The following is a 57,671-nucleotide window of genomic DNA, read 5'->3' as shown; positions in this document are numbered from 1 at the left end:
GAGGGAGAGTGCCGGACCGGCCGCCGCGGCAACGTCCGACGCTGCAGCAGGGCACTCCCGCCGCCGAGGTCCGCGGTCAGGACCACGGCGTCGACCTCGAACGCCGATCCGTCGGCAGCGATCACCCGCGTCGCCCGGCCGTTCCTGTAGTCGATCCGGCTCACCTCGGTCCCGAGTGCGAGCGTGCCGCCCGCGGCGGTGAAGGCGCCTGCCATGGCCTCGGCGATCGCCCGCATGCCGCCGTCGGGGAAGTACACGCCCATCGAGGTGTCCATGTGGGCGATCGCGCCGTAGATGCCGAGCGCCCGCGCCGGGCTCAATCCCGCGTAGAGCGACTGGAAGGTGAAGATGCGCTGCAGCCGCGGGTCACGGAGGTACTTCTCGACGCGTGGCCCGAGCCTGCCGAAGCCGCCGATCCGGACCAGCGTCGACAGGTCCGCGAGGGCAGCGCGCGAGCCGACCAGGTCGAGCGGCGAGTCGAAGTTCGCGTCGATGAACCGGTCGAACTCGGCCGTGAAGATCCGCTCCAGCCAGGAGCGCAGCCGGAGGTAGCGGCCCGCCTCGTCGGGACCGCACGCCCGGGCGACCTCCGCAGCCATCGCGTCGGGGTCCGAGTGCACGGCGATCGCCCCGCCGTCCGCGAATCGCGCGTGATATGCCGGGTCCAGCCGGTGCAGGCGTAGCGGCGGGGACACCGACCCGAAGTCGGCCCCGACCGCGGCCAGCGCCTCGGCGACCAGTTCCGGCATGGTGAGAACGGTTGCGCCGCTGTCGATCTGGTAGCCGGGTCCGTCGTACACGCCGACCCGGCCACCGACCGACGGATCGCGTTCGAGGAGGGTGACCGCGCGGCCGGTGCCAAGCAGGTGCAGCGCGGCCGACAGTCCGGACAGCCCTGCCCCGACGACCACCACGTGATCGGTGCGACCCGGGACCGTGCGCAGGCCCACGCCGATCAGGCCGTACGACGGGTGGCGGCCAGCGCCATCGCGCGCAGGTTCTGCTTGGCCGACTCCGTTGCGGTGCTCGTGTCGAGGGCGCGCAGGCCCCTGGCGGTGAGCTCGTCGATGCGGCGCTCGACCTCGTCCACCGCACCGAGATCGGTGATGATCGCGCGCAGCCGCTGCACCTGCTCCTCGGTGAGATCGGTGCCGATGCTGCGCCGCAGCACGTCCGCGGTGCCACGGTCACTGGCGTCGGCCCGCAGCAGGGCCTCGGCGAACAGCACGGTCCGCTTGCCCTCGCGCAGGTCGTCGCCGGAGGGCTTCCCGGTGACCGCCGGGTCCCCGAACACCCCGAGCAGGTCGTCGCGGAGCTGGAAGGCGATGCCGATGTCGGTGCCGAACTCCCGATAGGCGGCGATCAGATCCGGATCGGCCGCGGCGAGGGCGGCGCCCAGGTGCAGCGGTCGCTCGATCGTGTATGCCGCCGTCTTGTAGCGATTGATCCGCAGCGCCGCGGCCACCGACTCGTCGGCGGTCACCTCGGTGCTCACGTCCAGGTACTGGCCCCCGAGGACCTCGGTGCGCATCGCCGACCACACCGGGCCGAGCCGGACCTGGGCGGCGGCGTCGACCCCGGACTCGCGGACCATGTCGTCCGCCCAGGCCAGCGCGAGATCACCGAGCAGGATGGCCACGGATTCACCGAACTTCGCCGGTTCGCCCGACCATCCGCCCGAACGGTGCCGGTCGGCGAACTCGACGTGCAGGGTGGGAAAGCCCCTGCGGGTGCGGGAGGAGTCGATGATGTCGTCGTGCACGAGGGCGCACGCCTGGACCAGCTCGAGCGCGGCGCAGGCCCGCAGCACCGCGGCGGCGTCGGGACCGGTCGGGTCGCCACCGGCGCCCAGCCAGCCCGTCCAGGCGAACGCGGGCCGGACCCGCTTGCCGCCGCGCAGGACGAAGGCCTCCAGCGCGGTCGTGGCGTCGGTGAACGTGCCGCCGACGGCATCGGTGATCGGCCTGCGACTGTCGAAGAACTCGCGCAATGCCGTCTCGACGGCGGCGGGCAGCGACTCGGTGGCCTCGGGGGAGGCGGCGTGGGCGGACAGGGTGTCCTCCTCGGTGATGGCCCCGGGAATTGCCCTGGGAAGGTGATCGACACCCTCACCCTAGTGGTCCGTCGAAGTCGCCCTCGCTGCCCGCCACTATGATTGTCGAGTGACATTCGATGCCGTCAGGGGACGGTCAAGCGAGGGCTGGGTGACCCAGACCCCGTCGATCGTGGACCGGATCGGTTCGAGCGGCGGGCGGATTCCCTTCTCGGTGGAGTTCTCGCCGCCGCGCGATGCCGATGCGGAGGCGCGTCTGTGGCGCGCGGTCCGCGAGTTCGAGCAGATGCAGCCCGCGTTCGTCTCGATGACCTATGGGGCCGGCGGATCGACCAGAGACCGGACCGTGCGCGTCACCGGTGCGCTCGCCGAGGAGACCACGCTGCTCCCGGTCGCCCATCTGACCGCCGTCGGCCACAGCGTCGACGAGTTGCGTGCGATGGTCGGCGCCTACGCGGACCGCGGCATCAGCAACATCCTGGTGCTGCGCGGCGATCCGCCTGGCGATCCGCTCGGCGAGTGGGTCCGGCATCCCGACGGCGTCGAGTACGCCGAGGAACTGGTCCGGCTGGTCCGCGACCTCGGCGACTTCCATGTCGGTGTCGCGTCCTTCCCCGAGGGGCACTTCCGGGCGCCGGACCTCGACCACGACACCAGGTACCTGGTCTCCAAGCTGCGTGCCGGGGCCGAGTACTCGATCACCCAGATGTTCTTCGATGTCGACGACTACCTGCGGCTGCGTGACCGGGTGTCCCGGTACGACGCCGAGCAGGGTGCCAAGCCGATCATCCCGGAGATCATGCCGATCACGTCGCTGCGCTCGGTCAAGCGGATGGTGGAGCTGTCCGGATCGCGGCTGCCGCGCGAGCTCGCGGAGCGGCTGGATCGCGCGGCAGGCCACGGATCCGAGGAGAACCGCGCCGCGGTCCGTGAGATCGGCATCGAGCTCGCCACCGAGATGAGCGAGCGGTTGATCGCCGAGGGTGCACCCTGTCTGCACTTCATCACGCTGAACTTCGCCCGCGCGACCCGCGAGGTGCTGGCCCGTCTCGGACTGGCCACCTCGGTCAGGTAGCGCTTCGCGCCCGTGCGCGTGTCGCGCCCCACCCGGGGTGCAACACGCGCACCGTGCGTCAGCGCCTCGGGTGCCTGCTGAAGTACGCCATCGCGCCGACCACGAGCGCGACGCCAAGCGTGACGCCCGCGACGATACCCGCCCAGCCGGCGAAGCCGCGGGTGCTCGGGTCGGCGTATCGGGTCTCGGCGCGGAGCGTGCTCACCTCGCCGGGCGGCAGCTTCCAGGTCACGATGGAGTCGGCGTCGCGGGTTCCGTTGGTGGTGTTCACCCGCGCGGGGAAGGCGACGCTGAACTGGACGTCGCTGCCGTCGGGCACCGATTTGAGGTCCGCCTTGCCCTCCAGGACCACGACGTCGCCGTTGCGCCGGAAGTCCAGCTGGATGGAGCTGCCGGTCTGACTGGACATCGCCCCGAGCTGCTGCACCTCGCCGAAGGTCAGGTCACTGAAGAAGGCCTGACTACCGACGTATCCGTCCTGCTTGTACGCCTGAACCCGGACCTTCGAGATCAACGAATCCGGCGGGATCAGCTCAGGGCCCTTGTCGTTGTCGTCCGCGGGAACCGTCGCGGCGACGATCTGTCCCGACACCCGGTCGTCGGGTGAGACGCCGAGTGACGCCTGGACCCGAAGGCACCCGCTGAGCACCGGGATGCAGATCAGGAGGAGCAGGGAGAGGGCGAACAGTCGGACGCGGGATCGACTTCGGACATCGGAGTGGGGCTGCTGCACAGCGTTATCGTGCCAGGCAGCCATGCAGGTGTCAGGCGGTAGGGGTACGCGGCGTGGCGGATCCGGTGGCTCCCGGCCCGCTCATCGGCGCAGCGCCCGGCGCAAGCCTCCGAACCGGGCGTCGGACAACGCGATCCGCGCGGCGCTGCGCCCACTCGACCCGGACACTCCGCCGCCCGGGTGGGTGGACGCGCCGGTCAGGTACAGCCCCTTCGCGCCGGGCACCCGGTGTCCCGACAGTTCCGGCAGGGGCCGCCACATGAACATCTGGTCCAGCGACATCTCGACGTGCATCACGTTGCCACCGATCAACCCCATCTCGGACTCGAGGTCCGCGGGGGTCTGCACCAGCCGGTGGCGCACCGAGTCCGTGAATCCCGGTGCCAGCCGCTCGATCTCGGCGACGATCCGGTCACCCTCGGATTCGGCGAGGTCCGCCCAGTCGCGTCCGCCGGTGAGTGAGTAGGGATGCCACTGCGACCACAACGTCGCCTGATGCTCGCCCGCGGGGGTCAGGCTCGGGTCGATCCCGCTGAAACTCATCGCGAGGACCGCGGGGACGGGCGGCAGCTCGCCCGCCAGCGCCGCGCCGTGCGCGAGCCTCAGCTGCGCGCGATCGGAGACCAGTAGCTGAAGCCCGGAGGTGACGGTCTCGCCCGCCGGGGCGCTGGGATAGCAGGGGAGCGAATCGGTTCCGAGGCGGACCACCATGCCGATCCCCGGCCCGACCCGGATCCGGCGGCGCCACCCGTCCAGTTGCGTCCGGTCGTGGCCGCCGCGCTCGAGCAGGTCGAGGGTGTTCAGGATGTGGCAGCCGGCCACCACCGTCCTGGCCTGGACCTCGTGGCCATGGGCGGTGCGTACCGTCCAGCCCTTCGGCGTGCGGCGCAGCTCGGTCACCGCGTCGCCGAGTCGCACCGATCCACCGTCCGCGGCCAGTCGCGACGCCAGGGCCCGGGTGAGGGCGCCGCTGCCGCCGACCGCCCGGCCCGGCGGCAGGGTGTGCATCAGTGCCGCGAACCCGACCATCGGGGCGGTGCCTGGCTCGGACATCGGTGGACCCGACTGCGCGCCGAACCAGGCAAGAGCCGCCTTGAGGCGCTCGCTGTCGAAGTAGTTGTCCAGCAAGCTGTCCCCGGAGGCGAGGAACTCCCGTGAGAACGCCGCGGCGCCAGCGCCCCGATCCAGGGTGCCGAACGAGCGGGCCAGCCTCCCACCGGTCGGCGGCCCGGCGAACGCCCGCATCACGCCCGCGGTGCGCGGACCCCAGGTGTCGACGAACTCTCGGTATGCCCTCGCGTCGGCGGCCCCGCAGGACTCGGCGATGGAGGCGCAGGTCCGTTCGAGGCTGCGGTGGAAGACGATGCCCGGCCTGCCGGACTCGGGCGGCGCGGGCGCGAATGCCCAAGGGTCGCAGTCGAGATAACGCAGTCCGTGCGAGGCGAGGTCGAGGTCCTCGATGATGCCGGTGTGCCGGATCATGATGTGCGCGGACGAACCGCGGTCCACCTGATGGCCGGGGAACCGTTCGACGGTGGACACCGCGCCGCCCACCACGGTGTCGCGCTCGAGCACCTCGACCGACCAGCCGGACCGGGCGAGGTAGCACGCCGACACCAGCGCATTGTGTCCGGATCCCACCACCACCGCGTCGATCATCTGTCCAGGCTATCGGCTGGGGGAGTGCGCGTTCTCGGTCCCTTCGGCGGCGAGCGGCAGCAGGCGCCCCAACACCGCGAACGGCCTGTTGTCCCCGGTGAAGGTGAAATGCCGCACCACATCGGTGAATCCGAGCCTGCGATAGAGACGCCAGGCGCGGTTGTCCTCGTCGTCGACTTCGGGGGTGGACAGCAGTACGTGACTCTCCTGCCGGTCTTCGAGGAGCCTGCGGAGCAACGCCTCGCCGGTGCGGTGTCCCTGTGCGGCACGTGCCACATGGAGTTCGGTCAGCTCGAAGTAGTCGCCGAGGACCTCATGGATCCGCCGTTCGTCGGCGCCGGAACGGTGCATCCCCTCGCGCACCTGCTGGTGCCACCACTGGTGCGGGGCGCCCCGGTAGCCGTAGGCGATGCCGACCATGGTGCCCTCGCCCGAGCCGGGATCGTCGGCGTCGTCGGGGAGGACCGCGGCGACCGCGTGCCAGCCGGGTCGATGGGTGTGTTCGGTCCACATCGGGGCCCGGTGGAACTCGGTCCCCTTCGGGTAGTCCATGGCCTCGACGTAGATGGCAAGCGCCTCGGCCATCCGGCGCCGTAGTTCCTGCGCGGACAGCTCGACCAGCAGCGGTGTCGTGTTGATACCGACCGGACTCACCCTCTCTCTTGACGACGTGTCGGTGGGGGCAGCTATATTGAATATGTCGAACGAATGTTCGATGTCGGCAATCCGGCGAAGCGCGAGGGAAGCGGGCTTCGCCGGATTCCGACCCTAAGGCCTGACCGGTCGTACCGGCGGGTGGCGTGGTTGCGCAGGAGGTGTTCGGAAGATGGCAAGTCAGGCAGTTCAGGCAGCGGCGGCCCTCCGGGTGGGGGCTCCGGCGTCATCGGCACGACACACGGTGTCGCGGGTGGAGGCCCCGGTGTCGCGCCGCGCGCGGGCGCTGCTCGATCGCGCGGACTCGCTGCTGGCCGAGGCGGCGGGTGCGCGGGACGCGTCCGAACGGTTCCGCTCCGCGTACCTCGCCGCGCTCCGCGGTGCCGGGGCCGCGCTCGGGGGTGAGCAACGGCCACGCACCGGATCGCGTAGCGCCTGGGTGCTGCTCGCGCGCGCGGAACCGTCACTCGCGGGGTGGTCGGAGTTCTTCGCCGGGTACTCGGCCACCCGCGCGGCCATCGAGGCCGGCATCTCGCGCACGATCACGCTCGGCGAGGCCGATGATTTCCACCGTGAGGTCTCTCGATTCCTCACCGCGGTCGAGGATCATCTCGGTGGCGACAAACACCTCGATGGCGCGCCGCACACCTTGGTGGGGAGGTCTGCCTAGCAGGGGATCTGCGGTGCCAGCGAAATAAGTTGGCATCTCGTCGATGGACTAGGTGGTACGTCGCCACGTGTACTCGTATCATTGACGACAGGTAGCCGCCAACGTCGGAAACCCGCCGCTTCGTACCAACGGATCGGTCGCCACCTTTAGTGCCGGGGGAGGTACCGTGCCACTCTCCGAGCACGAGCAGCGGATGCTCGATCAGATCGAGAGCGCGCTTTACGCCGAAGATCCGAAATTTGCTTCCTCCGTGAGGGGAGGCCGTATGCGTGCGGCTTCGAGCAAGCGTCGACTTCAGGCTGGAGCTCTCTTCTTTCTCGGACTCGTCCTCTTGGTCGCGGGCGTCGCGCTCCCGTTCAAGCCGGGCGGTTTCCCGATCATCAGCCTGCTCGGTTTCGTAGTGATGTTTGGAGCCGGGGTTCTGTTCCTCATGCGGGGATCGAAGAAGGGCCTCTCGGCAGTGCCTGACGAGCCCGGCAGGCCCACGAAGGGGTCGGTCGCAGGCAAGCGCGCTGACGGCCGCAAGGGCGGCAGCAGTGGGGGATTCTCCTCGCGTATGGAAGACCGGTTCAAGCGGAGATTCGAACAGGAGTAGCCGAAACGCCGTCGCGGAGGCAAGAGTCCAGGCGGCAGGCAACAGCGGAGCGGCGTGACACCCAGGTGTCACGCCGCTTTTGCGTTGGCTGTCGATGGTGTCGCCACGGATCCCCACCTTCCCCCACATTCCTCCCCGGGCCGGTCGAGCTCGGTGTGGATGTCTCGCCGCATCCGTCTGACCTGGGATTTCAGTATGAGGTGGTGGCGTACCTCGCTGTGACGCCCCGGCAGTGGGGAAGATCGCACAGTTTTTCCCCACATCGCACCACCGCTGTGAACTGGTCTTTTGATGCAGATTGCGGGCGTGGAACCCTAAATTGGCATTGAAAGTGGAGGAAAGTGGGGTAACGTGGTGCGCAGCGGAACGTGCAGACGGACCGCAAGGGCCTAGGACGTTCGAATCGGACGCAGGGTGGAGGTGTCGAGATGTTTCTCGGTACCTACACGCCGAAGCTCGACGACAAGGGGCGGCTGACGTTGCCCGCGAAGTTTCGAGATGCACTGGCGGGAGGGTTGATGGTCACGAAAGGGCAGGACCACAGCCTCGCGGTGTATCCCCGAGAAGAGTTTGCCGCTCTCGCACGCCGAGCCGCCGCAGCATCACGCAGCAATCCCGAGGCCCGCGCCTTTGTGCGCGGCCTGGCGGCAGGCACCGACGAGCAGCATCCCGACGCCCAGGGACGGATCACCCTCTCCGCCGACCACCGCCGTTACGCGGGGTTGTCGAAGGAGTGTGTGGTGATCGGATCGGTCGATTTCCTCGAGATCTGGGACGCGCAGGCGTGGCAGAGCTACCTCGAGGAGCACGAAGAGAGCTACTCACAAGCCAGAGCCGAGTCACTGGGCGAGATCTTCTAGCCCAGCCAGAGCCGTACGGCGAGTGCCGCGAGGCCTCTGCCCGAACGCCGACCCTGACGCACTTCCCCAGCGCCAGGTTCGGTCAATCGGACAGGGACCTCGAGGCATTCGCCACTCTTCCCCCTTCGCGATCGGAAATTCCCGAAGCACTCAAGACCCGGAGGCAGCAATGGTGGACGATGAGGCAAACGGCCCCGCCTCCACCGGCGAGTTCGGGCACGTCCCGGTACTGCTCGGTCGCGCGGACGAACTGCTCGGCCCGGCGCTGACGGCGGTTTCGCCGGACGCCGCGGGCGCGGTGATGATCGACGCGACACTCGGCCTCGGCGGCCACTCCGAACACTTCCTGCGGACCTACCCGGGTCTGCACCTGATCGGACTCGATCGCGATCCCAACGCTCTCGAGATCGCCGGCAAGCGGCTGGCGCCGTTCGGTGACCGAGTCACGTTGGTGCACACCAGGTATGACGGAATCGTCCCAGCGCTCGAGCAGGCGGGACTGCCGCCGGTGGAGTCGGTGCACGCAATCCTCTTCGACCTCGGTGTCTCGTCGATGCAGCTGGACGAGGCCGAGCGAGGCTTCGCCTACTCGGTGGACGCGCCGCTCGACATGCGGATGGACCCCACCAAGGGATTGACCGCGGCCGACGTGCTCAACACCTACAGCCATGGCGATCTCGCCAGGGTGCTCAGTACATACGGCGAGGAGCGCTTCGCCGGCCGGATCGCATCAGAGATATTGCGCCGCAGGCAGATCGAGCCGTTTACCACCAGTGCGCAGTTGGTCGAGGTGCTGTACGCCTCGATTCCCGCGGCCACGCGGCGCACCGGTGGCCACCCCGCGAAGCGGACCTTCCAGGCTCTTCGGGTGGAAGTCAACGGAGAGCTCGATTCGCTACGCGCGGCGATCCCGGCTGCGCTCGATGCACTGGCGATCGGCGGGCGCGTGGTCTTCATGTCCTACCAGTCGCTGGAGGACCGAATCGTCAAGCAGGAACTGACACCCCGCACCAAGTCCCGCAGTCCGGAGGGGCTCCCGATGGAGCTGCCGGGCATGGGTGCGGAGTTCGCATTGCTCACCCGTGGGGCGGAACGGGCGAGCGAGCAGGAGATAGAGGAAAACCCGCGGTCGGCCCCGGTCCGATTGCGTAGTGCCGAACGGATTTCCAGGAGGGTGACGGCATGACAGTTCCCGTGAGGCCGGGCGGTTCTCGATCCACTGATGCCGGTGTCGTCAGGCCAAGGGGGCGCGGTCGCGCCGCGGTGGCCGCGGGCAAGCGTTCCACCGCCGCGCAGCGCGCATACGAGCGTCGGCAGCAGCGTGCCGCGATCCAGCCCGTCGGAGAGGCGGCGGACCGTCGCCGCGGCCACTTCACGGCGCGAATCCCGTTCGTCGCCACCATCATCGGCATGTTGTCCGTGGGGCTGGCGCTGACCCTGGTGCTGACCACCCGGGCCGCGGAGGACTCCTATGAGCTCAGTGCGGCCAAGGCACACAACCAGGACCTGATGGAGCAGCGCTCCGCGCTCGAGCGCGACGTCCGGGAGGGCAACTCCGCTCCGGAGCTGGCCCGCAAGGCGACCGAGCTCGGCATGATCCCCGCGAAGGACGTCGCCCGGCTCGTCGTGAACCCGGACGGCACGGTGGACATCGTCGGCAAGCCGACCCCGGCGCAGGGTGCGCCTGCGGCGCCGCTGAACCCCCAGCCGCCCGCTCAGTCGAGCGCGGCGCCGCGGACCGGCAACACCGCGGCCCCGGTGCCGACCACCCGGCCGGCAGCCCCGACAACGACCGCGCCCCGTCCCGGCGCGCCGTTGGCGGCCAATCAGCCGCAGCTGCAGGCACAGGGTGAACAATTGGTACCCATGAGCAGGCCCACCCCGGACACCGGACAGGCAGGTAACGCGGGCGGTCGCGGGTGACCCGAGGTACCGCGCCCGCACCCGCACCGCGTCGTGCGCCGGTTCGACGCGGTGCCCGCCAGGACGACACCTCCTCGTTCCGGTTCCGGTACAGGACGGGCCGCGTCACCATGTTCATCGCGCTCGGGGTCGCCTCGGTGCAGCTGCTCTGGATCCAGGGCATCGAGGCTCCCAAGCTCTCGGCCGAGGCCGCGAATCAGCGGTCGGTCACCGTGATCGACCCTGCGACCAGGGGCTCGATCACCGATCGCCGTGGCAACCCCATCTCCTTCACGATGGAGGCGAAGGCGCTGACCTTCCAGCCGACCAAGGTGCGCAAGGAGCTCGAGGCCGCGCGCGCGAAGAGTGAGAAGGCGCCGACGGTCGACGAGCGGCTCGAGGCCATCGCCAAGGGCGTCAACGCCAAGCTCGGTGACTCGGCGCCGAAGAAGGACGTGCTCGCCCAGCTCAAGAGCAACGAGACCTTCGTCTACCTGGCCCGCAGTGTCGACCCGGCCGTGGCCGCGAAGCTCAGCGAGGACTTCCCGGAGATCGGCCTCGAGCGCCAGGACATCCGTGAGTACCCCGGTGGCTCGCTCGCCGCGAACCTGGTGGGGGCGACCGGTTGGGACGGTCACGGTCTGCTCGGGCTGGAGGATTCGCTCGACTCCACCCTCGCGGGCACCGACGGCTCCCAGACCTACGACCAGGGCTCGGACGGCGCCGTCATCCCCGGCAGCTGGCGCGACAAGCAGCCGGCGGTCGACGGCTCGACCGTGGAGCTCACCATCGACTCGGATCTCCAGTATTACGTGCAGCAGCAGGTGCAGCAGGCCAAGAACCTCTCCGGCGCGAAGAACGCCTCCGCGGTGGTCCTCGACGCGCACACCGGCGAGGTGCTCGCGATGTCGAATGACAACACCTTCAACCCGTCGCTTGGGCTCGGCAACAGCGGCAAGGCCGAGCTGGGCAACCTGCCGGTGAGCACGCCGTTCGAACCCGGTTCGGTGAACAAGATCGTCACCGCGGCCGCGGCGATCGAGTACGGGCTCACCAAACCCGATGAGGTGCTCCAGGTTCCGGGCTCGATCCAGATGTCCGGCGTGTCGGTGAAGGACGCCTGGTCGCACGGCGTCGCGCCGTACACCTCGACCGGAGTCTTCGGGAAGTCCTCCAACGTCGGCACGCTGATGCTCGCGCAGCGAGTGGGGGAGGACCGCTTCGCGGACATGCTGACCCGCTTCGGACTCGGGCAGCGCACCGACGTCGGTCTGCCGGGCGAGAGCGCGGGCGACGTCCCCAGCCGCGACCAGTGGTCGGGCGGCACCTTCGCCAACCTGCCCATCGGTCAGGGCCTGTCGATGACGCTGCTGCAGATGACAGGCATGTACCAGGCGATGGCGAACGACGGGGTCCGGATCCCGCCACGGGTCGTCCGCGCGACGATCGACGCGGACGGGAACCGGTCCGAGACCGAGCGCCCGGAGGGCATCCAGGTGGTCAGCGCGCAGACCGCGACGACGGTGCGGGACATGTTCCGTTCGGTCACCCAGCGCGATCCCATGGGATACCAGCAGGGCACCGGCGCACCCGCGGCTGTCGAGGGCTACCAGATCAGCGGCAAGACCGGCACCGCGCAGCAGGTGGATCCCGCCTGCAAGTGCTACTCGAACTCGAATTATTGGATTACCTTCGCGGGGATCGCCCCGTCGGACAACCCGCGGTTTGTGGTCGGCATCATGCTCGACGCCCCTGTCCGCAGCGCCGACGGTTCGGGTGGCCAGTCCGCTGCGCCGCTGTTCCACAACATCGCCTCCTGGATGCTGCAGCGGGACCGGGTCCCGCTGTCCGCCGATCCCGGACGACAATTGGTGCTCCAGGCCGACTGACTGTCGGCGAGCGGGCCGCGGGGCCGACCACACCGCGTTGTCGACGGCGAAGTCGATGACCGAGTCCAGTCTGTGACAGTTCGCCGGTAACCTGACACGTCGGCCAGCAGCCCAGCCACCGATCCGAACCCGAGAGGAGCCACCTGCCCGTGCAAGGGACGAACACTCCGCAGCACTCGACGGGAGAGGTGGCAGGCCCCGCAGGCTCCGTGCCTGGCGACCTGCGCCCCGAACACCCACCGCAGACGCCGGTGACCGCGCTGGCCGAGCTGATCGGCGCGCGGGTCCAATGGGTCGCAGGAACCGCTGCGACCGCTGCGACCGCGGAGTCCGCGGGCGACGCCCCCATCTCCGTGACGGGGGTCGAGCTACGCGCCCAGAGCATCGAGCCGGGTGACCTGTTCGCCGCACTGCCCGGAGCCCGTGCGCACGGAGCCGAGTTCGCCGCGTCCGCCCTCGAACGAGGTGCGGTCGCCGTGCTGACCGATCCCGCGGGCATGGCCACGCTGGCGGCGCTCGCCCCGGCGACCGCGCTGCCGGTGCTGGTGCACCCGGATCCGAGATCGGTCCTCGGTGAGGTCTCGGCCACCGTCTACGGGCGGCCCGCGGATCGGTTGCAGGTCATCGGGATCACCGGCACCTCGGGCAAGACGACCACCGCGTACCTGGTCGAGGCCGGTCTGACCGCGTCCGGTCGCAGGGCCGGGCTGGTCGGGACCATCGAGACCCGGATCGAGGGGCGCCGCGTGCCGAGTGCCCTGACCACCCCCGAGGCGCCGCAGCTGCACGCGCTCTTCGCGGTGATGCTCGAGCGCGGGCTCGACACCGTGGTGATGGAGGTCTCGAGCCACGCGCTCTCGCTCGGCCGGGTGGACGGAACCGACTTCGCGATCGGCGCGTTCACCAACCTCTCCCAGGATCACCTGGACTTCCACGACGGACTCGACGACTATTTCGCGGCCAAGTCCAGGCTGTTCGCCAGGGACTCCACCGTTCGGGCCCGCCGCGCCGTGGTGTGCGTCGACGACGAGTGGGGCAGCCGGATGGCGGAGATCGCCGCGGCGGCGGTGCCGCCAGAATCCACGGCGGCGGTGCTGCCAGAATCCGCGGCGGCGGTGCTGCCAGAATCCGCGGCGGCGGTGCTGCCAGAATCCGCGGCGGCGGTGCTGCCAGAATCCGCGGCGGCGGTGCCGCCAGAATCCGCAGCCGAGGCGCCACCGACGACTGTCTCGATCACCACCGGCGGAGCGGACTGGACCGCCTCCGAGGTCGTCGCGGCCGAGGACGGTTCGCAGCGGTTCATCGCGCACGGACCCACCGGGTCGCTGCCGGTCGCGCTGCGCCTGCCCGGCCACTACAACGTGGCCAACGCGTTGCTGGCCCTTGCGACACTGGCCGCGGCAGGCGTCGACCCGGAGCGGGCCGCCGCGGGCATCGGGTCGGTTGACGTGCCGGGTCGGGTGCAACGGGTCGACCGCGGACAGGATTTCCTGGCGGTCGTCGACTACGCGCACAAGCCGGCCGCGCTGGAGGCGGTCATCGCGACACTGCGCGGACAGTCGGCGGGCCGGCTGGCCGTGGTGGTCGGAGCAGGCGGCGACCGCGACCAGGGCAAGAGGCCGATGATGGGCGAGGTGAGCGCCAGGGGAGCAGACCTGGTGATCATCACGGACGACAACCCGCGCAGCGAGGACCCGGCCGCGATCCGCGCGGCGGTCCGCGAGGGCGCGCTCGGCGTGCCCGAGGCGGCGCGCGCGGAGGTCCGCGAGTTCGCGGACCGAGCGGAGGCCATCGCCGACGCCGTCCGCTGGGCCGAGCCGGGGGACATGGTCCTCGTCGCGGGCAAGGGACACGAGATCGGACAGGAGATCAACGGGGTGAAGCACCCATTCGACGACCGCGAGGTCCTCGCCGCTGCGATAGACGCGGTCGGCCGTAGCGACGAAGGGCAGGTCCGATGATCCCGATGAGCCTGGCCCGGATCGCCGAGATCGTCGGCGGCACGCTGCACGATGTGCCCGATCCCGACACCATGGTGACCGGCACCGTGGAGTTCGACTCCCGCAAGGTCACTGCCGGGGGACTGTTCCTCGCGCTGCCCGGCGCCCGTGTGGACGGGCACGACCATGCGGCCGCGGCCGTCGCCTCCGGGGCGGTGGCGGTGCTCGCCGCCCGCCCGGTCGGCGTGCCCGCGATCGTGGTGGCTCCGTTGCCGCCCGCGCAGACCAACGCGATGGCCCTCGAACACGACACCGACGGCTCCGGGGCAGCGGTGCTCGAGGCACTGGCCGCCCTGGCCAGGACGAGCACCGATGACCTGGCGGCGCGAGGCCTGACGGTTGTCGGGGTCACCGGGTCGTCGGGCAAGACCTCGACCAAGGATCTGCTGGCGGCGGTGCTCACCCCGCTCGGTTCGGTGGTCGCACCGCCCGGATCGTTCAACAACGAGCTCGGGCATCCCTGGACGGCGCTGCGCGCAGATGCGGACACCGACTTCCTGGTCCTCGAGCTCTCCGCGCGGGGCACCGGTCACGTGGCCGCGCTGGCGGAGACGGTCCCGCCGCGGATCGGTGTCATCCTCAACGTCGGCACCGCGCACCTCGGTGAGTTCGGTTCCCGCGACGCGATCGCGCAGGCCAAGGGCGAGCTCGCCGAGGCGCTGCCCGCGGCGGAGGACGGCGGGGTCGCGGTGCTCAACGCCGACGACCCGCTCGTCGTGGCGATGGCGGAGCGGACCCGCGCCCGGGTGGTGCTGGTCGGTCAGTCCGAGCGTGCGGACGTGCGGGCCGTGGACGTGCACCTCGATGCGGAGGCCCGCCCCTCCTTCACATTGGAGTGCCGCTACCCGGTGGGTTCCGCCCACGAGGGCGACGTCGCGACGGTACAGATCCAGCTCGGCGTGCACGGTGAGCACCAGATCGGCAACGCGCTGGCCGCGGCCGCGGTGGCACTGGAATGCGGAGCCACCGTCGCCCAGATCGCCACGGCACTCGGCGCCGCGACGGCCGCGTCGGTACGCCGGATGGACGTGCGGCACCGAGCCGACGGCGTCACGGTGATCAACGATTCGTACAACGCCAACCCCGATTCGATGCGCGCGGCGCTCAAGGCCCTGGTGTCGATGGGACGTTCGGGTGAGGGCGCGCCGCGCCGTACCTGGGCAGTGCTCGGGGAAATGGCCGAACTCGGACCAGAATCAGTGATCGAGCACGACGCCATCGGGCGGCTGGCCGTACGACTGGACGTCAGCAGGCTGATCGTGGTCGGCACCGGCAGGCCGTCCCGCGCGATGCACCAGGGCGCGGTCATGGAGGGTTCATGGGGCGAGGAGTCGATCGTGGTCCCCGACCAGGCGGCCGCGCTCGCCGTGCTCGAGGCGGAACTGGCAGGCGATGACATCGTCTTGGTCAAGGCCTCACAGTCGGTCGGATTGTGGGCGGTGGCGGACACACTGCTGGAGGGCCCGCAGGGCGAGCAGCGGACTAACACGGAGGAAGACCAGTGAGACAGATCCTCTTCGCGGGAGGTATCGCGCTCGCCGTGGCGATCCTGCTCACCCCCGTCCTGATCAAGGCGTTCTCGCGCCAGGGCTTCGGTCAGGAGATCCGGGTCGAGGGTCCGGCCAGCCATCAGTCCAAGCGCGGCACCCCCACCATGGGCGGCGTCGCGATCATCGCCGGCCTGTGGGCCGGCTACTGGGGCTCGCACCTGATCGGGATCGGCTACGACGCGGACGGCCCGAGCGCCTCCGCGCTCCTGGTCCTCGGATTGACGACCATGCTCGGCGGTGTCGGCTTCCTCGACGACTTCATCAAGATCCGCAAGCAGCGCAACCTCGGGCTGAACAAGACCGCGAAGCTGGTCGGTCAGCTGATCGCGGCTGTCCTGTTCGGAATCCTGGCGCTGCAGTTCCCCGGCGCGACCGGCCTGACACCGGGCAGCACGAACCTGTCCTATGTCCGAGACATCGCCACGGTGTCGATGGGCTCGGTGGTGTTCATCCTGTTCTGCTACCTGCTGGTCAGCGCCTGGTCGAACGCCGTGAACCTGACCGACGGGCTCGACGGTCTCGCGGCAGGCTCGATGACCCTGGTGCTCGGCGCCTACACGATCATCACCTTCTGGCAGTACCGCAACTCGTGCGAGCGCGATCCGGTCACGGGCTGCTACGACGTCCGCGACCCGCTGGACCTGGCGCTGATCTGTGCCGCGGCGGCAGGCGCGTGCATCGGCTTCCTGTGGTGGAACGCGGCGCCCGCGAAGATCTTCATGGGCGACACCGGCTCGCTCGCCCTCGGTGGCCTGCTCGCCGGGCTGTCCATCGTCACCCGCACCGAGCTGCTGATGGTGGTCGTCGGAGCGCTGTTCGTCGCCGAGGCGACCTCGGTGGTCGTGCAGGTCGCGGTGTTCCGATCGAGCAGGCGGCGGGTGTTCCGGATGGCGCCGTTCCATCATCACTTCGAGTTGGCCGGGTGGGCGGAAACCACGGTGATCATCAGATTCTGGTTGCTCGCCGCGATCGCCTCGGCCATCGGACTCGCGCTGTTCTACAGCGAGTACCTCGCCGACATCGGAGGCTGAGCTTGTCACTCCACAGCGCCGCAGTTCCTTCCGGACCTCCGTCGGTTCTGCCGCCCGAGTTCGCCCGCCTGCACGGCAGCCGGGTCCTGGTCGCGGGATCGGGGATCTCCGGCCGGGCCCTGATCGAACCGCTCCGCGAGCTGGGCGCCGATGTCACGGTCACCGACGGCAACCAGGCCTCGCTCGACGCCCTGGCCGCTTCGACCGGGGTGGAGGTCACGGCGCCGGAGCGGGCCGCGGCCGAGATCGGCGCGTTCGCGCTGGTCGTCACGAGCCCCGGCTGGCGCCCCGACGCGCCCGTGCTGTCCGCGGCCGCGGGCGCCGGGGTCGCGATCTGGGGTGACGTGGAGTTCACCTGGCGGCTCGACCGCGCGCAGGTATACGGACCCGCCAGGAAGTGGCTGGTGGTGACTGGCACCAACGGCAAGACGACAACCACCTCGATGCTGGAGTCGATCCTGCGGGCCGCCGGGATCGCGACGGTCGCCTGCGGGAACATCGGCCTGCCGATCGTCGACGCGCTCCGGGCCGAGCGCCCCCGCAACGAGGTGCTGGCCGTCGAGCTCTCCTCGTTCCAGCTGCACTGGGCGCCGTCGGTGCACCCGACGGCCGGGGTGATCCTCAACATCGCCGAGGACCACCTGGACTGGCACGGCGGCATGAAGGGCTACATCGACGCGAAGGCGCAGGTGCTGACCGGGGATGTCGCGGTGCTCGGGCTCGACGACCCGGTCACGGCCGGACTGTCGCGGGTGTCCACCGCAGGGCGGACCGTCGGGTTCCGGCTGGGCCTGCCCGCTCCCGGCGAGCTCGGGGTGGACGGTGACCGCCTCGTCGACCGCGCCTTCGCGGACGACGAGACCCTCGCGTTGGCCGACGAGATCACCCCGCCAGGACCCGCGGGTCAGATGGACGCGTTGGCCGCGGCCGCATTGGCCAGGTCGATCGGCGTCGGCGCCGCTGCGGTTCGGGAGGGTCTGCGCAGCTACCAGGTCGGCCCGCACCGCGCGGCGCTCGTCGCCGAGGCGGATGGCATCACGTACATCGACGACTCGAAGGCGACGAACCCGCACGCCGCACGCTCGTCGCTGCTGGCACACCCACGGGTGGTGTGGGTCGCGGGCGGTCTGCTCAAGGGCGCGAGCGTTGACGAACTCGTCACCGAGGTGGCCGATCGGCTCGTCGGCGCGGTCCTGCTCGGCCGCGATGCGATGCAGATCGCACAGGCACTCGCGCGACACGCACCCCAGGTGCCGGTCGTGCGGGTGGATGCGGGAGACGATGCAGGGGTGAGTCCCGCGCCGAGCCCGGAATCGCCCGATGCCGTGATGGCGCGCGCGGTCCGCACCGCCGCGTCGATGGCCAGGCCGGGGGACACGGTTCTGCTGGCGCCCGCGGCGGCGTCGCTGGACATGTTCACCGACTACGGGCACCGCGGCCGGAGCTTCGCGCAGGCCGTGGCGGAAGTGGCGGGTCGGTCGCGATGAAGCAGGCCGCGGGACCCCGCACCCGCTTCGGCGCCTGGCTGGCGCGTCCGCTGGCCTCCTTCCACCTGATCGTCACGATCACCGGCCTGCTCACCGTGCTCGGGCTCGTGATGGTCCTGTCGTCCTCGAGCGTGGAGTCCTACGCCGACACCGGCTCCGCCTACGGCACCTTCACCACGCAGCTGATCTTCGTCGCGGTCGGAGCCGTGCTGTTCTACGTGGCGCTGCTGCTGCCGGTCCGGGTCATGCGCACGATGGCGTTGCCGGCGTTCGCCGTGTCGGTGGTGCTGTTGGCCCTGGTGCTGATCCCCGGCATCGGCACCCTGTCGGGCGGCGCACGACGCTGGTTCACCCTTGGCCCGCTGTCGTTCCAGCCGTCCGAGCTGGCGAAGGTGACCCTGGTGGTCTGGGGCGCGCATCTGCTGGCATCCCGCAGGCAGAACGCCTCCGTCAAGGAGATGGTGGTGCCGCTGGTGCCCGCGGCGCTCCTGGTCTGCGTGCTCATCGTGCTGCAGCCGAACCTGTCGACCACCATCGCGTTCGGCATCATCCTGGCGTCGTTGCTCTGGTTTGCCGGACTGCCCCTGCGCCTGTTCCTCGGCATCGTCGGGGCAGGTGCCGCGGCCGCGCTGGTGCTGGCGCTGACCGCCGGTTACCGGTCCGACCGCGTCAAGGCCTACCTGAACCCCGGCGCCGACCCGCAGGGCATCGGCTATCAGGGCAGACAGGCCAAGTTCTCCCTTGCCGACGGCGGCTTGTTCGGTCGCGGGCTCGGGCAGAGCCGGGCCAAGTGGAGTTACCTGCCCAACTCACACAACGACTTCATCTTCGCGATCATCGGCGAGGAACTGGGCTTCCTTGGCTGCATGCTGGTGATCGGGCTGTTCGCGCTGTTCGTCTACGCGGGGCTGCGGATCGCGATGCGCTCGATCGACCCGTTCCTGCGCCTGCTCACCGCGACCGCGACCACCTGGATCCTGGCCCAGGCGCTGATCAACATCGGCTACGTGATCGGCCTGCTCCCGGTCACCGGCCTGCAGTTGCCGCTCGTCTCCGCGGGTGGCAGTTCGATCGCGATCACCCTGTTCATGTTCGGCGTCATCGCCAACGCCGCCAGGCACGAGCCGGAGGCGGTCGCCGCCCTGCACGCCGGTCAGGTCGGGCGGTTCGGCAGGATGCTGCGGCTGCCCATGCCGGAGCAGTACTCGCCCGCACGGGCGGAGGCCGCACGCAAGGCGGCACAGGCGAAGGCGGCACAGAAGCGCGCGGCCCAGCAGCGGGCCGCCCAGCAGCAGCGGGCCGCCACCCCGCCGCCACGCAGGCGGGCGGTGGCGGGCAGGCCCGCCCCCGACCCGCGGCGGGCGGATCCGCGACGCGGACGGGCACTAGCATCAGACGAGCGGACACGACGGTCGAACGGCCGCACAGGAGAGCGAGGATTTCGTAGGTGAGCGGCACTTCAGAGACTTCACCGGTCGCGTCGCGCGCCTCAACCGGTCCGTCCGTCGTCGTCGCGGGCGGGGGTACCGCCGGACACATCGAACCCGCGATGGCGGTGGCCGATGCGCTGCGCAGGCTCGACCCCTCCGTCACGGTCACCGCGCTCGGCACCGAGCGTGGGCTCGAGACGACCCTGGTTCCCGAGCGTGGCTACCGCCTCGAACTGATCCCGCCGGTGCCGCTGCCGCGCAAGCCGTCCAAGGATCTGCTGCGGCTGCCGGGCCGGGTCGTCCGCTCGGTGCGGCGCACCCGCGAGGTGCTCGAGGAGACGAATGCCGACGTGATCGTCGGGTTCGGTGGCTACGTCGCCCTGCCCGCATACCTGGCGGCAGGCAAGGGGCTCACCCGCCGCCGTCGACGGGTCCCGGTCGTCGTGCACGAGGCAAACGCCAGCGCAGGCATCGCGAACAAGATCGGTGCCCGGGTCGCGGCCCGCGTGCTCGCCGCCGTGCCGGGTTCGGGAGTCGCCGCTCGAGGTGCCTCGGACGCGGAGGTCGTAGGGATCCCCGTCCGCGCCTCGATCACCGGGCTCGATCGCGCCGGGCTGCGCGCCGAGGCCAGGGCGCATTTCGGTCTGCCCGCGGACGGCCCGGTGTTGCTGGTGTTCGGTGGGTCCCAGGGCGCGCGTTCGCTGAACGAGGCCGTCTCCGGTGCCGCCGAGGCGCTGGCCGCGGCCGGGATCTCGGTGCTGCACGCGCACGGCCCGAAGAACACGCTCGAGGTGGCCCAGCTAAACCCGGCCGCGCCGTATGTGGCGGTGCCGTATCTGTCCCGGATGGATCTGGCGTACGCGGCCGCCGACGCCGCGATCTGCCGCTCCGGGGCCATGACCGTCGCGGAGGTCTCCGCGGTCGGCATGCCCGCGGTCTACGTGCCGCTGCCGCACGGCAACGGCGAGCAGGAGCTCAACGCGAAGCCGCTGGTGCGGGCGGGCGGTGGCATGATCGTCGCCGACGCCGACCTCACGCCGCAGTTCGTGGCGGATACGGTGGTGCCGTTGCTGGGCGATGCCGCCCGGCTGAGCGAGATGGGCAGGTCCGCCGCCGATGCCGGGCACCGGGATGCGGCGGAGGCGGTGGCCCGGATCGTGCTCGACGTGGCGAAGGGACTCGGGGTGTCCAAGCAGTCGGAGAGGTCGGAGGGCGGGCGATGACCGAGGTGCGCGGGGCGCAGTTGCCCCCCGAGTTGCAGCGAGTCCACATGGTCGGCATCGGCGGCGCAGGCATGTCCGGCATCGCCCGGATCCTGCTGGCCAGGGGCGGTCAGGTGTCCGGCTCGGATGCCAAGGAGAGCCGCGGGGTGCTCGCGCTGCGGGCCCGCGGCGCCCAGGTCCGGATCGGGCACGACGCGGGCGCGCTCGACCTGCTGCCCGGCGGCCCGACGGTCGTGGTGACCACGCACGCGGCCATTCCGAAGGACAACCCGGAGCTGGTGGCAGCGCGCGAGCGCGGCATCCCGGTGATCCTTCGCCCGGCGGTGCTCGCCTCGCTGATGCAGGGCAACCGCACGTTGCTGGTCGCGGGTACGCACGGCAAGACCTCCACCACCTCCATGCTCGTGGTCGCCCTGCAGCACTGCGGTGTCGACCCGTCGTTCGCGGTCGGCGGTGAGCTCAACGAGGCGGGCACCAACGCCCACCACGGAACCGGCGACGTCTTCGTGGCGGAGGCCGACGAGAGCGACGGCTCGCTGCTGCAGTACGACCCCGACGTGGTCATCGTGACGAATGTCGAGGCCGATCACCTCGATTATTTCGGGACCACCGAGGCCTACGTCCAGGTCTTCGACGATTTCGCGGAGCGGATCGCCCCGGGGGGCCTGCTCGTGGTGTGTCTCGACGACCCGGGCTCGGCGGCACTGGCCCAGCGGGTGGTGGCACGCGACCTGCCCGGCATCCGGGTCCTCGGCTACGGCAGCGGTGACGTCTCGGTGGAAGGTATCGAGATCGGCGCCCGCCTGGTGAGCTGGCAGGCCCGCGACATCGGGGGCATCGCAGAGTTCGAACTGTCCGGCGAAGAAGGCGTGCGCACACTGCGATTGGCGGTGCCGGGCCGGCACATGGCGCTCAACGCGATGGGCGCGATCCTCGCCGCCCGCGAGGTGGGTGCGACGGTCGAGGAGGTCATCGAGGGCATCGCCGGGTTCGGCGGCGTGCATCGGCGTTTCCAGTCCACCGGCCGTGAGAACGGCGTGCGGGTGTTCGACGACTACGCCCACCACCCCACCGAGGTCCGCGTCGTGCTCGGGGCGGCCCGCGAATTGGTCCGGCCGGGAACGGAATCGGCGAACGGCCGGGTGATCGTGGTCTTCCAGCCGCACCTGTACTCGCGAACGCTGGCGTTCGCCGAGGAGTTCGGTGCCGCGCTCGACCTCGCGGACGAGGTGGTGGTGCTCGACGTGTACGGCGCGCGGGAGGAGCCCCTGCCCGGGGTCAGCGGCGCGCTGGTCGCGCAGGCGGTCACCAAGCCGGTGCACTACCAGCCGGATCTCTCGCTCGCCCCCCGCCAGATCGCCGCGCTCGCGCGGTCCGGCGACATCGTGATCACCATGGGTGCGGGCGACGTGACGATGCTCGGCAAGGAGATCCTCGGCGCCCTCGGGGCCACACCCGCCGCGGGCCGACCGCGGTGACGACGGACAGCCAGGGTCGCGCCGCGCGCCCCGCTGCCGGGGGCGAGGATCGCGCCGCAGGCCCCGCCGGGCCCGAGGCGCGATCCGCACGCCCCGAGCGTAAGGGGAGCAAGCGAGATCGCAAGGGGGGCAAGCGCGACCGCAAGGAGAGCAAGCGAGCCGCCGGGAAACCTCGTCGGGGCAGCCGCCCACGTATTCGGAAGCGGCCGTTGATCATCGCGCTGTCGGTGATCGCGCTGGTCGGCCTCGTCGCGGCGGCCTGGTTCACCCCGGTGCTCTCGGTGCGCAAGGTCTCGGTGGTCGGCAACGTCGGCGTCCCCGGCGACGAGGTGCTGACGATCCTTGCCATCCCGACCGGGAAGCCGCTGCTGCAGGTCGATGTGGACGCGGCCGCCAGGAGGGTGGCCTCGATTCCGAAGGTCGATCATGCGCGGGTCGAACGCCGTTATCCGTCCACGGTGCGGGTCACGGTCGTCGAGCGGGCGCCCGCCGTCTTCTACGACACCCCCGAGGGCACCCACCTGATGGACGCGGGCGCGGTCGCCTACGCGATCGAACCGCCGCCGCCTGGGGTGCCGCGCCTGAAGGTCGAGCGGCCCGGTCTGGAGGATCCGGTGACGGTCGACGCGCTCAAGGTGCTCACCTCGATGCCGCCGCCGCTGCGGGCCCAGGTCGGGGAGGTCGCCGCAGGCTCGATCTCCGATATCCGGGTCACCCTGCTCGACGGGCGGCAGCTGGTGTGGGGGAGCGTCGAGAACACCGAACGCAAGTCCGCCATCGCGCTGCCGCTGCTCGGCCAGCCGGGCAAGGTGTACGACATCTCGAGTCCCGATCTGGTCACCGTCAAATGAGCGCGACGACAAATCGTGTCGCCCGTCGGCGCGCCTGCTGGCGGATCGGACCTGTCGTGCATAGCGTTTCGTTTCAGTCGGCTACTTGACATAACTCTAAGCCTATGGTTGAGGTTGAGGGTTTATCTGAGAAGTGCCGCATCACCAGCAACATCCGCCCCACCAGCACGACGTAATTTCAGTTATACGAGCATCACCCCGAGCGCGTTCACACACACGGAAGGCGAGAGCCCATGACGCCCCCGCACAACTACCTCGCCGTTATCAAGGTCGTCGGCATCGGCGGCGGCGGCGTAAATGCGGTCAACCGCATGATCGAGCAGGGACTCAAGGGAGTCGAGTTCATCGCCGTCAACACCGACGCGCAGGCGCTGCTGATGAGCGACGCCGACGTCAAGTTGGATGTCGGCCGAGAACTCACCCGCGGTCTCGGCGCAGGCGCCGACCCCGAGGTGGGCCGCAAGGCCGCCGAGGATCACAAGGACGAGATCGAAGAGGTCCTCAAGGGCGCGGACATGGTCTTCGTGACCGCAGGCGAGGGCGGTGGCACCGGTACCGGTGGCGCACCGGTCGTGGCGAGCATCGCCCGCAAGCTGGGCGCGCTGACCGTCGGCGTTGTCACCCGGCCGTTCTCCTTCGAGGGCAAGCGGCGTGGCGGCCAGGCGGACAACGGGATCCAGGCCCTGCGGGAGTCCTGCGACACGCTGATCGTGATCCCCAACGACCGGCTGCTCCAGCTCGGCGACGCCGCCGTGAGCCTGATGGACGCGTTCCGCAGCGCCGACGAGGTCCTCCTCAACGGCGTCCAGGGCATCACCGACCTGATCACCACCCCCGGCCTGATCAACGTGGACTTCGCGGACGTCAAGGGCGTCATGTCCGGAGCGGGCAGCGCGCTGATGGGCATCGGATCCTCGCGCGGTGAGGGCCGGGCGATCAAGGCCGCCGAGTCGGCGATCAATTCGCCGCTCCTCGAGGCCTCGATGGAGGGTGCGCGCGGCGTGCTGCTGTCCATCGCGGGCGGCTCGGACCTGGGTCTTTTCGAGATCAACGAGGCGGCCTCGCTGGTGCAGGAAGCCGCCCACATCGATGCGAACATCATCTTCGGCACGGTCATCGACGATTCGCTCGGCGACGAGGTCCGGGTGACGGTCATCGCGGCGGGCTTCGACGGCGGCACGCCGACGCGTCGCCCGGTCGAGCCGGCCGCCGCAGCGGCGACGGCGTCGGCGGCGGCGGGTAACGGTGCGATCGGAGCCGGCCGCGCCGGTGAGATCGGTCGGCCGCCGCAGCACCAGGCCCCCGATCCCACTCCCGCGCCGAACGGACGCGACGGACGCGAGCGTCGCGACGGTCGCGAGAACACCGGTTCCGGTCTGCCGCCGGTCCCCGTGAGCGCACCGAGTCGAACCGTGCCGGTCACCGATGACGACGTCGACGACGTGGACGTGCCCGACTTCATGCGTCGGTGACGGGCGGCTTCCGGGTTCGTCGGGTAGTCACCTCTCGAACCGGGGGCGTCTCGGCGCCCCCGTATGACTCCTTCAATCTCGGCGACCACGTCGGCGACGACCCGGCCGCTGTGGCCGCGAACCGTCGCAGGCTCGCGGACGGCATCGGATTGCCGTTCGAGCGGTTGGTCTGGATGGAGCAGATCCACAGTCGGAACGTCACCGTGGTGGACGGGCCCGTCACGGGTGTCGTCGAGGCGACCGACGCGCTGGTCACGGACGTGCCCGATCTGGCTTTGGTGACGCTGTCCGCGGACTGCGTGCCGCTGCTGCTCTCCGACGACAAGGCCGGGGTGATCGCCGCGGTGCACGCAGGCCGGGTCGGTGCCCGGATCGGGATCGTGCCGCGCGTGCTGGACGCGATGGTGGCGAAGGGCGCGGCGGTCGAACGGATCGGCGCCTTCCTCGGACCCGCGGCGAGCGGCCGTCAGTACGAGGTGCCCGCGGCGATGCGCGCGGACGTCGAGAAGCATCTGCCGGGCAGCGCGACCACTACGGTGCACGGCACCCCGGGGATCGACCTACGGGCGGGCCTGCGCCGCCAGCTGCTGCAGGCCGGCGTGTCCGGGGTGGCGGAGGACCCGCGCTGCACGATCGAGGACCGCGCGCTGTTCAGTCATCGTCGGGGCGCGCCGACCGGGCGGCTGGCGGGTGTGATCTGGATGGAGTCGACGCCAGGTGAATGACGCACCGTCGCCGCGGGCAGCCGAGATCGCATCCGCGCTCACCAGTGTCGGCGAGCGGCTGACGCGGGCCTGCCTGGATGCGGGCCGCGACCCGGACGACGTCCAGTTGCTGCCGGTGACCAAGTTCTTCCCGGCCTCCGATGTCGCGATCCTGTTCGGGCTGGGCTGTCGCGAGTTCGGTGAGTCGCGCGAGCAGGAGGCCTCCTCCAAGGTCGCCGAGCTCGGTGAGCTCGACGCAGCAGGCATCGGCGATGTCCGGTGGCACATGATCGGCAGCGTGCAGCGGAACAAGGCCCGCTCTATCGCACAGTGGGCGTACGCAATTCACTCCGTGGACAGCCCGAGGCTGGTCGATGCCCTCGCGAAGGCCGCGACCGTCGCATTGGGGGAGGGCGGCAGGGACCGGCCGCTGCGGGTGCTGCTCCAGGTCAGTCTGGACGACGACCCGCTCCGAGGTGGCGTACCGCTCGACGAGCTGCCCGAGCTCGCCGACCGCACCGAATCGGCGGCCGGGCTTGAGCTTTCGGGGCTGATGGCGGTTCCCCCGTTGGGGGCCGATCCGGAGCAGGCGTTCGCGGCGCTGCAGGCCGCGCACACGGAGCTGCTCCGCAGTCATCCCGCGGCGACGGAATTGTCGGCGGGGATGACCGGTGATCTGGAGGTCGCCGTACGGTACGGTTCCACCTGCGTGCGTGTCGGAACCGCACTGTTGGGTTCCCGGCCGATAGCCTCGAACTGATCGGCGCACCGCCCGATTGTCCGCCGCGCCAAGGAAGGTCGACGATGAGCACTCTGCACAAGTTCAAGGCTTACTTCGGCATGGTCCCCCTCGAGGATTACGAAGACGATTACCTCGAGGAGCCGCGCCGCGCACCCCGCGGTGGACGTTACGAGGGTGAGCTGGACCGTGAGTACGACGATGTCGGCTACGTGCCCCGCGACGAGCTCGACGAGCTCGACCGCCCGGCCGCGCCCCGTCGGATGGAGCCGCTGCCCGCGCGCAGCACCCGTCCCGGCGCTCCCGTCGGTGCCCGCACGCCCGCGACCCGCGGCGCGCTCGCGGTCGACACCCAGCCGCGCGTCGAGAGCCGACGCGCGCCCGTATTCGACGAGGGCGGACCGCTGTCCAAGATCACCACGCTCCGCCCCCGCGACTACGGCGAGGCTCGTATCATCGGCGAGCGCTTCCGCGACGGCACCCCGGTCATCATGGACCTGGTGGAGATGAGCAACGCCGACGCCAAGCGCCTCGTCGACTTCGCGGCCGGCCTGGCGTTCGCGCTGCGCGGCTCCTTCGACAAGGTGGCCACAAAAGTGTTTCTCCTCTCACCTGCCGATATCGATGTCTCCGCCGAGGAGCGGCGTCGGATCGCCGAAACCGGCTTCTACAACCAGAAATAGGCGGTCTGGACGGGCTGGAAGTAGGCTGGCCCGGCCGGATGTCCTGAGGCCGGTGCGGACCGATCTCGTTTTGATTGGTCCGGCCGAGTCAGGCAAAGTGATGGAGTGACCTTGTTCGCGGTGATCTACTTCCTGCTCTTCGTCTTTTGGTTGTTACTCATCGGACGGATCATCGTCGAGTTCATCCGGACATTTGCTCGCGATTGGCGACCCACCGGCATTGTGGTTGTCATTCTCGAAGCGATATTTACGGTCACAGATCCACCGATCAAGCTGCTCCGGCGGCTAATTCCGTCGATAAATCTCGGCGGGGTTCGGTTGGACCTATCAATCATGGTCTTGCTGTTCATCGTCTTCATCTTGATGTCGGTCGTTCAAGGACTGGCCGCGTGATGTCGATGGTTGAGTCGTGGCGCGACCTACGGGTCTGGTGTGACAGAATGGACGCCAGTTACAGTGGGATTGCTTGGTTTCCCGCTGTATGCGCTATAACTGAATGCTTGCTCGACCGCCAACAGACGCGTGAAGGGATCCTTCCATGCCGCTGACACCAGCTGATGTGCACAATGTCGCGTTCAGCAAGCCGCCTATCGGCAAGCGGGGCTACAACGAAGACGAGGTCGATGCGTTTCTCGACCTCGTCGAGCAGGAGCTCTCGCGACTGATCGAGGAGAACGCGGATCTCCGCCAGCGCGTGGGTGAGCTCGATCAGGAGCTCGCGGATGCGAAGAAGGCTCCTCGGCCGGCAGGTGCCGCGCCGGAGCCCGTTCGGGTTGTAGAGCCGCCCAAGCCGGTCGCCCCGGTCGCAGCCCCCGCGCCCGCCGCTCCCGTCGCTCGCCCTGGCAACACCGAAGAGGCGAACCTGCAGGCCGCGAAGATCCTGGGCCTCGCCCAGGAGATGGCGGACCGCCTGACCGGCGATGCGAAGACGGAGTCGGAGCAGCTGGTCACCACGGCCAGGACCAACTCCGAGCAGCTGGTCAGCGACGCGCGGACCCGCTCCGAGGCGATGATCTCCGACGCACGGCAGAAGTCCGAGGCACTGCTCTCCGACGCCCAGACGCGTTCCGAGACGCAGCTGCGTCAGGCCAAGGAGAAGGCGGATGCGCTCCAGGCCGACGCCGAGCGCAAGCACACCGAGATCATGGCCACCATCAACCAGCAGCGCAGCGTGCTGGAGGGCCGGATCGAGCAGCTCAAGACGTTCGAGCGCGAGTACCGGGTGCGGCTGAAGTCCTACCTGGAGTCGCAGCTCGAAGAGCTCGAGCAGCGCGGTTCCGCGGTCCCCGTGGACGGTGGCCAGGAGGCGTTCGGTGGCGAGGCTTCCAAGCCCGGCCTGAGCCAGACGTTCGCCAAGGGCAACAACTAAGACGGAAACGCCCGTCGTGCTGGTCCTGACGCTCGTAATGGCAGCGGTGGGGTTCGCGCTGCTGGTGATCGCCCTGATGACCGGATCGGTCGTCTGGGCATGGGGATGCATCGTGGTCTGCGTGATCGGTGCGGTGTTGCTGCTGGTGAGTTCACTACGCGGCAACACCGCACCGGACGCGGCCGAACCCGGTGCCCCGCCATCGGGCGGGCGGGCCGACGCGAGCCGGGAGTCGTCGGACAGGCGATTTGACGCCGACGACTAGAATCGCAGTCAGTATGTGGCGTTGATCCGGCCATCACCGGGGAGCCTTCGGAAGAACGGCACGCGTTCGAGATGGACGGGTCGCTCAGTAGAACCGAACGGGTGGGCCCGTCACAGCCCAGCACGAGAGGTCCGGGCCGCGGCGCTGCCGCGTCCGGGCAAGCGGGGTGGTACCGCGGTCGCAGCGCAGAGGCGCTGCCGTCGTCCCCGTGCCAGACACGGCACGAGGGAGTACTGAGTTGACGAACAACTCGACCGGCAACGGATCCGACCAGACGGGCGCCGGCTATCCGCGAGTTGATCTCGGCGGCGGCAAGGCCAACACGAACGTGCGTTTCCCCGAACTCGAGCAGCGGGTGCTGGCCGAGTGGGCCTCGGACGACACGTTCCGCGCCTCCATCGCCAACCGGGCCGACGCGCCCGAGTTCGTCTTCTACGACGGCCCGCCCTTCGCCAACGGCCTGCCGCACTACGGTCACCTGCTCACCGGTTACGTCAAGGACCTCATCCCGCGCTTCCAGACGATGCGCGGCAAGAAGGTCGAGCGCCGGTTCGGCTGGGACTGCCACGGGCTGCCCGCCGAGCTCGAGGCCGAGAAGCAGCTCGGCATCAAGGACAAGTCCGAGATCGAGGCGATGGGCCTCGCCGAGTTCAACGCCGCCTGCAAGTCCTCGGTGCTGCGCTACACCGACGAGTGGCGTGAATACGTCACCCGCCAGGCGCGCTGGGTCGACTTCGACAACGACTACAAGACCCTCGACCTGGACTTCATGGAGTCGGTCATGTGGGCGTTCAAAGAGCTGCACGACAAGGGACTGATCTACCAGGGCTTCCGGGTGCTGCCGTACAGCTGGTACGAGCAGACCCCGCTGTCGAACCAGGAGACCAAGCTCGACGACGCGTACAAGATGCGTCAGGACCCGGCGGTCACCGTCGACATGCCGCTCGTCGCACCCGGGTCGCCGCTCGACGGCGCGAACGCGCTGATCTGGACCACCACGCCGTGGACGCTGCCGTCCAACCTGGCGATCGCCGTGCACCCCGAGATCGACTACGTCCAGGTCGAGGGCAAGGACGGCAAGCGGTACGTGCTCGCCAAGGACCGGGTGGCCCACTACGCCCGCGAACTCGGCGAGGAGCCCGCCGTGCTCTCCGAGCACAAGGGCGCCGAGCTGGTCGGCCTGTCCTACGAGCCGCCGTTCGACTTCTTCCACGGACCCGGCAAGGGCCACGAGAACGCGCACCGCACGCTCGCCGCCGACTACGTCACCACGGACTCCGGCACCGGAATCGTCCACCTCGCACCGGCTTTCGGTGAGGAGGACATGGACTGCGCGACGGCCAACGGCATCGAGATCGTGCAGCCGCTCGACGCGGGCGGCAAGTTCACCGCGATGGTGCCGCCGTACGAGGGCCTGCAGGTGTTCGACGCCAACCCGGTCATCGCCAAGGACCTCAAGGCGGCCGGCAAGCTGCTTCGCCACGAGACGATCGAGCACTCGTACCCGCACAGCTGGCGCAGCGGCCAGCCGCTGATCTACATGGCGGTGCCGTCGTGGTTCGTCGCCGTGACCAAGTTCCGGGACCGGATGGTCGAGCTGAACCAGGAGATCACCTGGGTTCCCGAGCACATCCGCGACGGGCAGTTCGGCAAGTGGCTCGAGGGCGCCCGCGACTGGAACATCAGCCGCAACCGGTACTGGGGGAGCCCGATCCCGGTCTGGATCTCGGACGATCCGGCATACCCGCGGACGGACGTGTACGGCTCGCTCGACCAGCTGGAGGCCGACTTCGGCGTGCGGCCGACCGACCTGCACCGGCCGATGATCGACGACCTGGTCCGCCCGAACCCGGACGACCCGACCGGCAAGTCGATGATGCGTCGCGTCCCCGAGGTGCTGGACTGCTGGTTCGAGTCCGGCTCGATGCCGTACGCGCAGGTGCACTACCCGTTCGAGAACAAGGACTGGTTCGACGGCGGCAACGGGCAGGAAGGCCACAACCCCGGCGACTTCATCGTCGAGTACAACGGCCAGACCCGCGGCTGGTTCTACACGCTGCACGTGCTGGCGACCGCGCTCTTCGACCGCCCGGCGTTCAAGACCGTCGCCGCCCACGGCATCGTGCTCGGCGACGACGGCCTGAAGATGAGCAAGTCCAAGGGCAACTACCCCGATGTCAACGAGGTGTTCGACCGGGACGGCTCGGACGCCATGCGGTGGTTCCTGATGTCCTCGCCGATCCTGCGCGGCGGCAACCTGGTCGTCACCGAGCAGGGCATCCGCGAGGGTTCCCGGCAGGCCCTGATGCCGCTGTGGAACGCGTGGAGCTTCCTGCAGCTGTACGCGGGCAAGCCGGGACAGTGGCGCACCGATTCGCCGAATGTGCTCGACAAGTACATCCTGGCGAAGTTGTCGGGCACCCGTGACGCGATCACCGAGGCGCTCGAGGTCAACGACATCGCCGGTGCCTGCGACGAGCTGCGGACCTTCTGCGACGCGCTGACCAACTGGTACGTGCGCCGGTCCCGGACGCGGTTCTGGGACGAGGACCGCGACGCCATCGACACCCTGCACACCGTGCTCGAGGTCGTGACGCGGCTCGCGGCGCCGCTGCTGCCTTTGGTCACCGAGGTCATCTGGCGCGGCCTCACCGGCGGGCGTTCGGTGCACCTGACGGATTGGCCGGAGGCCACCGATCTGCCGTCCGATCCGGAGCTGGTCAGCGCGATGGACGAGGTCCGCTCGGTCTGCTCGACCGTGCTCGGCCTGCGCAAGGCGCAGAACCTGCGGGTGCGGTTGCCGCTGCCCGAGGTGACCGTCGCGGCCGAGGACGCGGAGCGGTTGCGCCCGTTCCTCGGCATCATCGCCGACGAGGTCAACGTCAAGAAGGTGGACCTGACCGAGGACGTGGACGTTCACGGCAAGTTCGAGCTCGTCGTCAACGCACGGGCCGCGGGCCCGCGTCTCGGCAAGGACGTGCAGACGGTCATCAAGGCGGTCAAGGCGGGGGACTGGTCCGAGGTGGACGGTGTCGTCACGGTGTGGCCGGGTCGCTCCGCAGGCTCCGCTCCTGAAGCCGGCATCGCGCTGCTCCCGTCCGAGTACACCCAGCGCCTGGTCGCCGCCGAGCCCGAGTCCACCGCGGCCCTGCCGGAGAACGCGGGCCTGGTGGTCCTCGATTCGGCGGTCACCGAGGAGCTCGAGGCCGAGGGCTGGGCGAAGGACCGCATCCGCGAGCTGCAGGACGCCCGCCGCGCGGCGGGCCTGGAGGTCTCGGACCGGATCGTCGTCACGTTGCAGGTGCCAGAGGACCGGCTCGACTGGGCCGTCAGGCACCGTGAGCTGATCGCGGGGGAGATCCTCGCGACCAGCCTCGAGCTCGGCGAGGCCAGCGGTCCAGGGGCCGTCGACCTGGGCGAGGGCGCCCGGGTCGTGATCACCAAGGCGTGAGGAGTGTCGGTGCCCCGTTGTCGGGGTACCGGCGTAGCTTCCCACCTATGAGCACCAGCAAGGAGACGGTCGCGCACGTCCTCGGGCAGCTCGAGCCCCTGGACGTGCGCGCCCGCGCGATGTTCGGCGAGTACGGGTTGTACTGCGACGAGAAGATCGTCGCGCTGATCTGTGACGACACCGTCTTCGTCAAACCGAGCGAGGCGGCGGACGAGTACCTCGACGCGGTGACCCTTGCCGCGCCGTATCCGGGTGCGAAGGACTACCTGGCGATCCCACCGGAGCGACTGGCCGACACCGACTGGCTCCACGAGTTCATCCAGCGCACCGCCGATGCGCTGCCCCAGCCGAGGAAGAAGAAGCCCCGATCGCGATGACGCTCGCACCACGATGACCGGGCCGACCACCTCGCGCCGCTGGGTGCTGCACCTCGACATGGACGCGTTCTTCGCCTCCGTCGAGCAGCTCACCCGGCCGACGCTGCGTGGGCGGCCGGTGCTCGTCGGCGGGCTGGGCGGTCGCGGAGTTGTCGCGGGTGCCAGCTACGAGGCGCGCGCCTACGGGGCGCGGTCGGCGATGCCGATGCACCAGGCCAGGCGCATGGTCGGCGCGGGCGCGGTGGTGCTGCCGCCGCGCGGCGGCCTCTACTCGATGCTCAGCAAGACGGTCTTCGACGCCCTGCGTACCCGGATGCCGGTGCTCGAGATGATCTCCATGGACGAGGCGTTCGGGGAGCCGCAGGAGCTGGCCGGGGCGGATGCGGTAGCGGTCCGGGTGTTCGCGGAGGAGTTGCGCGCCCTGATCCGGGACCGGACCGGGCTGGTGGCGTCGATCGGCGCCGGGTCGGGCAAACAGATCGCGAAGATCGCCTCCGGGCTCGCGAAACCGGATGGGGTCCGGGTGGTCACCCCGGCCGAGCAGCGCGGGCTGTTCGAGGCGCTGCCCGTCCGGAAGCTGTGGGGGATCGGCCCGGTCGCGGACGAGAAGCTGCGCAGGCTCGGGATCGAGACCATCGGCGGGCTGGCCGCGACCTCCTCGACCGAGATCGTCTCGGTGCTCGGCGCCACGCTGGGGCCGAGCCTGCATCGCCTGGCGCAGGGGATCGACGACCGCCCGGTGGCCGAGCGCGCCGACGCGAAGCAGGTGAGCGCCGAGACCACCTTCGCCGCCGACCTGGTGACCCTTGACCAGCTGCGTGCGGCGGTGGAACGCACCGGCGCCGCCGCGCACTCCCGGCTGCTCGGCGACGGCCGGGCGGCCAGGACCGTGGTGTTGAAGCTGAAGAAGTCCGACATGAGCATCGTCACCCGCTCGGCCACCCTGCCCTACGCCACGGCGGACCTGCAGACCCTGGTGGCCACCGCGCAGCGGCAGGTGATCGATCCGCTCGAGCTGGGCCCGGTGCGACTGGTCGGGGTCTCGCTCGGGGGACTCACCTCTGTTCGGCAGGGCTCGCTGTTCCCCGACCTGGACCAGGGCGATGTGATGCTCGTCACAGAGGAGAGGCGGCCGGAGGCGGACGCGCCGCCCGCGCCGGTGGTCGCGGATGCGGTCCGTTGGCGCCCCGGTCAGGACGTCGCGCATAGTGAGTTCGGTCACGGATGGGTCCAGGGCTGCGGACATGGCGTGGTCACGGTCCGATTCGAGACACGCTCGACCGGGCCGGGCCTCGCGCGTACCTTTGCCGAGGACGACGGCGGACTTGGCCGCGCGGACCCCGAGGCGAGCCTTCATTAAGGATCACCTTATTTTTATGGTGTTCACTACTGTCACAGACAGACTTCGGTGGATGCCATAGTGGACGCAACCCCTGAATCGCTCTGAGCACCAACGAGCACCGAGAACATGTTCACCCGAGAAAAGGAAAAGCATTGATGCTCCGCAAGACCCTCATCGCCGGTGTCGCCGTGGCGGCCGCCCTCTCGCTCGCCGCCTGTGGTGACGACACCAACACGGCGGAGAAGACCACGACCGCCAAGGCCACCACCACGGCTGCTGACAGCAGCCTCGACTACCCGGCCGCGCCCTCCGCGGTCGAGCTGAACGCGATGCTGGTCAAGGGCCTCGACCCGGCCACCCCGGCCGCCGAGAAGGTCACCCTCGTCCAGGACGGCGAGTCGGACCCGGGCCTGTTCGACGCCGTGGCCGCGGCCGCCAAGCAGTCCAACGCCACCGTCACCGTCGTTGACCCGATCCTCGACAACGGCGACGGCACCCTCACCGCCACCGTCAACATGGACATCGGCGGCCAGGTAAGCGCCGGCACCGCCGGCTTCGTGGTCGAGAACGGCCAGTGGAAGCTGTCGAAGGAGTACGCCTGCAACATCGTCAAGCTGGCGAACCTCACCTCGCCTGCCTGCGTCTGACGCTAGCTGGAACCGACCGAATGCCGGTGCCCCGCAAGGGGTGCCGGCATTCGGCGTTTCACACGGGAGCGGCGGCGCCGATCCGGTCCGCTGCGGTGCGGGCCAGCCGCGCGAGCAGGTCCTGGCCGATCGGCTGCTGGCCGGAGGCCACCAGCTGCACGAGGGTCGAGCCGACCTGAGCGATGACCACGTCCGAGGTCATCGTGACCCCGTCGCTGGACGTCAGCAGCCGCACCGCGATCGAGGCGTCGCCCACCGCCGGCTGCTCGAGGCCGCCGAGCCGGTACTGCACCTCGAAACCGTCGGCGTCCGTGCCCCGGTACTCGGTACACCCGGAGAGGGTCTCCTGGACGCGGGCCAGCGCGCCGGCGGCGCCACCGTCCGGGTAACTCGCGGCGTCGATGTCGACGCTGGTGAAGTCCGGCCCGCCGAACCTCGCCAGGGCGCGCGACGTCGACCCGGGCACCTGGTCCGCCACCTCGCGCAGCACGGCCGCGCACGCCTGCGGATCGGTGCTCGACCGGTCGGCGGCGTCGTACTCCGGGGCCGGCGGCAGACCCAGGTCCTGCACCGGATCCGCAAGGGGCGCAAAACCGGTCGGTAGGTCGGCGGTGGTGAGCAGGGCGGCCTTCAGCCGGGCCGGATCGGTGATCGGGCCTGCGCCTGCCGTCGCCGAGGCTGTCACCTGGGCGGGCAGCGGAGGCAACGACGTGGCTGCCTCCTCGCCGCCGGATCCGCCGCACCCCGCGAGCAGGGGCAGCGCGGCCACCGTGCAGGCCAGGACGCGCGTGCGGCGCATCAACCGGCCCACTGCACGCGGTTGGTGATGGTCTGCCGAAGCGTCGTGGTGGCGTTCGGGTCGCGGTAGCTCTGGTGACCGCCAACGGTGACGTCCCCGCCGACGGGCAGCGGCTGATTCAGGTCGACGACCATGGTGCCGGTCCCCGTCATGACGTACGTGTCGATGTTGAGCCTGCTCGACTTGTCCGGCAGATCCCACACGGGCGACTCGGGCGTCTGCGTCACCGTGACGTCGACCGTGAGCCGGTCCCCGTCCCGTTCCCGCAGGGTCGCCGTCGTCACCTGGTCGAGCGCGATCCCGCTCATGACCTGTTGCCGGAGCGTCCAGACCGCCCCGATCCCGATCTCCGCGTCCGGGAACGACACCGTGCGATAGACGGACTGGTAGAAGGCCTGCTCGACGGCGGAGCGGGCGATATCCCTCGAGTCGGGGTCAGGGGCGATCCGGAGCGAGGTGATGGCCCCGGTCGGCTGCACGGTGAAGCCCGCGCCCGACCCCTCCGACTCCTTCAGTGCGTCGGACAGCCGCGGGTCCGGGGTGCCGATCGATCCGAGCGTCAGGTCCACCTGGATCGCCGGATCGGACTGCTCGCCTCGCACGGTCGCGGTGAGCGGTGTGCGCAGCTCCGGGGTCGAGAAGTCCTGCTGTGGCTGATCGTCGATCTGCTGATAGACCTGCGAACGGGTCGTCAGCGTGGCGTGCTGCTCGGAACCGATCGGCGGGTGCACGGTGACCCGCTGACGCGGCTCCGCGCCCGGATCGAGGACGGTGGCCGTCACCGCCGACACCGGGACGGTGACCTCGGTGGCGGACGCGGTGGCGACATCGGTGGGGGCGGCATCACCGCCGGACCCGCACGCGGAGACGAGGGAGGTGAGGGCGAGGGTTGCGGCGACCAGAGCGGTCCGGGCCGTCGCCGTTGCCGGGAGGGCGGACCGAGGAGAGAACACAGGCACCCGACCAGGTTAGCCACGGTTGGGTGTGGTGGGGCCCGGCGTGCCACCGTAAGGGATGATGGCGGGGTGAGTGAAGCGGAAAATGCGGAGAACCCCGACGCCGGGGCGAGCGAGGCAACGGGAGGTGGAACCGCGGTGGCCGCCGTGCAGGCGCCGCTGAGGATGCCGATGCTGGTCGCGATCGCGGCGCTGATCCTGGGACTGGACCTGGTCACCAAGATCCTCGCGGTGCGGCACATCAAGCCCGGCGAGCCGATCGAGCTGATCGGTGACGTGGTGACGCTGACCCTGGTCCGCAACCCGGGCGCCGCCTTCTCGATGGCCACCGGGATGACCTGGGTGCTGACCCTGGTCGCGATCGGCGTGGTGATCGGCGTCATCAAGATCGGCCGGACGCTGCGGTCGCCGTGGTGGGCACTCGGCCTCGGCCTGGTGCTCGGCGGTGCGCTCGGCAACCTGATCGACCGGATCTTCCGGGCCCCCGGCCCGCTTCAGGGCCACGTCGTCGACTTCGTGTCGGTCGGCTGGTGGCCGGTGTTCAACGTCGCCGACTCGGCCATCGTCTGCGGCGCGATCCTGCTGGTCGCGCTCACCCTGTTCGGGTTCGAACCCGACGGCACCCGGGCGGGCGCCGATTCCGACGCCACCGCCGACTCCGACCTCGATGCAGGCAAGGCGGCGGACGCATGAGGGAGACACGGTCGATGCCCGTACCCGACGGGCTCGAGGGCATGCGCGTCGATGCGGGCCTTGCCCGGCTGCTCGGCCTGTCGCGGACCGCGGTCGCCGCGCTCACCGACGAGGGTGCGGTCCTGCTCGACGGCATCGCGGTCGGCAAGTCGGACCGGCTGCCTGCCGGTGCCTGGCTCGAGGTCGAGCTGCCCGAACCCGCGCGGCCGCTGACGGTGGAGGCGCAGCCGGTCGAGGGCATGGAGATCTTGTACTCCGACGACGACGTCGTGGTGGTGGACAAGCCGGTCGGCGTCGCCGCGCACGCGAGCGTCGGCTGGACCGGACCCACGGTCATCGGCGGGCTCGCCGCGGCGGGCTTCCGCATCTCGACTTCCGGGGCGCACGAGCGACAGGGCATCGTGCACCGGCTCGACGTCGGCACGTCCGGCGTGATGGTGGTCGCGACGAGTGAGCGCGCGTATACGCTGCTCAAGCGCGCGTTCAAGCAGCGCACCATCGACAAGCGGTATCACGCGCTGGTGCAGGGCCACCCCGACCCGAGTAGCGGCACGATCGACGCGCCGATCGGACGGCACCGCAGCAACGACTGGAAGTTCGCGGTCACCGCGGACGGCAAGCCCAGCGTCACGCACTACGACACGGTGGAGGCGTTCCAGGCAGCCAGCCTGCTCGACATCCACCTGGAGACCGGGCGCACACACCAGATCCGGGTGCACTTCGCGGCGCTCCGGCATCCCTGCTGCGGCGACCTGACCTACGGCGCCGACCCCCGGCTCGCGGAGCGGCTCGGCCTCGAACGGCAGTGGCTGCACGCCCGCGCGCTCGGGTTCGCGCACCCCGCGGACGGCCGCTGGATGGAGATCACCAGCGACTACCCGAAGGATCTGCAATACGCCCTCGAGGTCCTCAGGAGTGCGTGATCGGGCCGGGGCGATCGTGGCGGTCTGCTGCGCTCTCGCCCTGGCGGTGCTGGTCGTGGTGCTCGGCCTCGCCAACCCGCCGCGGCCGACCTCGATCGCGACCGACCGGCTCGGTCCCGACGGCGGCGAGGCGGTCAGCGAGTACCTCGATCGAGCGGCCGACTCGGTCGGCGGGTCCGACGCCGATCAGCACTGGGCGCTGGTCTCGCTCGGCCCCGAGGCGACCGTCGAACAGGCCTACCGCCTCGCCGACGGCGTCCGGATCTCCCAGGTGCTGTTCCGGGTGCCGATCGATCGGGTGCAGACGCCGCTGATCGTCGTGGACGTGCCCGCGGACGAGGCGGCGGTGCGCCGTTCCCCGCTGGTCGCGGCCGGACGATTGCAGGGCTCGGCGGGGGAGTGGGACCGGCAGGCCCGCATCGATGCTGTGTCGGCCGGGCGCCTCGCCGACGGGTGCGCCTGTGTGGTCGGGATGACCGTGCGCGGCGACCTCGCACAGCTCCGCGCCCTCGCGGCACGGCCCGGCGTCCGGGCCGTGGAGGCGCTGCCCGCGGACGCCGAGTACGGACGGTTCGCGGTCACGCCGCTGCTGCCCGAGCAGACTTCCGCCGTGGCCCCCGGCCCGGACGACGGCGACGTGCCCGCCCGGTGAGAACTGCCCGCCCGTTCAGTCCTGCTCGGTGTGCTTGCGCAGGAACTCGATGGTCCGCTCCAGCGCCAACCGGCCGTCCTCGTTGTCGAGCTTGAACTGGTATTCGTGCCCGAGCGCCGGCTTGTGGTCGGCCGGGTAGAAGACGGTCGTCACGTCCACGTCGAGCCCGCGCAGCCGCTCGGCGAGCGGCACCGACTGGGTATCGGTGAGCGGGTCGGCGTTGCCCCCACTGATGTAGGTGGGCGGGAACTGCCCGGTCACGTGGAGGATCGTGGACATCTGTGCCACCGCGGCCGAATCGTCGAAGTCCTTGGTGCCGAGGGAGGACCAGACCAACTGGTCCATGGCCCAACCGAGGATTCCTGGCAGGCCGACAACCTTCCTCACGTCGAAGACGCCGCAGTTGAGCACCACACCGCGCAGCTGGCCGGGGCGCAGCGCAGGGGTGACGCCGACCTCGCGGGCGTAGTCGGGGTTGGTGATCAGCGCCGCGAGCTGGCTCGAGAGCTGGGCCCCGGCGGAGTCGCCCGCCAAGACGATCCGCTGCGGATCCACGTGCAGCCGTTCGGCGTTCGCGATCAGGTAGGCGTGCGCGTCGTTCAGCTGGTGCACGGGGGTGGGGTAGGTCTGGTCGGGGCCGAGTGAGTAGTCGAGCGAGACCACGGTGAAGCCCGCGGCCGCGAGCAGCCGGTAGTAGGGCGCGAAGTCGGTCTTGTGGCAGGAGATCCAGCCGCCGCCGTGGGTCCAGATCACCGTCGGCAGCGGGCCCTGCGCCGCCTCGGGGAAGTAGACGTCGAGGTGGGCGTCGGGGTCTCCGTCTCGGTACTGCTGGTCCGTGACGCGCGCGACCCCGGCGGGCTCGTGTGCGCCGAGAGCCGCGGTGACGCGGTCCGCGTCCCACTCGAAGCCCCAGCGCACCGCCCTCGTGAAGGGTCGCGGGGTGACCCGGGAGACGAGCACGCCTGCCGCCGCCGTCACGACCGGGACGGCGAGCCCGAACAGCCCGAGTCGCTTCCATCGGCCGCGGGTGCGCAGCGCAGTCGAGGTGTCGCCGACTTCGGTCATGATGGTTCCTTCCGGTGTGCGGCGTCACCCCGACGGTGGCCGCAGGGACAGTCTGGCAGCTCGGCAGGGGGCTAGGGCGCGGTGTGCGCCTTCAGGAACTCGACGGTCCGCTCCAGCGCCCGTGTGCCGTCCTCGTTGTCCAGGTCGAACTGGTACTCGTGCGGCAGCGCGGGCTCGTGGTCTTCTGGATAGAACAGCGTGGTGACCTCGACGCCGAGCCCGCCGAGCTCGGCCGCCAGCGGCTTGGACTGCTTGTCGGTCAGCGGATCGCCGTTGCCGCCGCTGATGTAGGTGGGTGGGAACCCGTCGGTGACGTGGCGCATGGTCGACATCTGCCCGATCGCCGTCGAGTCCTCGAAATCGCGGCTGCCGGTGTACGCCCAGAGCGATTGGTCCGCTCCCCAGCCGACGATGCCGGACCCGCCCGTCATCTTCTCGACGTCGTAGATCCCGCAGTTCAGCACGACACCGCGCAGCTGCTCGGGGCGCAGCGCCGGAGTGATGTCGAGCTCGCGCGCGTACTCGGGGTTGGTGACGAGGGCGGCCAGCTGGCTGGAGAGCTGCGCACCGGCCGAGTCGCCCGCGAGCAAGATACGGCTCGGATCGACGTGCAGGCGCTCCGCGTTCGCGACGACATAGGCGTGTGCGTCGTTGAGCTGGTGCACCGGGGTCGGGTAGGTGCGCTCGGGCCCGAGCGAATAGTCGAGGGAGACGACGGTGAACCCGCGCTCCGCCAGCAGCTGGTAGTACGGCGCGTAGTGCGACTTGTTGCCGGAGATCCAGGCGCCGCCGTGGGTCCAGATCACTGTCGGCAGCGCCTCGGTCGCCGTCTCGGGGAAGTAGACGTCGAGGAGGGCGTCGGAGTCGCCGTCCCGGTACTGCTGATCGGTGATCGAGGCGATGCCCTGCGGGGTGTGCTTCTCGAGGGCGCTGGTGGTGGTCGCCGCGCCTCGGTCGAAGACGACGCGGACGACCATGGCGCCGGGCCACGGGCTGAGCGTGAAGGCGAGGACCGCGGCAAGGATGAGCGCGAGCAGGATGCCGACGACCCAGAGGATCCACCGCCTCCAGCGCGAGCGCGGGCGGGCGCTCGGGGAGGGCGATTCGCTCTGGGTGTCGATGGTCACAGACTCTCCTCGGTGGTGGTCGGGCGCGCCGGGCGTCAGTATCTCCGATCGAGGTGAGGGGTCGTGAGCAACACACCGCCCGCCGCGCTCCGCCTCGGCGCGGGTGACCGAAGCTGTCGGCCCCAGCGCCTACACTCGGTTCGCTAGTTATGAGGTCGCTGAAAACATCGGGGCGCTCCACGTCCTTCGAGAGCTAGAGAGGCGCGCGTGGCTGACTCGTTCGTGCATCTGCACAATCACACTGAGTATTCGATGCTCGACGGTGCGGCCAAGGTCGGTCCGATGTTCAAGGAAGCTCAGCGGCTGGGCATGACCGCGGTGGGGATGACCGACCACGGCAACATGTTCGGAGCCAGCGAGTTCTACAACGAGGCCAAGAAGCACGACATCACCCCGATCATCGGGATCGAGGCGTACATCGCCCCTGAGTCCCGCTTCAACACCAAGCGCGTGCTGTGGGGTGACCGGAGCCAGAAGTCCGACGACGTCTCCGGTAGCGGCGCCTACACCCACATGACGATGCTCGCGGAGAACGCGACCGGCGTGCGGAACCTGTTCAAGCTCTCCTCCCGCGCCTCGATCGAGGGCCAGCTCGGCAAGTGGGCCCGGATGGACGAGGAGATCATCGCCGAACACCACGAGGGGATCATCGCGACCACCGGTTGCCCCTCCGGCGAGGTACAGACCCGGCTGCGGCTCGGCCACGACCGCGAGGCCCTCGAGGCTGCCGCGAAGTGGCAGGAGATCTGGGGCAAGGACAATTTCTTCCTCGAGCTGATGGACCACGGACTGTCCATCGAGCGCCGCGTGCGTGAGGGGCTGCTCGACATCGGCCGTCAGCTGGGCATCCCGCCGCTCGCGACCAACGACTGCCACTACGTCACCAAGGACGCCGCCGAGAACCACGAGGCGCTGCTCTGCATCCAGACCGGCAAGACGCTCAGCGACCCCACCCGGTTCAAGTTCGACGGTGACGGCTACTACCTCAAGTCGGCCGAGGAGATGCGGGCGATCTGGGACGACGAGGTCCCGGGCGCCTGCGACTCGACTCTGCTGATCGCCGAGCGCATCCAGCCCTACGACGATGTCTGGAAGCACCGCGACCGAATGCCGATCTTCCCGGTGCCCGAGGGTGAAACCCAGGCCAGCTGGCTGCGGAAGGAGGTGCTGACCGGGCTGGACCGCCGCTTCCCCGGCGGCCCGCCGCAGGAGTACCTCGAGCGCGCCGACTACGAGATCGACGTCATCAACGAGATGGGCTTCCCGGCCTACTTCCTCGTCGTCGGTGACCTGATCAACCACGCCAAGGAGGTCGGCATCCGCGTCGGCCCCGGCCGTGGCAGCGCGGCAGGCTCGCTCGTCGCCTATGCGATGGGCATCACCAACATCGACCCCATTCCGCATGGTCTGCTGTTCGAGCGGTTCCTCAACCCCGAGCGCGTCTCGATGCCCGATATCGACATCGACTTCGATGATCGCCGCCGCGGGGAGATGGTCCGCTACGCCACCGAGAAGTGGGGCAGTGACCGCGTCGCCCAGGTCATCACGTTCGGCACCATCAAGACGAAGGCCGCGATCAAGGACTCGGCCCGAGTCCAGTTCGGCCAGCCGGGCTTCGCGATCGCCGATCAGATCACCAAGGCGCTGCCGCCGCCGATCATGGCCAAGGACATCTCGGTCTCGGGCATCACCGACCCTGAGCACGAGCGCTACAAGGAGGCCGTCGAGGTCCGCGCGCTGATCGACTCCAACCCGGACGTCGCGAAGATCTATCAGACCGCCAAGGGTCTGGAGGGCCTGATCCGCAACGCCGGCGTGCACGCCTGCGCGGTGATCATGTCGTCCGAGCCGCTCACCGACGCGATCCCCGTGTGGAAGCGCGCGCAGGACGGCGCGATCATCACCGGCTGGGACTACCCGTCGTGTGAGGACATCGGCCTGCTCAAGATGGACTTCCTGGGTCTGCGGAACCTGACGGTCATCGGCGACGCGCTCGAGAACATCAAGGCGAACCGGGGCATCGACCTCGACCTGGACACCATCCCGATGGACGACCCGGCCACCTTCGAGCTGCTCTCGCGCGGGGACACCCTCGGAGTCTTCCAGCTCGACGGCGGCGGCATGCGCGAGCTGCTGAAGCTGATGCAGCCGACCGGCTTCGGCGACATCGTCGCCGCCCTCGCGCTCTATCGTCCCGGGCCGATGGGCATGAACGCGCACACCTCCTACGCCAAGCGCAAGAACGCGCTCGAGGAGGTCAGCCCGATTCACCCGGAGCTGGAGGAGCCGCTCAAGGACATCCTCTCGGAGACCTACGGACTGATCATCTACCAGGAGCAGATCATGCACCTGGCGCAGAAGGTGGCGGGGTATTCGCTGGGCCAGGCCGACCTGCTGCGCCGCGCGATGGGTAAGAAGAAGCTCTCGGAACTGGAGAAGGCGTACGCCGGATTCCGTCAGGGCATGCTCGACAACGATTTCGGTGAGGCCGCCATCAAGGCGCTGTGGGACACGGTGCTGCCGTTCGCCGGCTACGCGTTCAACAAGTCGCACTCCGCGGGCTACGGCCTCGTCTCCTACTGGACTGCGTACCTCAAGGCCAACTACCCGGCCGAGTACATGGCCGGTCTGCTCACCTCGGTCGGCGACGACAAGGACAAGTCCGCGATCTACCTGGCGGACTGCCGGAAGATGGGCATCACGGTGCTGCCACCGGACGTGAACGAGTCGGCGGTCAACTTCGCCTCGGTCGGCAGCGACATCCGGTTCGGCATGGGCGCGGTGCGCAATGTCGGCGCGAATGTGGTGGCCTCGATCATCAACGCGCGCACCGAGAAGGGGAAATTCACCGATTTCTCCGACTATCTCAACAAGATCGATGTAATCGCCTGCAACAAGAAGGTCACCGAGTCGCTGATCAAGTCGGGGGCGTTCGACTCGCTCGAGCATCCTCGCAAGGGCCTGTTCCTGATCCACACCGACGCCATCGAGTCGGTCCTCGGCACCAAGAAGGCCGAGGCGGTCGGGCAGTTCGACCTGTTCGGGGACGCGGGCGGTGCCGATGAGTCGCTGTCGTCGGTGTTCGCGATCCGGGTCCCGGAGGAGGAGTGGGAAACCAAGCACCGCCTCGCGTTGGAGCGGGAGATGTTGGGGCTCTATGTCTCCGGGCACCCGCTCAACGGGGTCGAGCACATCCTCCGGCAGCAGTCCGACACCTCGATCGCCTCGATCCTCGAGGGCGAGGTCAAGGACGGCGCCCAGGTGACTCTGGGTGGCATCATCGCCTCCGTGGACCGGCGGGTGAACAAGAATGGTCTGACCTGGGCCATCATCCAGCTCGAGGACCTCGTCGGCGGCATCGAGGTGCTGTTCTTCCCGCAGGCCTACTCGGTCTACGGCATGGACATCTCGGAAGACGCCATCGTGCTGGTGAAGGCGAGGGTCTCGATCCGTGACGATCGGATGTCGCTGATCGGCAACGACCTCGCGGTGCCGGACCTGTCCGCGGTCGGGGTGGCCAAGCCGGTGGCGGTGAGCCTGCCGACGCGGCTGTGCACCGAGGACAAGGTCGGCGCGCTCAAGCAGGTGCTGACCCGCCACCCGGGCACCTCGGACGTGCACCTGCGATTGATCAGCGGCGACCGGATCACCACCCTCAAACTGGACGACAGCCTGCGAGTCGAACCGTCCTCCGCGTTGATGGGTGACCTGAAGGCGTTGCTCGGTCCGGGCTGCCTGGCCGGCTGAGCCGGACCGGGGTAGCGCCGCACACGGCAGGCCGTCGCGTATCCCTTTACGGCGTAAGGCAACAATGATCGCGATTGCTTACCCCGTAAGGAGTTGAGTTCGGTGAGTGTAGGTACAGGTCACAGCGATGCAGCCCGATCGATGGCGCTGCTGTGGCGGGCGCCGGAGGTCCCGAGATCCGCGCCGGGGCCGAGGCAGGCGCTGACCGTGGACGAGATCGTCGCGGCCGCCATCGAGGTGGCGGACGAAGCCGGGATGGCGGGTCTGTCCATGCGTGCGGTCGGCGCCCGGCTGGGGCGCACGGCGATGGCGCTGTACACCTACGTGCCGAGCAAGGCCGAGCTGGTGGACCTGATGTACGACAGGGCACACGGCGAGCTGCCGACCCACTACGACCTCGCGGAGGGTTGGCGTCCGGCCGTCACATCGTGGGCCAGGGACCTGTGGGCCTTCTACATCCGGCATCCGTGGACGCTGACGGTCTCCTATGCGCGCCCGGTGCTCGGACCCGACGAGCAGGCCGTCCTCGAGGCGCTGGTGCGGATCCTGTTCGAGGCCGGACTGTCCGCTCGGGTCCTGCGCCGGGTCGTCGGCGCGCTGTTCCACTTCGTGCGCGGCGCCGCCGCGGCCGTCGCAGACTCGCGGCGGGCGGCCGCCGCGACCGGGATGTCGGACGAGCAGTGGTGGTCGACGCGGTCCGCACTTCTGCAGCAGGTGGCCCCGGACTTCGCCGAACGCTTTCCGATGCTGGTGCGACTCGGGGTCGAGGCCGCCGCGGAGGAGCGGGACGCGTTCCTGGAGGGCGGTCGGGCGCCGGATCTCGAGGACGAGGCGACCGAGAACTTCGCCGTCGGGCTCGACGTGCTGCTGGACGGCATCGAGCGCAACCGCTCGGCCCAGGTGGCTGTGGCTAGCGGCCGGACCGCGTGACCCTGTCGCCTGCCCAGTACAGGCGACGTGCCCACCACACGACCACGGTGGCCGCGGCGGCCGCCAGCACCGTGGGCTGCATCGCCTGGGTGATGACGAGCAGGGCGACGAACACCAGCAGGCCCGCGGCCAGCGCTTCGAGCTTGTAGAGCGGCCATTCGGTACCCGCCAGATTCACCGAGGCGCCACGGCCGCGCGCGCTTCGGTGCGGCGTGGTGGCGAAGTCGGCGGTGGTCATGAGTTCAGGCTACTAGGAGATCGAAGTTCGGTCCAACGAACACTTGAGTTCGCCGGGCTGACTTCGGCCGGTCGGGCTGCACCGCAGTGGCACGAGGTGTTCACTGGTGGCATGCCGCTGACAGGAGAGTACGAGCCCAGTCCGACGAAGTGGTCCGCCGATCAGGCCGCCCTGTACGAGAGCTCCGGTGGAACCAAGGGCACCACCATGCAGGGCAAACCGGTGGTCCTGCTCACCACCAAGGGCGCCAAGTCCGGCAAGCTCCGCAAGGCTCCGCTGATGCGCGTCGAGCACGACGGGGAGTACGCGATCGTCGCCTCGCTCGGTGGCGCGCCGAAGCATCCGGTCTGGTACCACAACGTCGTCGCGGATCCGCACGTCGAGCTGCAGGACGGCCCCGCCAAGTGGGACATGATCGCCCGCGAGGTCACCGGCGAGGAGAAGGCCGTGTGGTGGGAGCGTGCCGTCGCGGTCTGGCCCGACTACGCGGAGTACCAGAAGAAGACCGACCGCCAGATCCCCGTATTCGTGCTCACCCCTCAGTAGCCAGGAGGGCCGCCGTGGCCGCGGAGACCGTTGCAGACCAGATCGTGTCCCAGCTCGTCGCCGCGGGCGTCCGCCGGATCTACGGCATCGTGGGTGACAGCCTCAACCCGATCGTCGACGCGGTCCGCCGCACCGGCGGCGCGGGCGCGGGCGGCATCGACTGGGTTCACGTCCGGCACGAGGAGGCGGCGGCGTTCGCGGCGTCAGCCGAAGCGCAGATCACCGGCGAGCTGGCCGTCTGCGCGGGATCCTGCGGGCCCGGCAACCTGCACCTGATCAACGGGCTGTACGACGCGAACAGATCGGGGGCGCCGGTGCTCGCCATCGCCTCGCACATCCCGAGCACCCAGATCGGTACCGGCTACTTCCAGGAGACCCACCCGGACCGGCTGTTCGTCGACTGCTCGCAGTACGCGGAGATGATCAGCACCCCCGCACAGTCGCCGCGGATCGTGCACACCGCGATGCAGCACGCGCTCGGCCGGTCGGGAGTCGCGGTGATCACGGTGCCAGGCGACATCGCCGACCTTCCGGCCGCGGGCACCCCGCCGACGCTGGTCAAGACGCGGCCGCCGGCGGTCGTGCCCGCCGACGCCGACGTCCGGGCCCTCGCCGACGCGATCAACGCCGCCGAGCGGGTCGCGATCTTCGCGGGCGCGGGGGTCCGCGAGGCGAGGGACGAGCTGCTGGCTCTCGCCGACACCGCTGCCGCGCCGATGGGCCACACGCTGCGGGGCAAGGAGTGGATCCAGTACGACAACCCGTTCGACGTCGGCATGACCGGCCTGCTCGGCTACGGCGCCGCGCACGACGGCATGCACGGGGCGGACCTGTTGCTCCTGGTGGGCACCGACTTCCCGTACGACCAGTTCCTGCCCGACGACGTCCGCACCGCGCAGATCGACGTCGCCAGGGAGAAGCTGGGCAGGCGCACGAGCCTGGATCTGGCGGTGCACGGCGACACGGTCAGCACGCTGCGGGCGCTGAACCCCCTGGTGCACCGCAAGACCGACCGGGAGTTCCTCGAACGGTCGCTCGATCGGCACCGCACCCTGATGGAGAAGGTGGTCGGGGCGTACACCAGCCCGGTCAAGCAGCGCACGCCGATCCATCCGGAATACGCGGCGTCGATCCTCGACGACCTTGCGGCGGAGGATGCGGTGTTCACCGCCGACACCGGGATGTGCAACGTGTGGACCGCGCGCTATCTGAACCCGAACGGGTCGCGGCGTTTCCTGTCGTCGGCGCTGCACGGCTCGATGGCCAACGCGCTCCCGCACGCGATCGGAGCGCAGCTCGCCGCGCCGGACCGGCAGGTGATCTCGGTGTCCGGCGACGGTGGGCTGTCGATGCTGCTCGGCGAGCTCGTCACCGTCGCCTCGTTCCGGATCCCCGTCAAGATCGTGGTGTTCAACAACTCGACCCTCGGGATGGTCAAGCTCGAGATGCTGGTCGACGGGCTGCCCGATTTCGGTTGGGGGTACCTCCCTGCACGAAGTGCTCGGGGACATCGGGACCGGCCTGCGGGAGGCGCTGGCGCATCCGGGCCCTGCGTTGGTCGACCTCGTGACCGATCCGAATGCGCTGTCGCTGCCGCCGTCGATCACCGGCGGGCAGGTCAAGGGCTTTGCCCTCGCGATGTCGAAGATGGTGATGAACGGCGGGGTCGGTGAGGCCGTGCAGATGGCGAAATCCAATCTGCGGAACATTCCCAGGCCCTCCCAGTTCGACCCCCGGGGCTGAGATGCCGGGTCGGGTCGCCGACCCGCGAGCGCAGGTGGCAGCATATTGAGGTGTCGAAATCCCCGGAACTCGCCGACCTGATGGCCACTCTGCCGCTCGATGCGGACGAGATCGATGCTGCCCAGAGGCGAATTTCCGACGTCGTCGCGGTGACCCCGCTCCAGTTCAGCGAGCGGCTGTCGGCGGCCACGGGTGCCAAGGTGTACCTCAAGCGCGAGGACCTGCAGGTCGTCCGGTCGTTCAAGCTGCGCGGCGCCTACAACCTGATGGTCCAGCTCACGGCGCAGGAGCGGGAGTCGGGCGTGGTGTGTGCCAGCGCGGGCAACCACGCGCAGGGCGTGGCCTACGCGTGTCGGACGATGCAGATCCGCGGCCGGATCTACGTGCCCGCGAACACGCCGCGGCAGAAGCGTGACCGGATCAAGGCGCACGGCGGCACGTTTGTCGAGTTGATCGCCACCGGCAAGACCTATGACGCGGCCGCGGCGGCGGCCAAGGAGGACGTCGCGCGGACCGGCGCGACGATGGTGCCGCCCTTCGACGACCCGCGAACAGCGGCAGGCCAGGGCACCATCGCGGCCGAGATCGTCGAACAGCTCGGCGAGCAGCCGGGCACGGTGATCGTCCCCGTCGGCGGCGGCGGGCTGATCGCGGGAATCGCCACGTACCTGCACGAGCGTTCCCCGCACACCGCGATCGTCGGCGTCGAGCCGAGCGGCGCCGCATCGATGACGGCCGCGCTCGTCGCGGGTGGCCCGGTGACGCTGCCCGAGATCGACCCCTTCGTGGACGGAACGGCCGTCCGTCGGATCGGCGACCTGCCGTTCGAGGTGATGGCCGCGCTGGGCGCAGGCATCGTCTCGCACGGTTCGCTGCCGCTGATGGCCCAGCCGCGCTCCGGCATCCCGGGCGAAGGTACGTTCGCCATGATCCACACCGACGAGGGCGCGGTCTGTACTGCGCTGCTCGGTCTCTACCAGAACGAGGGCATCATCGCCGAGCCGTCGGGTGCGCTGTCGGTGGCGGCACTGGAGCTGGTGAAGGTCGAGCCGGGGAGCACGGTGGTCTGCCTGATCTCAGGCGGCAACAACGACGTGTCGCGCTACGGCGAGATCCTCGAGCGTTCGCTGGTCCACCTCGGGCTCAAGCACTACTTTCTTGTGGACTTCCCGCAGGAGCCGGGTTCGCTGCGTCGGTTCCTCGACGAGGTGCTCGGTCCTGAGGACGACATCACCCTCTTCGAATACGTCAAGCGGAACAACCGGGAGACCGGCGAGGCGCTGGTGGGCATCGAGCTCGGCTCGGCCGCTGGCCTGGACTCGCTCCTGGAGCGAATGCACGGATCCGGTATGCACGTCGAGCAGCTCGAGCCCGGCTCGCCTGCCTACCGCTACCTCACGTAGGCAGGGCGTGAGTCGGGCTGACCGGTCGGGTCAGGGGAGGGTCCGCACGAAGTCGAAGAAGGCGGGTGCCAGAGCGGGATTCGCATTGCTCGAACCGCTGATGGCGCCTGCCGCGCCGCCGATCACGGCCCCGGGGATACAACCGACGAACAGGAACAGGACGCAGCCGACCACGGCTCCGACGCCGGCCCCGATGTTCGCGTTGATGTTTCCACCACCCATCCAACCGATCTCGAACTGCGTGACCAGGTTGTCGTAGGCAGCCTGGCTGTACACCTCGTGGGGTTCGAGCACACCGGTCAGCGGATCCGGGCTCTCGGGGGCCTGGTAGGTGATGGTCGTGTCATCCGGGGGCGGCGGTGCGGCGTAGGAAGTACCGGCGCCGATCCCCATCGTCGCGATGACCAATACGGAGAGCGTCGTGCCTTTGTGAAGTTTCACTTGGGGGCTCCTCTCATTCCAAGGAGACGGCCCCGATCTGGTCTAAGACCGTCCGGAACATCGCTTCGAATGATAACCGCCGAGCTGCCCGAATAGCCATCCTCCAGATGTCCACGATCGCGATCACGGCCGGCGACGTTTTCTGCCGAAACCGCCTCTGAGCAGTGCAGTTCCGGCTACTGTGATGGGACTCAGGAGGCGGCATCTGATGCCCGAACGGGCTCCTGTCATAACTGCCGGCGAGGGTGCGCCGCCGGCCAGGAATCCCGCGTGCTGACCGAAGGTGAACTCGCAGAGGGCAACCCGCTTCTGCCGGCCGGGCGAGTAGGCGTCACCGGGCATTCCACCGGCTGAAGAACGGTTCGATTATCGCTCGGATCGGGCGCGCGATCGTCTGGCCGTAGGTCCCGAACAGCTCGTCCCGCGAGTCGAACGTGCCTAGGTTCGCGGCCACGAAACCGGACAGGTCCAGGCACGACCGAGACGACTGCCCGCCCCAGTTGATGGGGGCCCGTGCCAGCGCGTCGAACAGTGTCTCCTCTCCGCAGTTGGCGAAGGGCTCCGCATCGATCGTGCAGTCGCCGCCGTCGAAGATCTCGGACGCGTCGAGCCACCGGCCTTCGACCAGGAATTCCGGCCAGGCGAGCAGGACTCGATCGGGAACCAGGCCGTGGAGGTATCGGAAACGGGGGTACCAGAACTCGCCGTGCAGGACCAGGCCGCGAACCCTGGTGCGGATCGAATGCCGGCGGGCCAACCCCTCGACGATCGCCAGCCGCTGACCGCACGAGCCGCGGCCACGGCCAATCGTCGTCGACATCGGTTGCTGGTCATCGAGTGCGTAGACGCCGCGAACCTCGCGCCGGACGCAGGTGTGCGCGGTTCGGAGAAAGGAAGTCGGCGTCGCCGGAGCTTCCGGTGCGAGGAGGACGCGGTCGTAGAGTCGCTCCACATCGCGCGCGGACCAGTCCAAGATCGGCGTCGCGGTCACGGATCCGGATGAGTCGGCGGCCGTGGTGGGCGTCAGCGGCCCACCGCGCCACGAGGTCACCGCGCTGCACGTCATCTCGCGACGATAGCGCTCTGATCCCCTCCCGCTCGGCCCGAGTACTCCTGCGCGGGCGCGATGATGTGGCGCACACTTGTCCCAGCTCGTGAACTCGCAGCCGTCCCAGGAGGTGTGGGAATCCAATGGCAGTCGAACTGCTCGAGAACTACGTCAACGGTCGCTTCGTGGCCTCGACGGCAACGGATTCGATCGAAGTGGTCAATCCGGTGGACGAGACGGTGGTCGCCAGGGCGCCGATCTCCACCAAGGCCGATATCGATTCCGCCGTCGCCGCGGCCAGGGAGGCATTCACGTCGTGGGGGCGGACCACCCCTGGTGTCAGGCAGGCCGCGCTGCTCGCGCTCGCTGATGCGATCGAGGCACACAGCGACGAGCTCGTCGATGCCGAGTGCCGTAACACCGGCCAGCCGAAGGCGGTCATCGCCGCCGTCGTGGTGAAGGTCGGCGCGGATCAGCTCCGATTCTTCGCGGGCGCGGCTCGCATGCTCGAGGGCAGGTCCGCTGGCGAGTACAAGGACGGATTCACCTCATACGTCCGGCGGGAACCGATCGGCGTGGTCGGTCAGGTGACGCCGTGGAACTACCCGTTCCTGATGGCCATCTGGAAGATCGGGCCCGCGGTCGCCGCCGGGAACACGGTGGTGCTCAAGCCGAGCGACACCACCCCCGAGAGCACGCTGGTTCTCGCCCGGCTCTCGAAGGGCATCCTGCCCGACGGTGTGCTGAATGTCGTGCTCGGCAACGGCGGCACCGGCGCGACCCTGGTCGAGCATCCCGACCTCGGCCTGGTCTCGATCACCGGGTCGGTCCGCGCGGGTATCGCGGTGGCGGTGTCGGCGGCGAAGCAGCTCAAGCGGGCCCACCTCGAGCTAGGCGGCAAGGCTCCCGCGGTGGTGTTCGCGGACGTCGACGTCGACAAGGCCGCGGGTGGGATCGCCGAGGCGGCGTTCTTCAACGGGGGCCAGGATTGCACGGCCGCGACGAGGGTGCTGGTGCACGAGTCGATCCACGACGAGTTCGTCGAGGCGCTGGTGGCCAAGGCGAAGGGCCTCAAGGCCGGGCTGCCCACCGACCCGGACACCTTCTACGGGCCACTCAACAATGTCAACCAATTCGCTGCGGTGACCGGCAAGATCGCCTCGCTGCCCGGGTACGCGAGGATCGTCACCGGTGGAAAGCGGTTGGGGGAGAAGGGTTTCTTCCTCGAACCGACCGTCGTCACCGGCGTGCGACAGGACGACGACATCGTTCAGGAGGAGACCTTCGGCCCGGTGCTGACCGTCCAGCCCTTCGCCGACGAGGATCAGGCCGTCGAACTCGCCAACGATGTCCGGTTCGGTCTGGCCTCGAGCGTGTGGACGAGGGACCACGGGACTGTCCAGCGGATGTCCGCCGCACTCGATTTCGGGGCGGTGTGGGTGAACTGCCACATTCAGTTCGTCGCGGAAATGCCCCACGGCGGCTTCAAGTGCTCCGGTTACGGCAAGGACCTCTCGGCTTACGGGGTCGAGGACTACACCCGAATCAAGCACGTCATGAGTGCCAACGACTGAGCGTGATTCCCTCCGCTCCCGCACATCGAGGACCGACACCATGGATGTACTCCGGTACCGACTGCCGCAGGAACGGACGCTTCGTACTCCGCTGCCCGGGCCGAGATCACAGGCTCTCACCGCCCGCCGCAAGGCCTCCGTGGCGGCGGGGGTCGGGTCGAGCGTTCCCGTCTACGCGGTGGATGCCGACGGCGGCGTCCTTGTCGACGTGGACGGCAACTCGCTCATCGACATGGGGGCCGGCATCGCGGTCAACAGCGTGGGTGCCTCCAACCCTGCGGTCGCACAGGCGGTCTCCGAGCAGGCCGCGCATTTCGCGCACACCTGTTTCATGGTCACCCCATACGAGGGGTACATCGCGGTTGCCGAGGAGTTGGCGGTGTTGACCCCGGGCACCCACGAAAAGCGTTCGGTGCTGTTCAATTCCGGCGCGGAGGCGGTCGAGAACGCGGTCAAGGTGGCGCGGCTGGCCACCGGTAGAAACGCCGTCGTCTGCTTCGATCACGCTTACCACGGACGCACGAACTTGACGATGGCGTTGACCGCGAAGGCGATGCCCTATAAGGCGAACTTCGGTCCGTTCGCCCCGGAGATCTACCGGATGTCGATGTCCTATCCGTTCCGCGACGAGGCCGGACTCGGCGGCGCCGAGTCGGCACGCCGGGTCATCAGCCAGATCGAGAAGCAGATCGGTGCCGACACGGTGGCGGCGATGATCATCGAACCGATTCAGGGCGAGGGCGGATTCATCGTGCCCGCACCGGGATTCCTGCCCGAGCTGGCCAACTGGGCACGGTCGAACGGGGTCGTCTTCATCGCCGACGAGGTGCAGACCGGCTTCGCCCGCACCGGCGCCTGGTTCGCCAGCGAGGACGAGGCCATCGTGCCGGACATCATCACGATGGCCAAGGGCATCGCGGGCGGCCTGCCCCTCGCCGCGATCACCGGCCGGGCCGAGCTGCTCGACGCGGTGCATCCCGGCGGGCTCGGCGGCACCTACGGTGGCAACCCGATCGCCTGTGCGGCGGCGCTCGCCGCGATCGAGTCGATGCGCGAGCTGGATCTGCCCGGACGCGCTCGGCAGATCGGGGAGCTGTCGCAGCGCCGGCTGCGGGCGCTGGCGGCCGAGGTCGACGTGATCGGCGAGGTGCGGGGCCGCGGGGCCATGCAGGCGATGGAGTTCGTCCGGCCGGGCGGCATCGAGCCGGACCCGGACATCACCAAGGCCATTGCGGCACAGGCGTTCCAGCAGGGCGTCATCGTGCTGATCTGCGGCACCTACGGCAATGTGATCCGGCTGGTCCCGCCGCTGGTGATCGGCGAGGACCTGCTCGGCGAGGCCCTCGACGTGCTCGAAACAGTCATCAGATCTCTGGCAGGGAGCAACGGTGGCTGAACCATCTACGACCGGCCGCCTTCTCTCCGTCGCGTTCGATACGAAGGGGAGGCCGTCGTCAGACCGGCTCGGCGTGGCCCTCGCGGCCGAGTAGGCGGTCCACGACCTTGCCATACAGCTCGGGGTCGGGCTGGGGCAGGCCGAGGAGCGCCGCGAGGTAGATGCCGTCGCCGACGAGCCGCACGATCTCGGCCTGGACCGGGTCGTCGAACTCGGCCCGCAGGCCCTCGTCCCAGGACCGCATCATGTCGATGACTGCCTGCTGGATCTCACCCGGCTGGCCGTCCACCGAGCGCAGCGCGGCGATCGTGGACTGGAAGAGCGCGAGCTCGTTGGTGGTGTTGGCGTCCACGGTCTGCAGGTACCACTCGGAGACCGAGGTGCCCGCCTCCGCGAGCTGCTGGTCGGAGCGCTCGCCGAGGCGACGGACCATGCCCGCGAGCAGGGCGTCCTTGCTGCGGAAATGGTAGAGCAGTCCGCCCTTGGAAACGCTCGCCTCGGCGGCCACGGCCTCGAGGGTGATCTGGGAGAGCCCGCGTTCGAGCAGTAGTCGCTCCAGCGCGTCGAGGATGCGGTCGCGGGTTCCAGTTGCCGCCTTGTCTGTCACGAGGATCACTGTACCGGCTGGACGGTTGGCTGCTAACCTGAGTGAGCGACTGTACCGGCTGGACGGTTCAGTCGGTTTTCTTTAATCAACACTTTTGGGAGTAATCGTGTCTGTCATCGCGGGCAAGGGCCCGACGTTCGATCCGACAGAGGTGCGGGCGAGCGCCCGTGACTGGCTCGGTCTGGTCGTCCTCGCCTTCTCCGTCCTGCTGATCTCGGTCGACGCGACGGTCCTGGACCTGGCCATGCCGTCCATCAGCGCGGACCTCGCGCCGAGCAGTACACAGCTGCTCTGGATCATCGACGTCTACTCGTTCGTGCTCGCCGGACTTCTCATCACGATGGGCACCCTCGGTGACCGGATCGGTAGGCGTCGGCTGCTGCTGATCGGCGCCGCCGGCTTCGGCATCGCGTCGATGATCGCCGCCTGGTCGGTGAGCCCGGAGATGCTGATCGCGGCCCGCGTGCTGCAGGGCATCTCGGGTGCCACGCTGATGCCTGCGACGCTGGGCCTGATCCGCACCATCTTCGTCAACCCGCGTCAGCGGACCACCGCGATCGGCGTGTGGGGTGCGATGGCCGGTGGTGGTGCCGCGGCGGGGCCGCTGGTCGGCGGCTGGCTGCTCGAGCACTTCTGGTGGGGCTCGGTGTTCCTGATCAACATCCCGGTGATGGCGGTGCTCATCGTCGTCGGTCCGATGGTGATCGCGGAGGCGAAGGACCCCAACCCGGGCCGCTTCGACCTGGTGAGTGCCGGCCTGTCGATGCTGGCGATGATCCCGCTGGTGTACGCCGTCAAGGAGTCGGTCGTGCACGGCCCGACCGTGGCCCTCGCGGCGATCGGCGCGGTGGGCGTGGCCGCCGGATGGGCCTTCATCCACCGGCAGCGCACCCTCCCGGATCCGATGCTCGACCTGAGCCTGTTCGCGCGCCCCGCGTTCTCGACCGCGGTGGTCACGAACCTGCTCTCGGTGTTCGCGCTGTCCGGCGTGCTGTTCTTCGGGTCGCAGTACCTGCAGCTGGTACTGGGCAAGACGCCTTTGCAGGCGGGCCTGTTGATGCTGCCGGGCACGGCCATGAGCGTTGTCTTCTCGCTGGCGGCCGCCTGGTTCGTCCGTCGTTGGCAGCCGAGCGTGGTGCTCAGTATCGGGCTGGCGGTCTCGTCGATCGGTGCGGCCACGATGCTGTGGCTGCACGCCGATGGCGGCGCGGGACTGTTCATCGTCGCGTTCATGCTGACCGGCTCCGGTGTCGGCATCGCGCTGACACTGACCTCCGACCTGGTGGTCGGCTCGGTGGAGCCGGAGCGCGCGGGTGCGGCGTCGGCGGTGTCCGAGACGGCGTACGAGCTCGGTGTCGCACTGGGTGTGGCGGTCCTGGGCAGCGTGGTACTGGCCATCTTCCGCAAGGGACTCGACGTGTCGGCGCTCGGCACGGACGACGCTCACTCCGCTCAGGAAACCCTCGGCGGCGCGGTGAGTGTGGCCAAGTCCGCCCCGGACATGGTGGGAGCGCAGCTGCTCGATTCCGCGCACCTGTCCTTCGTCAGTGGCATGCACGTGGCGGCGGCCGCCACCGCGATCATCCTGTTCGCCAACGCGGTACTGGTGTACCGGATGATGCGCTCGCGCTAGTCGGCGCTTCCCGCGTCGAGGATCGCGAAGGAATGTCCGGGGACGACGGTCGCCGACCCGGTGGCATCCTGGGTCGGCGGCTCCCACCACAACAGTGGGTGGCCGCCGACCGGGACCGTCACCGGGTCCGGACCGAGGTTGCAGGCAATCCGAATGCTGCCGCGGTGCAGCACGATCCACCGCTCGTCCTCGTCGTAGTCGACGACCAGGTGCTCGAGCCACGGATCGGTCAGGTCGGATCGCGCGGCTCGCACAGCGATCAGGGCGCGATAGCACTCCAGGAGCCGCCGGTGCTCGGGCACCGCGATCTCGTCCCAGTTCAGCTTCGACCGCAGGAAGGTCTGCGGGTCCTGCGGGTCTGGGATGGCGCCGACCTCCCAGCCGTGCTCGGCGAACTCGCGCCTGCGACCGGAGGCGGTGGCCTCGGCGAGCTCCGGTTCGGGGTGTGAGGTGAAGAACTGGAAGGGCGTCGCCGCGCCCCATTCCTCACCCATGAACAGCATCGGGGTGTACGGCGAGCCAAGCACCAGCGCCGCCCGGACGGCCAGCTGGCCCGGGTTCAGGTAGCGCCCCGGACGATCACCGGTCGCGCGGTTGCCCACCTGGTCGTGCGTGCAGGTGTACGCGAGCAGCGAGCTGGCCGGCGTCAGCCGCACGTCGAGCGGCCGGCCGTGGGTACGGCCCCGGAAACTGGAATAGGTGCCCGCGTGGAAGAAGCCCTGGCGCAGGGTGGTGGCGAGGCACTGGATCGAGCCGAAATCGCCGTAGTACCCCTGCCGTTCGCCGGACACCGCGGCGTGCACGGCATGGTGGATGTCGTCGTTCCACTGCGCGTCGAGGCCGTGGCCGCCCGCTGACCGGGGCGCGATGAGGGCGGGATCGTTGAGATCGCTCTCGGCGATCAGGGTCAGTGGCCTGCGCAGATGCGTTGACAGCGTCTCGGTTTCGACGGACAGGTCTTCGAGTAGATGGGTGGCGGTCAGATCGACCAGCGCGTGCACGGCGTCGAGGCGTAGTCCGTCGATGTGGAACTCGCGCAGCCAGCGCAGCGCGTTGTCGATGATGTAGCGGCGCACCTCGCCCGAGAGCGGACCCGCGATGTTGACCGCTGCGCCCCAGGGGTTCTCGGTGTCCGCGAGGTAGGGCCCGTATCGGTCGAGGTAGTTGCCGGACGGGCCGAGGTGGTTGTAGACGACGTCGAGGATCACCCCGAGTCCGCGCCGGTGGCAGGCGTCGACGAACCGCTGCAGGCCGTCTGGTCCGCCGTAGGGCTCGTGCGTGGTGTACCAGAGGACGCCGTCGTAGCCCCAGTTGTGTTCGCCGTTGAATCCGTTCACCGGCATCAGTTCGACGAACCCGACACCGAGGTCCACGAGGTGGTCGAGGTGGGCGATGGCGGCGTCGAAGGTGCCCTCGGGGGTGAAGGTTCCGACGTGCAGTTCGTAGGCCACGCTGCCCGCGAGCCTGCGTCCGGTCCATTCGCGATCAGTCCAGGCGTCCGGGTCTACCTCGTGCAGCTGTGAGGGCGCGTGCACGCCGTCGGGCTGGCGCGGCGAACGCGGGTCGGGGAGCACCGTGGGATCGTCGTCCAGGACGAAGCCGTAGCGGCTGTCCCGGTTCGCGGGGACAGCGGCGCGCCACCAGCCGTCTTCGTCCCGCGACATCGGATGCAGCTCCCCGTCGAGATGTAGCTGCACTTTCTGCGGGATCGGTGCCCAGACCTCGAAACGATGCACGGAAGTCATTGCCCCAGCATGCCGCAAGGAACGGCGTGGTGCAGTCGGTGCGGGTGCGTTTCGGTCTCAGAACGGTGGCGGGTCCGGTGACGTGGCCGGGCTCGGTCGTGGGGTGTGGCCGCGGCGGCCAGAGATAGGTGGTGCGGGTGTCTTCATGGTGTGGCTGCCGTGGGCGCCGGTGGGGAGGGTGAGGGCGGTGGTGCCGGTCCTCGAGGTCCAGAGCAT

Annotated in this window: 50 protein-coding genes and 1 pseudogene (1 of these 51 running past the window's edge); 37 read left to right on the top strand and 14 right to left on the bottom strand. The window is 69.5% G+C overall.

Translation table 11 applies throughout. The features are described from left to right. Positions 1 to 956 carry the 5' portion of a phytoene desaturase family protein gene (crtI, locus tag C8K38_RS14990; RefSeq protein WP_097212165.1) on the bottom strand. Its footprint begins 622 nt before the window's first position, so 956 of the gene's 1,578 nt are visible here — the first part of the coding sequence; it begins with the start codon at positions 954 to 956; its stop codon lies off the left edge, out of view. After that, positions 956 to 2,071, bottom strand: coding sequence for a polyprenyl synthetase family protein (locus C8K38_RS14985; RefSeq protein WP_373560259.1), 1,116 nt, complete (start codon positions 2,069 to 2,071; stop codon positions 956 to 958). The genes crtI and C8K38_RS14985 overlap by 1 nt, the downstream gene beginning before the upstream one ends. Before the next feature lie 133 nt (positions 2,072 to 2,204). Between C8K38_RS14985 and metF the strand changes: the two genes are divergently transcribed. After that, positions 2,205 to 3,128 carry a methylenetetrahydrofolate reductase [NAD(P)H] gene (metF, locus tag C8K38_RS14980; protein WP_257017505.1) on the top strand — a complete coding sequence of 308 codons (924 nt, stop codon included), beginning with the start codon at positions 2,205 to 2,207 and terminating at the stop codon, positions 3,126 to 3,128. Between the two features lie 58 nt (positions 3,129 to 3,186). Here the strand turns inward: metF and C8K38_RS14975 are convergent, their stop codons facing one another. From C8K38_RS14975 to C8K38_RS14965, 3 genes are read right to left on the bottom strand one after another with little or no spacing between them, the layout of a single operon-like run. Further along, on the bottom strand, positions 3,187 to 3,885 hold the full coding sequence (locus tag C8K38_RS14975; protein ID WP_097212168.1) for an LppM family (lipo)protein: 699 nt from the start codon (positions 3,883 to 3,885) through the stop codon (positions 3,187 to 3,189). A 57-nt stretch (positions 3,886 to 3,942) separates the two neighbouring features. Further along, the gene (locus C8K38_RS14970; RefSeq protein ID WP_097212169.1) at positions 3,943 to 5,520 is read right to left on the bottom strand and encodes a phytoene desaturase family protein; all 1,578 of its coding nucleotides are present in this window, start codon (positions 5,518 to 5,520) and stop codon (positions 3,943 to 3,945) included. 9 nt (positions 5,521 to 5,529) lie between these two features. Continuing rightward, on the bottom strand, positions 5,530 to 6,174 hold the full coding sequence (locus tag C8K38_RS14965; RefSeq protein WP_097212170.1) for a GNAT family N-acetyltransferase: 645 nt from the start codon (positions 6,172 to 6,174) through the stop codon (positions 5,530 to 5,532). A 172-nt stretch (positions 6,175 to 6,346) separates the two neighbouring features. Here C8K38_RS14965 and C8K38_RS14960 point away from each other — a divergent pair, with 172 nt between their 5' ends. The 25 genes from C8K38_RS14960 to C8K38_RS14840 all read left to right on the top strand — a co-directional run bounded on the left by C8K38_RS14960 (position 6,347) and on the right by C8K38_RS14840 (position 34,189). Further along, a complete protein-coding gene (locus C8K38_RS14960; protein WP_179800572.1) occupies positions 6,347 to 6,844 on the top strand; it encodes an SAV_6107 family HEPN domain-containing protein in 498 nt (165 codons plus the stop codon). A 166-nt stretch (positions 6,845 to 7,010) separates the two neighbouring features. Continuing rightward, positions 7,011 to 7,439 (top strand): DUF3040 domain-containing protein, encoded by a 429-nt coding sequence (locus tag C8K38_RS14955; RefSeq protein ID WP_097212171.1) that lies wholly within the window; start codon positions 7,011 to 7,013, stop codon positions 7,437 to 7,439. Between the two features lie 428 nt (positions 7,440 to 7,867). Further along, positions 7,868 to 8,299 carry a division/cell wall cluster transcriptional repressor MraZ gene (mraZ, locus tag C8K38_RS14950; protein WP_027502251.1) on the top strand — a complete coding sequence of 144 codons (432 nt, stop codon included), beginning with the start codon at positions 7,868 to 7,870 and terminating at the stop codon, positions 8,297 to 8,299. A gap of 169 nt (positions 8,300 to 8,468) precedes the next feature. Next, positions 8,469 to 9,485 (top strand): 16S rRNA (cytosine(1402)-N(4))-methyltransferase RsmH, encoded by a 1,017-nt coding sequence (gene rsmH / locus C8K38_RS14945; protein ID WP_097212172.1) that lies wholly within the window; start codon positions 8,469 to 8,471, stop codon positions 9,483 to 9,485. Next, positions 9,482 to 10,222 carry a hypothetical protein gene (locus C8K38_RS14940; protein WP_257017495.1) on the top strand — a complete coding sequence of 247 codons (741 nt, stop codon included), beginning with the start codon at positions 9,482 to 9,484 and terminating at the stop codon, positions 10,220 to 10,222. Before rsmH ends, C8K38_RS14940 begins: the two co-directional genes overlap by 4 nt. After that, a complete protein-coding gene (locus tag C8K38_RS14935; protein WP_257017496.1) occupies positions 10,219 to 12,090 on the top strand; it encodes a peptidoglycan D,D-transpeptidase FtsI family protein in 1,872 nt (623 codons plus the stop codon). The genes C8K38_RS14940 and C8K38_RS14935 overlap by 4 nt, the downstream gene beginning before the upstream one ends. 149 nt (positions 12,091 to 12,239) lie before the next feature. Continuing rightward, positions 12,240 to 14,051, top strand: coding sequence for a Mur ligase family protein (gene murE, locus C8K38_RS14930; RefSeq protein ID WP_375124836.1), 1,812 nt, complete (start codon positions 12,240 to 12,242; stop codon positions 14,049 to 14,051). After that, positions 14,048 to 15,595: a UDP-N-acetylmuramoyl-tripeptide--D-alanyl-D-alanine ligase gene (locus C8K38_RS14925; RefSeq protein WP_097212176.1), complete on the top strand. Its 1,548-nt coding sequence runs from the start codon at positions 14,048 to 14,050 to the stop codon at positions 15,593 to 15,595. The genes murE and C8K38_RS14925 overlap by 4 nt, the downstream gene beginning before the upstream one ends. After that, positions 15,592 to 16,671: a phospho-N-acetylmuramoyl-pentapeptide-transferase gene (mraY, locus tag C8K38_RS14920; protein WP_097212177.1), complete on the top strand. Its 1,080-nt coding sequence runs from the start codon at positions 15,592 to 15,594 to the stop codon at positions 16,669 to 16,671. Before C8K38_RS14925 ends, mraY begins: the two co-directional genes overlap by 4 nt. A gap of 47 nt (positions 16,672 to 16,718) precedes the next feature. Then, positions 16,719 to 18,158, top strand: coding sequence for a UDP-N-acetylmuramoyl-L-alanine--D-glutamate ligase (gene murD / locus C8K38_RS14915; protein ID WP_373560260.1), 1,440 nt, complete (start codon positions 16,719 to 16,721; stop codon positions 18,156 to 18,158). Further along, entirely contained in the window at positions 18,155 to 19,609 is a 1,455-nt protein-coding gene (ftsW, locus tag C8K38_RS14910; RefSeq protein WP_097212178.1) for a putative lipid II flippase FtsW, read from the top strand. The genes murD and ftsW overlap by 4 nt, the downstream gene beginning before the upstream one ends. Next, positions 19,606 to 20,811: an undecaprenyldiphospho-muramoylpentapeptide beta-N-acetylglucosaminyltransferase gene (gene murG / locus C8K38_RS14905; RefSeq protein ID WP_097212179.1), complete on the top strand. Its 1,206-nt coding sequence runs from the start codon at positions 19,606 to 19,608 to the stop codon at positions 20,809 to 20,811. Before ftsW ends, murG begins: the two co-directional genes overlap by 4 nt. Continuing rightward, positions 20,808 to 22,289 (top strand): UDP-N-acetylmuramate--L-alanine ligase, encoded by a 1,482-nt coding sequence (gene murC, locus C8K38_RS14900; RefSeq protein WP_097212180.1) that lies wholly within the window; start codon positions 20,808 to 20,810, stop codon positions 22,287 to 22,289. Before murG ends, murC begins: the two co-directional genes overlap by 4 nt. A 209-nt stretch (positions 22,290 to 22,498) precedes the next feature. Then, a complete protein-coding gene (locus C8K38_RS14895; protein ID WP_245220960.1) occupies positions 22,499 to 23,140 on the top strand; it encodes a cell division protein FtsQ/DivIB in 642 nt (213 codons plus the stop codon). Between the two features lie 233 nt (positions 23,141 to 23,373). Next, positions 23,374 to 24,612, top strand: a complete 1,239-nt coding sequence (gene ftsZ / locus C8K38_RS14890; protein ID WP_077041926.1) for a cell division protein FtsZ — start codon at positions 23,374 to 23,376, stop codon at positions 24,610 to 24,612. After that, complete coding sequence (gene pgeF / locus C8K38_RS14885) at positions 24,609 to 25,337, top strand: peptidoglycan editing factor PgeF (protein ID WP_097212181.1); 729 nt, start codon at positions 24,609 to 24,611, stop codon at positions 25,335 to 25,337. Before ftsZ ends, pgeF begins: the two co-directional genes overlap by 4 nt. Next, entirely contained in the window at positions 25,330 to 26,076 is a 747-nt protein-coding gene (locus C8K38_RS14880; protein WP_097212182.1) for a YggS family pyridoxal phosphate-dependent enzyme, read from the top strand. Before pgeF ends, C8K38_RS14880 begins: the two co-directional genes overlap by 8 nt. Before the next feature lie 44 nt (positions 26,077 to 26,120). Further along, positions 26,121 to 26,738: a cell division protein SepF gene (locus C8K38_RS14875; RefSeq protein WP_097212183.1), complete on the top strand. Its 618-nt coding sequence runs from the start codon at positions 26,121 to 26,123 to the stop codon at positions 26,736 to 26,738. Positions 26,739 to 26,843: 105 nt separating this feature from the next. After that, entirely contained in the window at positions 26,844 to 27,131 is a 288-nt protein-coding gene (locus C8K38_RS14870; protein WP_097212184.1) for a YggT family protein, read from the top strand. Positions 27,132 to 27,276: 145 nt separating this feature from the next. Then, positions 27,277 to 28,107, top strand: a complete 831-nt coding sequence (wag31, locus tag C8K38_RS14865) for a DivIVA-like cell division protein Wag31 (RefSeq protein WP_097212185.1) — start codon at positions 27,277 to 27,279, stop codon at positions 28,105 to 28,107. A gap of 16 nt (positions 28,108 to 28,123) precedes the next feature. Further along, positions 28,124 to 28,372 carry a hypothetical protein gene (locus tag C8K38_RS14860; protein WP_097212186.1) on the top strand — a complete coding sequence of 83 codons (249 nt, stop codon included), beginning with the start codon at positions 28,124 to 28,126 and terminating at the stop codon, positions 28,370 to 28,372. 238 nt (positions 28,373 to 28,610) lie between these two features. Continuing rightward, positions 28,611 to 31,823, top strand: coding sequence for an isoleucine--tRNA ligase (ileS, locus tag C8K38_RS14855; protein ID WP_097212187.1), 3,213 nt, complete (start codon positions 28,611 to 28,613; stop codon positions 31,821 to 31,823). A 47-nt stretch (positions 31,824 to 31,870) separates the two neighbouring features. Continuing rightward, the gene (locus C8K38_RS14850; protein WP_097212188.1) at positions 31,871 to 32,200 is read left to right on the top strand and encodes a TfoX/Sxy family protein; all 330 of its coding nucleotides are present in this window, start codon (positions 31,871 to 31,873) and stop codon (positions 32,198 to 32,200) included. Positions 32,201 to 32,213: 13 nt separating this feature from the next. Continuing rightward, complete coding sequence (locus C8K38_RS14845; protein ID WP_097212189.1) at positions 32,214 to 33,560, top strand: DNA polymerase IV; 1,347 nt, start codon at positions 32,214 to 32,216, stop codon at positions 33,558 to 33,560. A gap of 134 nt (positions 33,561 to 33,694) precedes the next feature. Further along, a complete protein-coding gene (locus C8K38_RS14840; RefSeq protein WP_179800573.1) occupies positions 33,695 to 34,189 on the top strand; it encodes a hypothetical protein in 495 nt (164 codons plus the stop codon). A 58-nt stretch (positions 34,190 to 34,247) separates the two neighbouring features. Here C8K38_RS14840 and C8K38_RS14835 read toward each other — a convergent pair whose 3' ends face one another. Beyond that, complete coding sequence (locus tag C8K38_RS14835; protein ID WP_245220959.1) at positions 34,248 to 34,988, bottom strand: sensor domain-containing protein; 741 nt, start codon at positions 34,986 to 34,988, stop codon at positions 34,248 to 34,250. Further along, the gene (locus C8K38_RS14830) at positions 34,988 to 35,890 is read right to left on the bottom strand and encodes a hypothetical protein (protein ID WP_097212225.1); all 903 of its coding nucleotides are present in this window, start codon (positions 35,888 to 35,890) and stop codon (positions 34,988 to 34,990) included. Before C8K38_RS14830 ends, C8K38_RS14835 begins: the two co-directional genes overlap by 1 nt. Before the next feature lie 219 nt (positions 35,891 to 36,109). Between C8K38_RS14830 and lspA the strand changes: the two genes are divergently transcribed. From lspA to C8K38_RS14815, 3 genes are read left to right on the top strand one after another with little or no spacing between them, the layout of a single operon-like run. After that, positions 36,110 to 36,637, top strand: a complete 528-nt coding sequence (lspA, locus tag C8K38_RS14825; protein ID WP_218840976.1) for a signal peptidase II — start codon at positions 36,110 to 36,112, stop codon at positions 36,635 to 36,637. Further along, complete coding sequence (locus C8K38_RS14820; protein WP_097212192.1) at positions 36,634 to 37,560, top strand: RluA family pseudouridine synthase; 927 nt, start codon at positions 36,634 to 36,636, stop codon at positions 37,558 to 37,560. The genes lspA and C8K38_RS14820 overlap by 4 nt, the downstream gene beginning before the upstream one ends. After that, complete coding sequence (locus C8K38_RS14815) at positions 37,553 to 38,212, top strand: hypothetical protein (protein ID WP_257017497.1); 660 nt, start codon at positions 37,553 to 37,555, stop codon at positions 38,210 to 38,212. Before C8K38_RS14820 ends, C8K38_RS14815 begins: the two co-directional genes overlap by 8 nt. A gap of 15 nt (positions 38,213 to 38,227) precedes the next feature. On the opposite strand, the gene C8K38_RS14810 is transcribed toward C8K38_RS14815, so the two are convergent. Both C8K38_RS14810 and C8K38_RS14805 read right to left on the bottom strand, forming a co-directional pair. After that, entirely contained in the window at positions 38,228 to 39,277 is a 1,050-nt protein-coding gene (locus C8K38_RS14810) for an alpha/beta hydrolase (RefSeq protein WP_097212193.1), read from the bottom strand. 71 nt (positions 39,278 to 39,348) lie between these two features. Next, positions 39,349 to 40,404, bottom strand: coding sequence for an alpha/beta hydrolase (locus C8K38_RS14805; RefSeq protein WP_257017498.1), 1,056 nt, complete (start codon positions 40,402 to 40,404; stop codon positions 39,349 to 39,351). Positions 40,405 to 40,611: 207 nt separating this feature from the next. Here C8K38_RS14805 and dnaE point away from each other — a divergent pair, with 207 nt between their 5' ends. Beyond that, entirely contained in the window at positions 40,612 to 44,151 is a 3,540-nt protein-coding gene (dnaE, locus tag C8K38_RS14800; RefSeq protein WP_097212194.1) for a DNA polymerase III subunit alpha, read from the top strand. Between the two features lie 102 nt (positions 44,152 to 44,253). After that, on the top strand, positions 44,254 to 45,081 hold the full coding sequence (locus tag C8K38_RS14795) for a TetR/AcrR family transcriptional regulator (RefSeq protein ID WP_257017499.1): 828 nt from the start codon (positions 44,254 to 44,256) through the stop codon (positions 45,079 to 45,081). Here the strand turns inward: C8K38_RS14795 and C8K38_RS14790 are convergent. After that, positions 45,062 to 45,319, bottom strand: a complete 258-nt coding sequence (locus C8K38_RS14790; protein ID WP_097212196.1) for a hypothetical protein — start codon at positions 45,317 to 45,319, stop codon at positions 45,062 to 45,064. The genes C8K38_RS14795 and C8K38_RS14790 overlap by 20 nt on opposite strands. Positions 45,320 to 45,430: 111 nt before the next feature. Here C8K38_RS14790 and C8K38_RS14785 point away from each other — a divergent pair, with 111 nt between their 5' ends. The 3 genes and pseudogenes from C8K38_RS14785 (at position 45,431) to ilvA (ending at position 49,011) form a co-directional block, all read left to right on the top strand. Next, the gene (locus C8K38_RS14785; protein ID WP_097212197.1) at positions 45,431 to 45,865 is read left to right on the top strand and encodes a nitroreductase family deazaflavin-dependent oxidoreductase; all 435 of its coding nucleotides are present in this window, start codon (positions 45,431 to 45,433) and stop codon (positions 45,863 to 45,865) included. Between the two features lie 14 nt (positions 45,866 to 45,879). Further along, positions 45,880 to 47,608 (top strand): annotated as a pseudogene (locus C8K38_RS14780) (pyruvate dehydrogenase). A 50-nt stretch (positions 47,609 to 47,658) separates the two neighbouring features. Then, on the top strand, positions 47,659 to 49,011 hold the full coding sequence (gene ilvA / locus C8K38_RS14775; RefSeq protein ID WP_097212198.1) for a threonine ammonia-lyase IlvA: 1,353 nt from the start codon (positions 47,659 to 47,661) through the stop codon (positions 49,009 to 49,011). A gap of 30 nt (positions 49,012 to 49,041) precedes the next feature. Here ilvA and C8K38_RS14770 read toward each other — a convergent pair whose 3' ends face one another. Together C8K38_RS14770 and C8K38_RS14765 are read right to left on the bottom strand one after the other, a co-directional pair. After that, entirely contained in the window at positions 49,042 to 49,452 is a 411-nt protein-coding gene (locus C8K38_RS14770; RefSeq protein WP_257017500.1) for a hypothetical protein, read from the bottom strand. A 331-nt stretch (positions 49,453 to 49,783) separates the two neighbouring features. Next, positions 49,784 to 50,518, bottom strand: coding sequence for a hypothetical protein (locus tag C8K38_RS14765; RefSeq protein WP_257017501.1), 735 nt, complete (start codon positions 50,516 to 50,518; stop codon positions 49,784 to 49,786). 125 nt (positions 50,519 to 50,643) lie between these two features. On the opposite strand from C8K38_RS14765, the gene C8K38_RS14760 reads away from it, so the two are divergent. Then, positions 50,644 to 52,074: a gamma-aminobutyraldehyde dehydrogenase gene (locus C8K38_RS14760; protein ID WP_097212199.1), complete on the top strand. Its 1,431-nt coding sequence runs from the start codon at positions 50,644 to 50,646 to the stop codon at positions 52,072 to 52,074. Positions 52,075 to 52,114: 40 nt separating this feature from the next. Beyond that, a complete protein-coding gene (gene gabT, locus C8K38_RS14755; protein ID WP_097212200.1) occupies positions 52,115 to 53,470 on the top strand; it encodes a 4-aminobutyrate--2-oxoglutarate transaminase in 1,356 nt (451 codons plus the stop codon). 58 nt (positions 53,471 to 53,528) lie between these two features. On the opposite strand, the gene C8K38_RS14750 is transcribed toward gabT, so the two are convergent. Continuing rightward, positions 53,529 to 54,077: a TetR/AcrR family transcriptional regulator gene (locus tag C8K38_RS14750; RefSeq protein WP_097212230.1), complete on the bottom strand. Its 549-nt coding sequence runs from the start codon at positions 54,075 to 54,077 to the stop codon at positions 53,529 to 53,531. Positions 54,078 to 54,183: 106 nt separating this feature from the next. On the opposite strand from C8K38_RS14750, the gene C8K38_RS14745 reads away from it, so the two are divergent. Next, positions 54,184 to 55,710 carry an MFS transporter gene (locus C8K38_RS14745; RefSeq protein WP_179800574.1) on the top strand — a complete coding sequence of 509 codons (1,527 nt, stop codon included), beginning with the start codon at positions 54,184 to 54,186 and terminating at the stop codon, positions 55,708 to 55,710. On the opposite strand, the gene treZ is transcribed toward C8K38_RS14745, so the two are convergent. Continuing rightward, entirely contained in the window at positions 55,707 to 57,446 is a 1,740-nt protein-coding gene (treZ, locus tag C8K38_RS14740; protein WP_097212232.1) for a malto-oligosyltrehalose trehalohydrolase, read from the bottom strand. The genes C8K38_RS14745 and treZ overlap by 4 nt on opposite strands. Between the last annotated feature and the right edge of the window lie 225 nt (positions 57,447 to 57,671).

The organism is Rhodococcus sp. OK611, assembly GCF_003050885.1.
Classification (GTDB): Bacteria; Actinomycetota; Actinomycetes; order Mycobacteriales; family Mycobacteriaceae; genus Rhodococcus_G; species Rhodococcus_G oryzae.
Note: the sequence above shows the minus strand (reverse complement) of the source record. Positions and strands in the feature narration are given on the sequence as shown.

Bases quoted from the DNA above. Each gene is read 5' to 3' on its own strand.
- C8K38_RS14975 (WP_097212168.1), bottom strand. From the start codon at position 3,885: ATGGCTGCCTGGCACGATAACGCTGTGCAGCAGCCCCACTCCGATGTC.
- C8K38_RS14970 (WP_097212169.1), bottom strand. From the start codon at position 5,520: ATGATCGACGCGGTGGTGGTGGGATCCGGACACAATGCGCTGGTGTCG.
- C8K38_RS14960 (WP_179800572.1), top strand. From the start codon at position 6,347: ATGGCAAGTCAGGCAGTTCAGGCAGCGGCGGCCCTCCGGGTGGGGGCT.
- mraZ (WP_027502251.1), top strand. From the start codon at position 7,868: ATGTTTCTCGGTACCTACACGCCGAAGCTCGACGACAAGGGGCGGCTG.
- rsmH (WP_097212172.1), top strand. From the start codon at position 8,469: ATGGTGGACGATGAGGCAAACGGCCCCGCCTCCACCGGCGAGTTCGGG.
- C8K38_RS14940 (WP_257017495.1), top strand. From the start codon at position 9,482: ATGACAGTTCCCGTGAGGCCGGGCGGTTCTCGATCCACTGATGCCGGT.
- C8K38_RS14925 (WP_097212176.1), top strand. From the start codon at position 14,048: ATGATCCCGATGAGCCTGGCCCGGATCGCCGAGATCGTCGGCGGCACG.
- ftsW (WP_097212178.1), top strand. From the start codon at position 18,155: ATGAAGCAGGCCGCGGGACCCCGCACCCGCTTCGGCGCCTGGCTGGCG.
- murC (WP_097212180.1), top strand. From the start codon at position 20,808: ATGACCGAGGTGCGCGGGGCGCAGTTGCCCCCCGAGTTGCAGCGAGTC.
- ftsZ (WP_077041926.1), top strand. From the start codon at position 23,374: ATGACGCCCCCGCACAACTACCTCGCCGTTATCAAGGTCGTCGGCATC.
- C8K38_RS14875 (WP_097212183.1), top strand. From the start codon at position 26,121: ATGAGCACTCTGCACAAGTTCAAGGCTTACTTCGGCATGGTCCCCCTC.
- wag31 (WP_097212185.1), top strand. From the start codon at position 27,277: ATGCCGCTGACACCAGCTGATGTGCACAATGTCGCGTTCAGCAAGCCG.
- C8K38_RS14850 (WP_097212188.1), top strand. From the start codon at position 31,871: ATGAGCACCAGCAAGGAGACGGTCGCGCACGTCCTCGGGCAGCTCGAG.
- C8K38_RS14845 (WP_097212189.1), top strand. From the start codon at position 32,214: ATGACCGGGCCGACCACCTCGCGCCGCTGGGTGCTGCACCTCGACATG.
- C8K38_RS14835 (WP_245220959.1), bottom strand. From the start codon at position 34,988: ATGCGCCGCACGCGCGTCCTGGCCTGCACGGTGGCCGCGCTGCCCCTG.
- lspA (WP_218840976.1), top strand. From the start codon at position 36,110: ATGCCGATGCTGGTCGCGATCGCGGCGCTGATCCTGGGACTGGACCTG.
- C8K38_RS14820 (WP_097212192.1), top strand. From the start codon at position 36,634: ATGAGGGAGACACGGTCGATGCCCGTACCCGACGGGCTCGAGGGCATG.
- C8K38_RS14810 (WP_097212193.1), bottom strand. From the start codon at position 39,277: ATGACCGAAGTCGGCGACACCTCGACTGCGCTGCGCACCCGCGGCCGA.
- C8K38_RS14790 (WP_097212196.1), bottom strand. From the start codon at position 45,319: ATGACCACCGCCGACTTCGCCACCACGCCGCACCGAAGCGCGCGCGGC.
- C8K38_RS14785 (WP_097212197.1), top strand. From the start codon at position 45,431: ATGCCGCTGACAGGAGAGTACGAGCCCAGTCCGACGAAGTGGTCCGCC.
- C8K38_RS14765 (WP_257017501.1), bottom strand. From the start codon at position 50,518: ATGACGTGCAGCGCGGTGACCTCGTGGCGCGGTGGGCCGCTGACGCCC.
- C8K38_RS14760 (WP_097212199.1), top strand. From the start codon at position 50,644: ATGGCAGTCGAACTGCTCGAGAACTACGTCAACGGTCGCTTCGTGGCC.
- gabT (WP_097212200.1), top strand. From the start codon at position 52,115: ATGGATGTACTCCGGTACCGACTGCCGCAGGAACGGACGCTTCGTACT.